The sequence below is a fragment of the Devosia sp. SL43 genome (genome assembly GCF_021729885.1).
GTDB lineage: Bacteria > Pseudomonadota > Alphaproteobacteria > Rhizobiales > Devosiaceae > Devosia.
Map to the genome: position 1 here is coordinate 628,011 of NZ_CP063401.1, position 57,671 is coordinate 685,681.

48 protein-coding genes (2 of these 48 cut by a window edge) are annotated in these 57,671 nt (G+C 62.2%); 20 read left to right on the top strand and 28 right to left on the bottom strand.

Annotation, left to right across the window (positions count from 1 at the left end):
- Positions 1–1,130 carry the 3' portion of a tyrosine--tRNA ligase gene (tyrS, locus tag IM737_RS03095; protein WP_236898243.1) on the top strand. It extends 121 nt beyond the left edge of the window, so only the last 1,130 of its 1,251 coding nucleotides appear in the window; its start codon lies beyond the left edge, outside the window; it ends in the stop codon at positions 1,128–1,130.
- Between the two features lie 62 nt (positions 1,131–1,192).
- Here the strand turns inward: tyrS and IM737_RS03100 are convergent, their stop codons facing one another.
- Complete coding sequence (locus IM737_RS03100) at positions 1,193–4,615, bottom strand: AsmA-like C-terminal domain-containing protein (protein WP_236898245.1); 3,423 nt, start codon at positions 4,613–4,615, stop codon at positions 1,193–1,195.
- Positions 4,616–4,824: 209 nt separating this feature from the next.
- Here IM737_RS03100 and IM737_RS03105 point away from each other — a divergent pair, with 209 nt between their 5' ends.
- On the top strand, positions 4,825–5,313 hold the full coding sequence (locus tag IM737_RS03105) for a peroxiredoxin (RefSeq protein WP_236898247.1): 489 nt from the start codon (positions 4,825–4,827) through the stop codon (positions 5,311–5,313).
- Between the two features lie 66 nt (positions 5,314–5,379).
- Positions 5,380–6,534: a M23 family metallopeptidase gene (locus IM737_RS03110; RefSeq protein ID WP_236898249.1), complete on the top strand. Its 1,155-nt coding sequence runs from the start codon at positions 5,380–5,382 to the stop codon at positions 6,532–6,534.
- Between the two features lie 3 nt (positions 6,535–6,537).
- Here IM737_RS03110 and prfB read toward each other — a convergent pair.
- The 5 genes from prfB to IM737_RS03135 all read right to left on the bottom strand — a co-directional run bounded on the left by prfB (position 6,538) and on the right by IM737_RS03135 (position 12,577).
- A protein-coding gene (gene prfB, locus IM737_RS03115; RefSeq protein WP_236898251.1) for a peptide chain release factor 2 occupies positions 6,538–7,663 on the bottom strand; the annotation gives its coding sequence in 2 pieces (ribosomal slippage) (positions 6,538–7,593 and positions 7,595–7,663; 1,125 coding nt in all).
- Positions 7,664–7,738: 75 nt separating this feature from the next.
- Entirely contained in the window at positions 7,739–8,044 is a 306-nt protein-coding gene (locus tag IM737_RS03120; RefSeq protein ID WP_236898253.1) for a hypothetical protein, read from the bottom strand.
- A 77-nt stretch (positions 8,045–8,121) separates the two neighbouring features.
- Positions 8,122–8,619: a peptide deformylase gene (locus IM737_RS03125; protein ID WP_336886230.1), complete on the bottom strand. Its 498-nt coding sequence runs from the start codon at positions 8,617–8,619 to the stop codon at positions 8,122–8,124.
- The gene (locus IM737_RS03130) at positions 8,620–11,133 is read right to left on the bottom strand and encodes a penicillin-binding protein 1A (protein WP_236898257.1); all 2,514 of its coding nucleotides are present in this window, start codon (positions 11,131–11,133) and stop codon (positions 8,620–8,622) included.
- A 175-nt stretch (positions 11,134–11,308) separates the two neighbouring features.
- On the bottom strand, positions 11,309–12,577 hold the full coding sequence (locus IM737_RS03135; RefSeq protein WP_236898258.1) for an N-acetylmuramoyl-L-alanine amidase: 1,269 nt from the start codon (positions 12,575–12,577) through the stop codon (positions 11,309–11,311).
- A 608-nt stretch (positions 12,578–13,185) separates the two neighbouring features.
- Between IM737_RS03135 and IM737_RS03140 the strand changes: the two genes are divergently transcribed.
- A complete protein-coding gene (locus tag IM737_RS03140) occupies positions 13,186–15,852 on the top strand; it encodes an Rne/Rng family ribonuclease (protein ID WP_236898259.1) in 2,667 nt (888 codons plus the stop codon).
- 57 nt (positions 15,853–15,909) lie between these two features.
- Here the strand turns inward: IM737_RS03140 and IM737_RS03145 are convergent, their stop codons facing one another.
- The gene (locus tag IM737_RS03145; protein WP_236898260.1) at positions 15,910–17,055 is read right to left on the bottom strand and encodes a pyridoxal phosphate-dependent aminotransferase; all 1,146 of its coding nucleotides are present in this window, start codon (positions 17,053–17,055) and stop codon (positions 15,910–15,912) included.
- 172 nt (positions 17,056–17,227) lie between these two features.
- Between IM737_RS03145 and IM737_RS03150 the strand changes: the two genes are divergently transcribed.
- The 5 genes from IM737_RS03150 (at position 17,228) to aat (ending at position 21,210) form a co-directional block, all read left to right on the top strand.
- A complete protein-coding gene (locus tag IM737_RS03150) occupies positions 17,228–18,100 on the top strand; it encodes a DsbA family protein (protein ID WP_236898261.1) in 873 nt (290 codons plus the stop codon).
- A gap of 99 nt (positions 18,101–18,199) precedes the next feature.
- On the top strand, positions 18,200–18,637 hold the full coding sequence (gene aroQ, locus IM737_RS03155; protein ID WP_236898262.1) for a type II 3-dehydroquinate dehydratase: 438 nt from the start codon (positions 18,200–18,202) through the stop codon (positions 18,635–18,637).
- Between the two features lie 34 nt (positions 18,638–18,671).
- On the top strand, positions 18,672–19,166 hold the full coding sequence (gene accB / locus IM737_RS03160) for an acetyl-CoA carboxylase biotin carboxyl carrier protein (protein ID WP_236898264.1): 495 nt from the start codon (positions 18,672–18,674) through the stop codon (positions 19,164–19,166).
- 10 nt (positions 19,167–19,176) lie between these two features.
- The gene (gene accC, locus IM737_RS03165) at positions 19,177–20,523 is read left to right on the top strand and encodes an acetyl-CoA carboxylase biotin carboxylase subunit (protein WP_236898265.1); all 1,347 of its coding nucleotides are present in this window, start codon (positions 19,177–19,179) and stop codon (positions 20,521–20,523) included.
- A 48-nt stretch (positions 20,524–20,571) separates the two neighbouring features.
- Positions 20,572–21,210 (top strand): leucyl/phenylalanyl-tRNA--protein transferase, encoded by a 639-nt coding sequence (gene aat, locus IM737_RS03170; protein WP_236898266.1) that lies wholly within the window; start codon positions 20,572–20,574, stop codon positions 21,208–21,210.
- Here the strand turns inward: aat and IM737_RS03175 are convergent.
- The 3 genes from IM737_RS03175 to IM737_RS03185 all read right to left on the bottom strand — a co-directional run bounded on the left by IM737_RS03175 (position 21,203) and on the right by IM737_RS03185 (position 24,468).
- Positions 21,203–21,694, bottom strand: a complete 492-nt coding sequence (locus IM737_RS03175; RefSeq protein ID WP_236898267.1) for a GyrI-like domain-containing protein — start codon at positions 21,692–21,694, stop codon at positions 21,203–21,205. The two genes, aat and IM737_RS03175, sit on opposite strands and share 8 nt — an antisense overlap.
- Positions 21,695–21,758: 64 nt before the next feature.
- Positions 21,759–22,544: an SDR family NAD(P)-dependent oxidoreductase gene (locus IM737_RS03180; RefSeq protein WP_236898269.1), complete on the bottom strand. Its 786-nt coding sequence runs from the start codon at positions 22,542–22,544 to the stop codon at positions 21,759–21,761.
- A gap of 115 nt (positions 22,545–22,659) precedes the next feature.
- Positions 22,660–24,468, bottom strand: a complete 1,809-nt coding sequence (locus IM737_RS03185) for an IlvD/Edd family dehydratase (protein WP_236898271.1) — start codon at positions 24,466–24,468, stop codon at positions 22,660–22,662.
- Between the two features lie 294 nt (positions 24,469–24,762).
- Between IM737_RS03185 and IM737_RS03190 the strand changes: the two genes are divergently transcribed.
- The 4 genes from IM737_RS03190 to IM737_RS03205 are packed head-to-tail and all read left to right on the top strand — an operon-like array spanning position 24,763 to position 29,139.
- Entirely contained in the window at positions 24,763–25,683 is a 921-nt protein-coding gene (locus IM737_RS03190) for a 2-dehydro-3-deoxygalactonokinase (protein ID WP_236898273.1), read from the top strand.
- An 8-nt stretch (positions 25,684–25,691) separates the two neighbouring features.
- Entirely contained in the window at positions 25,692–26,303 is a 612-nt protein-coding gene (locus IM737_RS03195) for a 2-dehydro-3-deoxy-6-phosphogalactonate aldolase (RefSeq protein ID WP_236898274.1), read from the top strand.
- Positions 26,300–27,175, top strand: coding sequence for an SMP-30/gluconolactonase/LRE family protein (locus tag IM737_RS03200; RefSeq protein WP_236898275.1), 876 nt, complete (start codon positions 26,300–26,302; stop codon positions 27,173–27,175). The genes IM737_RS03195 and IM737_RS03200 overlap by 4 nt, the downstream gene beginning before the upstream one ends.
- A gap of 8 nt (positions 27,176–27,183) precedes the next feature.
- On the top strand, positions 27,184–29,139 hold the full coding sequence (locus tag IM737_RS03205; RefSeq protein ID WP_236898276.1) for a beta-galactosidase: 1,956 nt from the start codon (positions 27,184–27,186) through the stop codon (positions 29,137–29,139).
- Here IM737_RS03205 and IM737_RS03210 read toward each other — a convergent pair.
- Positions 29,111–31,261 (bottom strand): ComEC/Rec2 family competence protein, encoded by a 2,151-nt coding sequence (locus tag IM737_RS03210; protein ID WP_236898277.1) that lies wholly within the window; start codon positions 31,259–31,261, stop codon positions 29,111–29,113. The genes IM737_RS03205 and IM737_RS03210 overlap by 29 nt on opposite strands.
- A 77-nt stretch (positions 31,262–31,338) precedes the next feature.
- On the opposite strand from IM737_RS03210, the gene gltX reads away from it, so the two are divergent.
- Together gltX and gltA are read left to right on the top strand one after the other, a co-directional pair.
- Positions 31,339–32,757, top strand: a complete 1,419-nt coding sequence (gltX, locus tag IM737_RS03215; RefSeq protein WP_442874166.1) for a glutamate--tRNA ligase — start codon at positions 31,339–31,341, stop codon at positions 32,755–32,757.
- A 153-nt stretch (positions 32,758–32,910) separates the two neighbouring features.
- Positions 32,911–34,200: a citrate synthase gene (gltA, locus tag IM737_RS03220; RefSeq protein ID WP_236898280.1), complete on the top strand. Its 1,290-nt coding sequence runs from the start codon at positions 32,911–32,913 to the stop codon at positions 34,198–34,200.
- On the opposite strand, the gene IM737_RS03225 is transcribed toward gltA, so the two are convergent.
- From IM737_RS03225 to rpsB, 12 genes are all read right to left on the bottom strand, one after another.
- Positions 34,176–35,327, bottom strand: a complete 1,152-nt coding sequence (locus IM737_RS03225) for a lipid-A-disaccharide synthase (RefSeq protein ID WP_236898282.1) — start codon at positions 35,325–35,327, stop codon at positions 34,176–34,178. The two genes, gltA and IM737_RS03225, sit on opposite strands and share 25 nt — an antisense overlap.
- A 60-nt stretch (positions 35,328–35,387) precedes the next feature.
- Complete coding sequence (gene lpxA, locus IM737_RS03230; RefSeq protein WP_236898283.1) at positions 35,388–36,197, bottom strand: acyl-ACP--UDP-N-acetylglucosamine O-acyltransferase; 810 nt, start codon at positions 36,195–36,197, stop codon at positions 35,388–35,390.
- On the bottom strand, positions 36,194–36,670 hold the full coding sequence (gene fabZ, locus IM737_RS03235) for a 3-hydroxyacyl-ACP dehydratase FabZ (protein ID WP_236898285.1): 477 nt from the start codon (positions 36,668–36,670) through the stop codon (positions 36,194–36,196). Before fabZ ends, lpxA begins: the two co-directional genes overlap by 4 nt.
- Positions 36,667–37,695 carry a UDP-3-O-(3-hydroxymyristoyl)glucosamine N-acyltransferase gene (gene lpxD / locus IM737_RS03240; protein WP_236898287.1) on the bottom strand — a complete coding sequence of 343 codons (1,029 nt, stop codon included), beginning with the start codon at positions 37,693–37,695 and terminating at the stop codon, positions 36,667–36,669. Before lpxD ends, fabZ begins: the two co-directional genes overlap by 4 nt.
- Before the next feature lie 72 nt (positions 37,696–37,767).
- Complete coding sequence (bamA, locus tag IM737_RS03245) at positions 37,768–39,888, bottom strand: outer membrane protein assembly factor BamA (RefSeq protein ID WP_236898289.1); 2,121 nt, start codon at positions 39,886–39,888, stop codon at positions 37,768–37,770.
- Positions 39,889–40,072: 184 nt separating this feature from the next.
- The gene (gene rseP, locus IM737_RS03250) at positions 40,073–41,488 is read right to left on the bottom strand and encodes an RIP metalloprotease RseP (RefSeq protein ID WP_236898291.1); all 1,416 of its coding nucleotides are present in this window, start codon (positions 41,486–41,488) and stop codon (positions 40,073–40,075) included.
- Between the two features lie 29 nt (positions 41,489–41,517).
- Complete coding sequence (locus tag IM737_RS03255) at positions 41,518–42,378, bottom strand: phosphatidate cytidylyltransferase (RefSeq protein WP_236898293.1); 861 nt, start codon at positions 42,376–42,378, stop codon at positions 41,518–41,520.
- Positions 42,375–43,136: an isoprenyl transferase gene (locus IM737_RS03260; protein ID WP_236898295.1), complete on the bottom strand. Its 762-nt coding sequence runs from the start codon at positions 43,134–43,136 to the stop codon at positions 42,375–42,377. Before IM737_RS03260 ends, IM737_RS03255 begins: the two co-directional genes overlap by 4 nt.
- A 29-nt stretch (positions 43,137–43,165) precedes the next feature.
- Positions 43,166–43,720, bottom strand: coding sequence for a ribosome recycling factor (frr, locus tag IM737_RS03265; protein WP_236898297.1), 555 nt, complete (start codon positions 43,718–43,720; stop codon positions 43,166–43,168).
- 18 nt (positions 43,721–43,738) lie between these two features.
- Positions 43,739–44,458 carry a UMP kinase gene (pyrH, locus tag IM737_RS03270; protein WP_442874167.1) on the bottom strand — a complete coding sequence of 240 codons (720 nt, stop codon included), beginning with the start codon at positions 44,456–44,458 and terminating at the stop codon, positions 43,739–43,741.
- A 203-nt stretch (positions 44,459–44,661) separates the two neighbouring features.
- On the bottom strand, positions 44,662–45,594 hold the full coding sequence (gene tsf / locus IM737_RS03275) for a translation elongation factor Ts (protein ID WP_236898301.1): 933 nt from the start codon (positions 45,592–45,594) through the stop codon (positions 44,662–44,664).
- A 71-nt stretch (positions 45,595–45,665) separates the two neighbouring features.
- On the bottom strand, positions 45,666–46,439 hold the full coding sequence (rpsB, locus tag IM737_RS03280) for a 30S ribosomal protein S2 (RefSeq protein WP_236898303.1): 774 nt from the start codon (positions 46,437–46,439) through the stop codon (positions 45,666–45,668).
- A 943-nt stretch (positions 46,440–47,382) separates the two neighbouring features.
- On the opposite strand from rpsB, the gene IM737_RS03285 reads away from it, so the two are divergent.
- A complete protein-coding gene (locus IM737_RS03285) occupies positions 47,383–47,640 on the top strand; it encodes a hypothetical protein (RefSeq protein WP_236898305.1) in 258 nt (85 codons plus the stop codon).
- Positions 47,641–47,703: 63 nt separating this feature from the next.
- Entirely contained in the window at positions 47,704–48,162 is a 459-nt protein-coding gene (locus IM737_RS03290; protein WP_236898307.1) for a hypothetical protein, read from the top strand.
- On the opposite strand, the gene IM737_RS03295 is transcribed toward IM737_RS03290, so the two are convergent.
- The 4 genes from IM737_RS03295 to IM737_RS03310 form a co-directional block, all read right to left on the bottom strand.
- Positions 48,159–48,800, bottom strand: a complete 642-nt coding sequence (locus IM737_RS03295; protein WP_236898308.1) for a response regulator — start codon at positions 48,798–48,800, stop codon at positions 48,159–48,161. The genes IM737_RS03290 and IM737_RS03295 overlap by 4 nt on opposite strands.
- Positions 48,797–50,254 (bottom strand): sensor histidine kinase, encoded by a 1,458-nt coding sequence (locus IM737_RS03300; protein ID WP_236898310.1) that lies wholly within the window; start codon positions 50,252–50,254, stop codon positions 48,797–48,799. The genes IM737_RS03295 and IM737_RS03300 overlap by 4 nt, the downstream gene beginning before the upstream one ends.
- A 221-nt stretch (positions 50,255–50,475) precedes the next feature.
- The gene (gene dnaE / locus IM737_RS03305) at positions 50,476–53,934 is read right to left on the bottom strand and encodes a DNA polymerase III subunit alpha (protein ID WP_236898312.1); all 3,459 of its coding nucleotides are present in this window, start codon (positions 53,932–53,934) and stop codon (positions 50,476–50,478) included.
- 311 nt (positions 53,935–54,245) lie between these two features.
- A complete protein-coding gene (locus IM737_RS03310) occupies positions 54,246–55,256 on the bottom strand; it encodes a zinc-dependent alcohol dehydrogenase family protein (protein WP_236898314.1) in 1,011 nt (336 codons plus the stop codon).
- 134 nt (positions 55,257–55,390) lie between these two features.
- On the opposite strand from IM737_RS03310, the gene IM737_RS03315 reads away from it, so the two are divergent.
- From IM737_RS03315 to IM737_RS03325, 3 genes are read left to right on the top strand one after another with little or no spacing between them, the layout of a single operon-like run.
- Positions 55,391–56,044 (top strand): YoaK family protein, encoded by a 654-nt coding sequence (locus IM737_RS03315; RefSeq protein WP_236898316.1) that lies wholly within the window; start codon positions 55,391–55,393, stop codon positions 56,042–56,044.
- Between the two features lie 57 nt (positions 56,045–56,101).
- Positions 56,102–56,455: an ArsR/SmtB family transcription factor gene (locus IM737_RS03320; RefSeq protein ID WP_236898318.1), complete on the top strand. Its 354-nt coding sequence runs from the start codon at positions 56,102–56,104 to the stop codon at positions 56,453–56,455.
- On the top strand, positions 56,445–56,963 hold the full coding sequence (locus IM737_RS03325) for an SRPBCC domain-containing protein (protein ID WP_236898320.1): 519 nt from the start codon (positions 56,445–56,447) through the stop codon (positions 56,961–56,963). Before IM737_RS03320 ends, IM737_RS03325 begins: the two co-directional genes overlap by 11 nt.
- Positions 56,964–57,127: 164 nt before the next feature.
- Here the strand turns inward: IM737_RS03325 and IM737_RS03330 are convergent, their stop codons facing one another.
- A protein-coding gene (locus IM737_RS03330) for a DMT family transporter (RefSeq protein ID WP_236898322.1) crosses the window boundary here: on the bottom strand, positions 57,128–57,671 show its 3' portion. The gene runs 521 nt beyond the window's last position; only the last 544 of its 1,065 coding nucleotides appear in the window; the start codon falls outside the window, past its right edge; the stop codon is at positions 57,128–57,130.

Sequence of the window (57,671 nt, forward strand, 5' to 3'; positions counted from 1 at the left end):
GCTACGACGCCACGGCTACGTCGATCCATATCGGCAATCTGATCACTGTCACCATGCTCTACTGGCTGCAGGAAACCGGCCACAAGGCGATCAGCCTGATGGGCGGGGGCACCTCGATGGTGGGCGATCCTTCGTTTCGCGACGATCAGCGCAAGCTGCTGACCGTTGAGCAGATCCAGACCAACATCGACTCGATCCAGCGCGTCTATGGCAATATCCTCAACTATGGCGGCTCCAACCCCGCCATCATGGTCAATAATGCCGATTGGCTGCTCAAGCTCAACTATGTCGAGTTCCTGCGCGATGTCGGCCGCCACTTCTCGGTCAACCGCATGCTCAGCTTCGACTCGGTCAAGCTGCGGCTCGACCGCGAGCAGTCGCTGAGCTTTCTCGAATTCAACTACATGATCATGCAGGGCTACGACTTTACCGAGCTCAACCGGCGCTATGGCACCGTGTTGCAGATGGGCGGGTCGGACCAGTGGGGCAACATCATCAACGGTGTCGACCTCAACCACCGCATGGGCGGCGAGCAGCTCTACGCGCTGACCACGCCGCTGTTGACCAAGTCATCCGGCGAGAAGATGGGCAAGTCGGCATCTGGCGCCGTCTGGCTCAATGGCGACCTCTTCAGCCCCTATGACTTCTGGCAGTACTTCCGGAACACGGAAGACGCCGACGTGGTGAAGTTCCTCAAGATCTTCACCCGCCTCCCGATCTCGGAGATCGAAAAGCTGGGCGCCCTCGGCGGCAATGAGATCAACGAAGCCAAGAAGGTTCTGGCAACGGAGGTTACGGCTATCGTCCATGGCCGCGATGCCGCCATTCAGGCAGCAGCGACTGCCGCCAATACCTTTGAAGCCGGTGGCATCGATCTGTCGCTACCCACGGCAACCGTGACCCATGCCGAGCTGACCAATGGTATTGGCATTCTGGCAGCGCTGGTGACGGCGGGGCTGGCAGGTTCCAACGGCGAGGCCCGCCGGCATATCCAGTCCGGCGCCGTACGGGTCAACGACGCAGTGATCGAGGATGACAAGCTCAGCATCGGCGACAATGCCTTGCTGAGCGAGGGCGTCATCAAGCTCTCAGTCGGCAAGAAGCGCCACGCGCTGATCAAGCCGGTCTAATTCCGGCTCTACAAACTTATAGCCCTGCCTTAGAGATCATCCGAGGCAGGGCTATTTGAACGCTACTGCGCCGGGGCCGGTTGTTCCTTGGCCCGGAACTCGAACAGTTCGCGGAATGCGCCCGGCACCAGCATCGACAGAGGGTTGATGCGGAATTGCGGGTTATCCAGCGGACCCTGCACCGCAAAGGTGACGCCGACCAGACCCTCGCCATCACGCCCGCCCAGCAGCGGGCCGAGCAGCGGAATTTTCTGGAAGGCGCTGTTGAGGCCGAACAGCGGCACATAGGTGCCGGTCAGGTCATACTGCTTCTGGCCAGTGTAGATGTACCCGCGCATCGTGCCACCCACAGTGTCCCCGGTGAGCATGGCATTGGTCACTTCCACCCTGTCGGAGCGCCGCAGGAAGTCGACCTGAGCGACATCGAAGTCGAGCCGGTTCTGCTGGGCGATGGCCGAGCGAGAATCGGAGTGATTACCCAGCACCTGGGCGACATTGGCCTCATCGACGATGGAGAAGCCGCGCATCACCAGTTGGCCAGCCTCGACATCCTGCGTGCTGTCGGTCGTCAGCACGAGATTGCCCGATCCACCGGCAAGCTGCGAGTAGACGCCAAGCAACCGCAGGATCGTCCCGGCATCGTTGAACGCCACCGACAGCGTCCGGCCATTGGGTGCGGGATTGGTCGTGACGGACAGGCCGTTGCCATCGCTGAACTGTGCCGTGAGGTTGGCACGGCGCATGGTGCTGCCGCGCAGCAGCAGGTCCAGATCGAGATTGAAGGCGGTGGTCGCGTAATAGCCCAAGGCGCGATTGAGCTTGGCCTTGAGCGCAATGGTCTGGGTGAACTGGGTGGACTGCACGCCACCGGCACCATCACCCAGGCTGAAGAACTGCCTGAGCATTGGTTTGAGGTCGAGCTGCTGGCCGGTGATATCGACCGAATATCCCCCGTCGATCGGAGCCAGCCGCAATTGCGCGCTATCGCCTTCGCTAAGGCCGAACTGGCTGAACTCGGCGGAAACGAGACCGTTCGTCGCGTGATACTCGATGCCACCCAGCGCTCTAACAGTACCAAAAGACAAGTCGATATCGGTGAGCTCTGTTAGTTCGCCATCCTGCCGGATTGTCGCGCTGACTGTTCCACTGTTACCGGCTGGTTTGCTGATGCCAATGTCCTTGATATCTAGCGCAGCATCCTTGAGGTCCACCGCCATCTGCAGCGACCCATCCGGCATCGGCTGAGCCACGAAGCGCACAGTGCCGGAGAGGAAATCGGAGGCATCGAACCCCATCTTGGCCAGGTCGGCCACATCAATGGTCGATGACAGGCGGAATGTCGGATCGGTCGTCGGGGTGCCCGAGATGTTGACCTCGGCCTCCATGCCATCGAGGGCGGCGGTACCGCCGAGCTGGTAGCTGTCCTGCGAGGCGCTGAACATCAGCTGGCCATCGTTGATCGTGCGGCCCTGGATCGGCACAGAGCTGGCAAAATCGGCGACGGTCCCGTTGAGCACGTAGTCCAGGTCCATCGGCTTACCGCTCGCCTCGTCAGCCAGATGGATCGTCGCGACCAGTCCCAGATCGATCACACCTGTCAGCGCCCCGATATCGATCGGCAGGTCTGCACTGGCCAGCGCATCCGGTTGCAGGTCCTTGGTGATAGCCAACAGAGCCGGTATGGACCCGGTGATGTCGCCGGATATTTCGGCGATACTGTCGCCGGGCGTCGAATTGTCCATGATCAGCGCTGGGTTGGAGACGGTGATGTCACCAGCCGCTGTGCTCAATGTCCCACCGGTGGCGGAAATGGTCACATCGGAATCGTTGACCTGGAGACGGGTCTCGCCCTCGACGGCGATAGGCGCCATTTCGGCGGTTGGCTTGATGGCCACGCCGACGCCAACCATGTCAATCTGCATGGCGCCATCGGGGATAGGCTTACTTTCCCCGTCAAGGGCCATTGAACCAACGGGAAACTTGAACGCCATCCGCGAGCGCGCCACTGTCCCTTCTGTGACATTGGCAACGAACCAGTCCCGGCTCTCGCCGCCCATGATGTACGGCCATAGGCGCTTCAGATCATCGGCGGTGACGCCGTTGCCTGCCACGGTCATATCGATGCCAAGACCCGCACGAAGCATGTCGACCCGACCGGTGGTTTCCACCCTGGAATCCCCCTTGCGGGCGATGAACCTGTCGATGCCCAGGGCACCGTAGAGCGGAGCAGACCAGCCGGAAAACTCCATCGTCTCGAAGGGCTGCTCCGGTGCCGCCATATCGTTGGGATGCAGCACGACGTCTTGCGCCTTGAGCGAAATGCCGATCGTCGGGCCATAAACCGGATCAAGCCCCATGGCGAAGATGCCTGAGATGCGAGCTGAGCTCTGCCCGATCTGCAGCGCAGCATCTTCAAGTACGAACTGCCCGTTGGCCGGATCCCAGACGATGTCCATGATGGAACTGGCGATGGGGAAATAGGCATCGGCAACACGCAGGTCGAGCCCGGTGAGGTCGACCTTGAAGCGCCCATCGATCAGCTTGCCGCCGGCGGGCGAAAAGTTGACATCGATCGACAAAGCCCCTGCCCCCCGCATCGCCGCGACGCTGGTGGCGTCATCGATGAAGGGCAAAAAGGCAGCGAAGTCGATGTTGGTGACATCGGCCTCAAGCCGCGAATTGCCAGCATCGTCGACGGTACGAGACAGGCTACCCGTCATGGTGCGTCCGCCCAGCGTCGCCGAAAACGTACCATTGGTGGCGCGACGGTCCGGCGTGGGACCGATTTCGAGGTCTATGCGCTCGAAGCGGCGAAACAACCCATAGACGGAGTCATTCATGTCGATAGTGCCGTCACGAATGCGAAGCCGGGAGAACCTGCCTTGCGCGGCTTGCTCGACGATGTCGGCAATGCCCTGTTCGCTGGCTTCGAGATTGTAGATCAGCCAGTCATTGTCCGAGCGCATGGCAATCGGCTCGGGCATGTCACCCAGATCAATGCCCTCCGAACCGATGTCGATGGTCGGAAACGCATCCTCACCCTCCTGCACGCGCACCGTCGGCGGCCCACCGGCGGGGTCTTCCACCAGCTCGAAACTGGTCACGCGGGGCCCGAACAGATCCTGCACGATCTGGATATGCGGTCTGACGATAGTGACCGTGGCGCCGGGCTGGCCGAACAGCGCCCGAGCTGGCGAAAACCCAACCTCCAGCGCGTCCATGGCGACCCTGGCACCGGTTTTGCCATCGGTAAGAACCACTGGCGAAAACTGGATAACCGGCCAAACGCCATTCTCCAGCGCCAGCGCCATCTGGCCGAGTTGCAGGCGGCTGGTGGGCGGCAACGCCGCGCGCGCCACAGCCTGGGCTGCTTCGGCACCAAACGGCAGCCGCACTGGCGTGATCAGTAGGACGATATAAAGCAGAAGCGACAGAACGGCGGGAACGCCAAAAACCCACACAGCCAGCTTGGCCGCGCGTCGCATCCGGGTCCGCTTGCGGGGCGCAGACGCCAAAACTGGAATGTCTGCGGGTAAGGTTGACGCGCTCACTTGCTTCCAGGACGGGGCTTGGCAGTAATCTGCTGTCACCACTGAGAATCAACCGCAGAATGCGGTCTATTGCCCAATGATACCGGCTGGAATATGGCACCGACACCCACATTATTGTGGGCTAAACTGTGGACAGGTGTGCAATGACCGACCTGCGCGAAGGCGACCCCGCCCCCGACTTCACCCTGCCACTCGATGACGGGACCAGCTTCCATCTGGCGGCGCAGCGTGGTCAGCCGGTGGTGCTGTATTTCTATCCCGAGGACGATTCGGGCGGCTGCACCGACGAGAACAAGGAATTCTCCGACCGCATGTCGGCCTTTCAGGTGCTCGGTGCGCGATTGGTCGGCATTTCCCCAGACAGCATCGCGAGCCATCAGAAGTTCCGCAAAAAATACGGACTTGCTTCCCCACTTGCGGCCGATCCGGACCATCTGGCTATCGAGGCCTACGGTCTGTGGAAGCTCAAGAAGCTCTATGGCCGCGAGTTCATGGGATTGATCCGTACCTCGTTCATCATTGGTGCAGATGGCAAGGTTGCCCGCATTGTCCGGGCGACGCGAATACTTGGACACGCCCAGAAGATGCTGGAAGCTCTTGAGGCGCATGTAAGTGGAAAGACGACCAAATAGCCCTTTGTTAACCATGCATCGCCATACTCTGCTCACCATGTTGAGTGGCGTTGTGGGGAATGTTGCGTGCGTAACCAGGCCAGTTTTGGGCGAACCGACAAGGGCCTGACCCAGGCCGGAAAACCACTGCGGCAAGGGATCCACCCCGCGCTATTCTACGGCATGTTTGCCCTGCTGCTCGGCGGCAACGGCCTGCTCGGTACGGCGTTCCTGCTGTCCCCCGACATTGCCAGGCTGCTCAACGGGCAGACGGAGCAGGTTGTGGAAGCCTATGAAGATCGAATCGCCCAGCTCCGGGTCGAAGTGGACCGCTTGCATTCGCGCAGCTACGCCCAGGCCGGCGACATCAACCTGCAACTGCAGGAGCTGGCGCAGCAGCAGGAAGTGCTGCTTGAGCAGCATCAACTGGTCAAGGTTCTGGTCGACAAGGCCGGCGAGCTCGGAATCGAATCGGCCGCCCTGCCCGCTGCCACCGTGGACAATCTCGCAGATGCTGGCCCAATCATGGTCAGCGGCAACCCCGACATTGACGCCACGGCAGCCGCCGTATCGCAGATGATGGGCGAGACCCAGTTCGCGATGACCTCGATTGCCGAAACCGCCGTGGCACGCACCGATACTATCGTCGCCGAACTGTCCGACCTTGGCATCAGCGTCGACCTGCCGCCGGTCGAGGACGGCATGGGCGGGCCTCTGCTGGCTGCCGTAGCCGGTGCCGATGCTTCGCCCATGATCGACGACGCCAACGCCGTCATGGCAGCGCTCATCCGCTACAAGGCGGCACGATCAAGCATTGATGGCGCCCCCATCCATATGCCGATCACAGGCAATTTCCGCCAAAGCTCAGGCTTCGGCAACCGAACCGACCCGTTCTCGGGTGGTCGCGCCTTTCACTCGGGACTCGACTTTGCTGCCCCCAAGGGCACGACGGTGTTCAGCGCCGGCCAGGGCGTAGTCAGCTTCGTCGGCACCAAGTCGGGCTATGGCAATGTGGTCGAGGTCACCCATGCCAACGGCCTCGTGACCCGCTATGCCCACCTCTCCGGCTTCCTCAGCGAAGAGGGCCAGTCGGTCAACACCGGCACACCCATCGCCAAGGTTGGCTCAACCGGCCGTTCTACCGGTCCGCACCTGCATTTCGAAGTCCGCAAGGGCGACACTGCCATCAATCCCAAGGCCTTCCTTGATGCTGGCAAACGCCTGCTGGCCATGCTGGGCTAACGGTCAGTCCTCTGCCGAAACGTCCGTCGCTACGCCCACACGCTGGGCTAGTGCGGCCTCCATGAACTCATCAAGATCGCCATCGAGCACCACGGATGGCTGCCCGCTTTCGACACCGGTCCGCAAGTCCTTGACCATCTGGTAGGGCTGCAGCACGTAGCTTCGGATCTGATGCCCCCAGCCGATATCGGTCTTGCTGGCAGCTTGCGCGTTGGCGGCTTCTTCACGCTTCTGCAGTTCGGCCTCGTAGAGACGCGACTTGAGCATCGCCATCGCCGTCGCACGGTTCTTGTGCTGGCTGCGCTCCTGCTGGCAGGCCACGATAATCCCTGAGGGAACGTGGGTAATACGGATAGCCGAGTCGGTGGTGTTCACGTGCTGCCCACCGGCACCGGAGGCGCGGTAGGTATCGACCTTGAGGTCGGCTTCGCGAATCTCGATGTCGATGGAATCATCGACGACCGGATAGACCCAGCAGCTCGAAAAGCTCGTATGTCGACGCGCGGCGGAGTCATACGGGCTAATGCGCACCAGGCGATGCACGCCACTCTCGGTCTTGAGCCAGCCATAGGCATTGTGGCCCGAGACCTGGATGGTGGCCGACTTGATGCCGGCTTCTTCGCCGTCATGCATTTCGAGCACCTGAACCTTCATCTTCCGCCGCTCGGCCCAGCGCGTATACATACGCAACAGCATATTGGCCCAATCCTGGCTCTCGGTGCCGCCGGCGCCGGAGTGGATTTCGACGTAGCAGTCGTTGGCGTCGACTTCGCCGGACAGTAGGGTTTCGATCTGCCGGCGGCGGGCCCCCTGCTTCAGCTCGACCAGCGCCTTTTCGGCGTCCTTGACGATTTCGGCGTCGCCTTCGAGCTCGCCCAGCTCGATCAGTTCGACATTGTCGCGAATGCCGGCTTCGAGTTCACGCACCGCCTTGACGGCAACGTCCAACTCATCACGCTCGCGCATCTTCTCGCGAGCTTGCTCGGGATTGTTCCAGAAATCAGGAGATTCGGTTTCGGCGGTCAGCGCGTCGCGGCGCAGCTCTGCAGTATCCCAGTCAAAGATGCCTCCTCAGCAGGGTCAAAACCTGCTCGATTTCGGCGACGGTCTTTTCGATTTCCGTACGCATGGTCAGTTCCTTCAATAGCGCGACCCGTGTAGCCGACGAGCCGATCGTGATCAACCGGCTCATCCGCAGCGGATGCTACTGGAGGCGACGCAGCGAAGCCGGATCGTAGATTTCCATGGATTTGCTTCCGTCTGGCTGCTCGACGAAAGCACGCAAGCACCCGTTCCAGCGCTCGACCGTGACTGCCGGCACGCCGGCGGCGCGGAGGCGTTGCCGGTCCATGGACTTCTGAAGTTCCACATCGGTCATCAGCTTGCCTTCATTGTCGAAGGTCTGGGGCGCCATCGGCCCTTCATTGGTGCAGAAAGCGGCCCAAGCCGGCATTGGCGCCACCACCATTGCCGCCACAAGACCCATCGTCGCCAACCTAACCAGTTTCATGCTTTGCTCTCCATTGTCTGACCGCCAAAGGCACTTCAAAAGTGGCAAAACTCGTACATTGGCAACAGTTTGACCGCCTACCGCCGCAGGCTTTTCTCGAACTTGCGGATCGCCGTGTCTCGCTTGATGCGCGAGAGGCGGGAAAGGAAGAATACGCCATTCATCTGATCGATCTCGTGCAGGGCCACCCGCGCCACGAAATCCTCAAATCGCGCCGTCTCTTGAGTGCCGTCGGGCGTGTCATAAGCAATCTCGGCCCAAATCGGCCGGTCTATCGGCACTTCTATGCCGGGCAGCGACACCGAGCCTTCGGCACCAATAACGCTTTCAGGTCCGACAAGAACAACTTCAGGATTGAAGAGGATTCTATAGTCGCGTTTAGCCGTCTGACCGGCGACGCTGACCACCACCAGCGGCTCGCTCAAACCGAGATGCGCTGCGGCAAGTCCATGAGCCTGCACCTCTTGTGCCGCCGACCGCAAGGTCTCTCCAGCCGTCAGCATTAGTGCATCAACGGGGCGTGTCGGAGCTGGCACACTCAGACGGGCATCAGGATAGATGACAAATTCGACCACCTAAAACAGGCCGCCCCGCCCGGCATTGGGATCATAGGTACCGTTGATCCGTGCGGTGGGGTCAACATAGCCGCCGTTATCCGGCTGAGCGGCCGGCTGCGTCGCGAAGCCAGTACCATACTGCTGCTGCATCTGCTGCTCGCGCTGGATAGCGTCGAAGGCGGCGACGTTAAGGCCGATCACCGAGCTGGCCAGATTGGGGCCTGTCCCCGGTTTGAATGACTCTTCGATGGCCGGCCCACCCTCATAGGCCGCCACACCCGAATTAGGGTCGATCCAGTCGGTCGTCATGCCTGGCGGCACGGTAAATTGCGTCGCCGGCTTGCCGGCCAGTGCCTTGGCCATGAACTCGGTGAAGATCGGCACGGCGAAAGTGCCGCCGGTAACGGAGCTACCCATAGAGCGCGGCTGATCGTAGCCAACATAGACACCCACGGCCAGTTCGGGTGTAAATCCAACGAACCAGGCGTCCTTGTAGTCATTGGTGGTGCCGGTCTTGCCGGCGACAGGACGGTTGAGCACCCGCGCAGCGGTGCCAGTGCCGCGCTCCACCACACCCTCCATCATCGACGTGATCTGGTAGGCGGTCATCGGATCGAGCACTTGCTCTCTGTTATCGATGATCAGGGGTTCGCCCTGCCCCTCCCACGCCGTCGCCTCGCAGGCCTGGCACAGCCGCTGGTCGTGCCGGTACACCGTGACGCCATACCTGTCCTGCACGCGGTCGATCAGCGTCGGCACAATCTTGCGACCGCCATTGGCGATCGTGGCATAGGCCGCTGTCATGCGCATATCGGTGGTTTCGCCGGCTCCCAGCGCCATGGCGAGGACCGGCTGCATCGAGTCATAGACCCCGAACAGCCGCGCATACTCGGCTACCAGCGGCATACCGATATCCTTGGCCAGACGCACCGTCATGACGTTTCGGCTGCGCTCGATGCCGCGCCGCAGAGTCTGCGGGCCGTAGAATTCCTGCGCATAGTTTTCCGGACGCCAGATCGAGCCGTCGCCGTTGCGGATTTCCACGGGCGCATCCAGCACCACCGAGGCCGGCGTGTAGCCATTGTCCAGCGCTGCCGCGTAGACGATGGGCTTGAACGACGAGCCTGGTTGCCTCAGCGCCTGCGTGGCGCGGTTGAACTCGCTGAGCGAATACGAAAAGCCGCCGACCATGGCGAGAACGCGCCCGGTACGGGGGTCCATGGCAACAAGCGCGCCTTCGATTTCAGGCACCTGCTCGAGAGTATAGGTACCGGTCTTGCCTGAGACCGGCGAGACGTAAACCACATCCCCCACTTTAAGGATGTCCTGCAAGGGCTTGGAAACCCACTTGATCTCCGGCCCGGATAAAGTGCCTTCGACACGATCGTCGGCCACACCGCCATCGGCGATACTGTCCGGGCGGAGCCCGATCCTGGCTTCGTTCGACCCCATTTCGAGCACAACGGCGAGTTGCCATTCCGGCACGTCGCTCAGCGGGATGACCTTGGAGACGTCGACCCCCCAGTCCTCGCCGAGTTCGATCGTCGCAACCGGCGTCCGAAAGCCCTTGGAATGATCATAGGCGATTAGCCCATCCATCAGCGCGCGCCGGGCAAATTCCTGCAGCTTGGGCTCGAGCGTCGTGCGCACTGAAAGCCCACCGCCGTAAAGCTGGTCTTCGCCATAGAGCTTGGCGAGCTCGCGGCGCACTTCCTCAGTGAAATACTCGGCAGAGTAAAGCTGGCTGCCGCCAGCTCGCGGAATGACGTTGAGCGGCTCTTCCTTGGCCAACTCGCCTTCTTCGAGCGTCGCATAGCCATTCTCCACCATGCGATCGATCACCCAGTTGCGGCGCTCGATGGCAGCCTGCGGGCGGCGAAACGGATGGTAATTGTTCGGCCCCTTGGGCAGCGCCGCGATATAGGCCGCCTCGCTCAGATTGAGCTGATAAAGCGCCTTGTCGAAGTAGTTCAGCGCAGCAGCCGCAACGCCGTAGGAGTTGAGGCCCAGGAAAATCTCGTTGAGGTAGAGTTCGAGGATCCGATCCTTGGAAAATGTCGACTCGATCCGCACGGCCAGCAGCGCTTCCTGGATCTTGCGATCCCAGGTCTGTTCTGAGCTAAGCAGGAAATTCTTGGCCACCTGCTGCGTGATCGAGGAGCCGCCGCCCTGGATCGACGAATTGCCGTCCATGCGGGCAAGAAGGTTGTCGCGCAGGGCACGGAATACACCGTCAATGGCGATGCCACCGTGGCTGTAAAAGTCCTTGTCCTCTGCAGAGAGAAAGGCATGCAATACCAGCGGCGGCACCGTCTCAATCGGCTGAAACAGCCGGCGCTCGCGGGCAAATTCGGCTAGCAGCGTACCGTCGGCCGCATGGACGCGCGTCGTCACGGGTGGCTGATAGTCCTTGAGCACGGTATAATCTGGGAGCTGGGCCGAGACGGTCGTGAGATAAATGGCGCCTACGCCCACGGCCGCCAGGGCCATGAACATACCAAAGCCAAACAACCAGCCCAACAAGCGCAACATTAAGTCAGTCTCTCCGCGGCGCCCGCAGGCGCCAGCATATCGATTCGGCCGCGCTTGCGCGACGCAAGTCGATGTTGGCCAGAATCATAGCAGAGAGCGGGCGCAAAGTGGATCACAAGCCCGCAAGCCTGCCCTTCTGCGACAGCTTTGCAATGGAGGTGGCCGATCTGCCACATCACTCCGCAGGCGCCAATCCGTCGAAGTACGCCGAGATGCCACGCGCCAGGGCATCAGCCGTTCGATCCTGCCACTCACCCCGCAACAGATTGGCCATGTCGTCAGCATTGGAGAGGAACCCCAGTTCCAACAAGACCGACGGAACATCGGGCGCCTGGAGCACGAAAAAGTCGGCCTGCCGCACCGGGAAGCGACGTAGTTCGACGCTTGGTTCAAGCTGATGGACGATGGCCTGCGCCAGCGTGAATGACTGATGCCGCATCTCTCGCCGCATCAGGTCCAGCAGAATGTCGACCACCTCGGGCGCCATCTGCGGCATGGCGAAGCCGGCGATGACGTCGGTCTTGTTCTCGCTGTCGGCCAGCACCTTGTCGAGCACGTCGGTGGCATTCTCGTCGCGCGTGTAAACGCTGGCGCCCCTGATATCGGGCTGCTGGAAGCTGTCGGCATGAATCGAGATGAAGATGTCGGCCTTGTTGCTGCGCGCGAGCTGCACGCGCTCCTCCAGCCTCAGGAACGTATCATCCTCACGAGTCAGGGCGACGTCGAACCGCCCCGAGGCGACCAACAATTCCTGCAGCTTGAGGGCAAAGGCCAGGACGATATCCTTTTCCTTGATGCCGCCGGCCGTCTCGGCGCCACTGTCGATACCGCCATGCCCGGGATCGATGACTACCAAAGGACGGGTAGCGATTGGAATTTCCGAACCGCCCGCCGGGGTGGACGTGTCGGCCACCACAGGCGTTGCCGTGCCGGACCCAGCCATATCCCTGGCAACATTGGCCGCAAATTCCTCGGCCGTAGCAGGGATGATATCGACGACAAGCCGGGCCGGCTGGTCCTCGAACGGATCGAGCATGTAGGCCTGCTGCACCTGTGCAGGCGCTGAAAGGGTCAGGGTCGTGCGGACACGATCGGGTCCGGCCTGCTCCACAAGATAGTCGGAGACAACACCGGGCTCTTCGCCAGAGGGCTTGCCCGCGGGCTCAGGGACGGAAAAGGTCGCGGCGCGCACGTCGATCGCCAGACGGTCAGGCCCAGCCAGCGACACCAGCGCGAATTCCGTCTTGGCTGCGAGGTCTATGACCAGGCGTGCACGCTCAGGCGTGACGGTCACCCGAACATCCATGACATTGGGCAGCGCGACGAGCGCGGCCGCCGCGGCAGCAGGTGACGGCGCGTCCTGCGCCCTCACGCCAGCAGGCACCGATGAAAACGCAAGGGCGGCCAGAACTATCGGCAGCAAAATCGTACGGATGGATTTCAACAAGCGCAGACCGGCCCCCGACTCTTACGTCGCATGTGTCACCAGGATTGGGCGATTCTGCGGCGCGTGGGCTCTTATGCAGCGATTTGCAGGAACGGCCAATAAAGCACCGCTAAATTGGTACAGCCCCTCACTTTCGGACTTTCCTGTTGCCATTCGGTCGCAACATCCCTACACGCTAGTAGTGAAGTGCAAGCTTTCCCATGACCAGCATGCGTTGCCCCTGGGGCTGACGACGGCGGTCTGGAAAGTGGCCGGGCGAAGGGGACGAAGAGACCCTCGGATCCCGGATCAGATGCGGCAAATCCTGCGCTTCAGTACGAATTTCGGTCCCATTGGACCGGACGGTTGCCCGCCATCCTCGGACGCTGGCAACCCAATAGGAAGAGGTCAGATGGCCCGCAGGCGGACAGAACGCGACGCGATCGAACAAGACGATTGCCGCTTTGCCACGCTGCATCTTCCGGCCCTGACCACCCATATCGGCGCGCTCAAGGCAGAGCTTATGCGCGCACCCACCTCACAACCATTCGCCTCGCACAGCGCCACCAGAAGGATGCCGGTTTTCCGGCGGCCTCTTGTCGGCGCGCGAGCGCGCGGAGTTTACTATGGCTACCAAGAGAATGCTGGTGGATGCCATCCACCCGGAAGAAACACGGATTGTCGTCACAGCGGGTAACAGGATCGAGGAGTTCGACTTCGAGTCGGCCCAGCGCCAGCAGTTGCGAGGCAATATCTACCTCGCCAAGGTGACGCGCGTAGAACCGTCCCTGCAGGCCGCCTTCGTCGAATATGGCGGCAACCGCCACGGCTTCCTCGCCTTCAGCGAAATCCACCCCGACTACTATCAGATTCCGGTTGCCGACCGCGAAGCCCTGCTGCGCGATGAAGAGGCCGAAGACGAGCACCACGACGAGGCGGCTGAGGAGAACATCTCGCTGCCCGAAGGCGTGACCGAGCCCGACGCCGAAGCCGATCCGCAGGAAACCGAAGACGCCAGCCATATCGAGCAGGCGCCGGCCAATTCCGAACCGGTCGAATCGATCGGTGGCGCCGATGCCCTCGAGGAAGTCCCCGAGCGTCGCCGCCAGAGCCAGAACCGCCGCCACTACAAGATTCAGGAAGTGATCAAGCGCCGGCAGGTTATGCTGGTGCAGGTTGTCAAGGAAGAGCGCGGCAACAAGGGCGCAGCTCTCACGACTTACCTGTCGCTGGCCGGTCGCTATTCGGTGCTCATGCCCAACACCGCCCGCGGCGGCGGCATCTCCCGCAAGATCACCAATGCCGCCGACCGCAAGCGCCTCAAGGAGATCACCTCGGATCTCGAGGTGCCACAGGGCATGGGCGTCATCCTGCGCACGGCCGGTGCCTCGCGCACCAAGGCCGAGGTCAAGCGCGACTTCGAATATCTGATGCGCCTGTGGGAGAGCGTGCGTTCGCTTACCCTCAAGAGCCAGGCGCCATGCCTGGTCTATGAGGAAGGTTCGCTGATCAAGCGCACCATTCGCGATCTCTACAACAAGGAGATCGACGAGGTCTTCGTGGCCGGTGAAGAAGCCTACCGCGAAGCCAAGGACTTCATGCGGATGATCATGCCGAGCCACGCCAAGAACGTGCAGCTCTATACCGAAGATCAGCCGCTCTTCTCCAAATACGGCATCGAAGCCCAGCTCGATTCCATGTTCTCGCCGACGGTTACTCTGCCCTCGGGCGGCTATATCGTCATCAACCCGACCGAAGCGCTGGTCTCGATCGACGTGAACTCGGGCCGCTCCACCAAGGAGCACAATATCGAGGACACAGCGCTCCAGACCAACCTGGAAGCAGCTGAAGAAGTCAGCCGCCAGCTGCGCCTGCGCGACTTGGCCGGCCTCATCGTCATCGACTTCATCGACATGATGGAGAACCGCTCCAACCGGGCCGTCGAGCGCAAGCTCAAGGATTGCCTCAAGGACGATCGCGCCCGCATCCAGGTTGGCCGGATCAGCCATTTCGGCCTGATGGAAATGAGCCGCCAGCGCATTCGCTTTGGCGTCGTCGAAAGCTCGACCCACAAGTGCCCGATCTGCGACGGCACGGGCCTCGTGCGTTCGGTCGAGTCGCTGGCGCTGATGATCATGCGTCACATCGAAGACCACGTGCTGCGCCGCCAGGGCCAGTCGGTCAATGTGCGCGTGCCCGTTGAAGTCGCGCTCTATATCCTGAACTTCAAGCGCGAGACCCTGATCTCGCTCGAGATCCGCAACCAGCTGTCGATCACCATCACAGCTGACGGCAAGATGACCGGGCACCAGTTCGCCATCGAGAAGGGCGAAGCCCGGGTCATGGCCTACACCGACACCCGGGTCACCGAGCATGTGCGCGTCGATAGCGCCATCATCGAGGACAGCGCCGACGACGAGATCGTCGATGAGGTCGAGGACGAAGAAGTCGAAGAGACCAGCGAGCGCCCCTCTCCTGCTGCAGCCGAAGGTGGTGAAACAGACGGCCGCAGCCGTCGCCGCCGTCGCCGCCGTCGTGGCGGGGCCGATCGCGGCGAAGAGAACGGCCAGCGTCCACAGCAGCAGCGCGCCGCACAGCCCCCGCGCGTCGAGTCCGAGGCAGGCGCCGAAACCGATGAGGATGGCGAAGGCGACGAGGGTGATGAGAATGCCGCCCGTCCAAACGGCGAGAGCCAGGCAGACGGCGACACCCGCAAGCGTCGTCGTCGGGGCCGTCGCGGCGGCCGCCGCAATCGCCGGGATGGCGAAGAGGGTGCAGAACGCGCACCGTCACCCGCTGGCGACGAAGGCCTAACGCCTGCTGCTGTCAACGAAGTCGCCGAGACTCTGCTCGCGCAGGACGAAGTCGCTGCAGCTTCCGACACCGTGGCCGACGCCCCGACTGAGAAGCCCAGGCGTTCGCGCCGCAAAAAGGTCGTCGAGACCGAGGAATCGGCACCTGCCGAAGCCGCACCGGTCGAAGCGGCGCCTGTCGAGGAAGCGGCTGTCGCCGACGAGAAGCCAAAGCGCAAGCCGCGGGCTCGCAAGCCCAAGGCCGAGGCGACCGAAGCCGTTGCTGCCGAAGCTGCGCCTGCCGCAAGCGTCGCAGAAGCGGCTCCGGCGCCGATTGCCGAAGAGCCTGCGCCGAAGTCACGCCGCGTGAAGAAAGAACTCCCCGCCGAAGGCGTCGTGGTTTCGTCGAGCGCACCGAAGACGGAGACCGAAACGACCGACGAGGCCGAGCCGCCAAAGAAGAAGGCCGGCTGGTGGCAACGCCGCCTGGGTCTAGGCTAGATACAAAGAGGGCGGCCTTCGGGCCGCCCTTTCCATTAGCCCGAATAGATTCCGCTCCTACTGCAAGAACCGTCCCATCCGTTCCAGAGCCTGCTCAATGCTTTCGCGTTTGCCGGCATAGGACAGCCGGACGAATCCCTGACCATTCACACGGTCGAAGTCGACGCCCGGGGTGACGGCGACGCCAGCCTCCTCCAGCAACCTGCCGCAGAAGGCAAGCGAGTCGTTGGAGAACCTAGAGATACCGGCATAGGCGTAGAAGGCTCCATCGGACGGACTGCCGATGTCGAAGCCCAAATCGTGCAAACCCTGGTTGAGCAACAGGCGGTTGGCGGCATAACTGGCCTTTTGCTCTTCGGAATAGTCGCGCTCGCCCAGGGCAACGGTCGCCGCGACCTGGCTTAGGGTGGGCGCCGAGATGAACAGGTTCTGCTGCAGAATTTCGGCACGGCGCTCAAAGTGCTCGGGCAGCACCATCCAGCCGATGCGCCAGCCGGTCATGCAGTAGTATTTCGAGAAGCTGTTGATGACGATCGCCTGGTCGGTCATCTCCAGCGCGCTGATGGACGGCCCGCGGTAGTCGAGGCCATGATAGATTTCGTCGGAGATGAAGGTAACGCCCAGCCGCTCGCAGGTGGCAATGATATCGGCGAGCCCTGCCCGATCGACCGCCGCGCCGGTGGGATTGGCCGGACTGGCGAACAGCAGGCCCTCGAACGGCTCGCGGGCGTGCGCCGCTGAAATATCGGCGCCGGTCAGATGCCAGCCGCTGGCCGACGTCACGGGGATCTCGGCGACACCGAAACCCAAACCCAGCAGCGTATTGACATAGGCTGGGTAACCCGGGCGGGTGATGGCAATGCGTGCACCGGGTCGAAACGCAGCGTGGAAGGCGATGATGAAGCCGGCCGACGAGCCCATCGTGCACAGGATCGAATCAACGTCAACGCTGACCCCATGTTGGGTCTGGTAGTAAGCAGACAGCCCTTCACGCAGGCTCAGCAGGCCCTTGGCATTGGTGTAGCCCTGCGCCTCCGGCAGGGCGCGCGCGACGACTTCGAGCACACGCGGCGCCGGCGGCGCACCCGGCTCGCCGAGTTCGAGATGGCATATCGACCGCCCTGCCGCCTCCAGCACTCGGGAGCGCTTGAGGATTTCCATGGCCTGGAACGGCATCAGGCCATCGGTGGAGATATCGGTCATGGCGTTTCCTGCGTAACCGCCTTGAAGGCGAAGAGCTGTTATCCGCCTAACCCGATCCGCACCCGCCCTCAACAACAATTGATGCCGTGGCCAAGCTGCCATTCACTCCTGGCTGCCAATCTGTGATTGCGCCTGCTATGAGCAGGTAACTTGCCGTCGGAGCCACCAGTCCATGTCGCGCGTCACCCTCGCTCTCGTCGCCCTTGTGGGCATACTTGCCGGCGCCCTCGGCTATTCGACTTTGAACAAGCCGGCGCCGCGCACCGACGAGGTCGCCGTGCAGGCGCTGATCAACGAGGCGATATCAACCTATGACGCCAAGCGCCTGGCCGAACAGGCCGCGGCGCCAGTGGAAGAAGTCGCTGCCGTCACCCAGGATATGATCAACCCGATGATAGAATCATTCCTGATGGCCGACCCCAAGATTTTGCAGCGCATGTCAGTTGCACTCGACACGACGATACGCGCCGAAGAGCAAGCTGCAGCAACCACGGCCATTGCCTCTATGCAGGATGCCATCTTCAACGACCCCAAGCAGGTCGTGGTTGGCAATCCGGACGGTGACGTAACGCTGGTGGAATTCTTCGACTACAACTGCGGCTATTGCCGTTCCGCGCTGCCCGACCTGGCGACACTGTTGGCCGAAGACCCCAACTTGCGGGTGGTCCTCAAGGAATTCCCTATCCTGTCCAACGAATCCATCGACGCAGCCCGCATTGCCGTACTCGTGGGCGATGCCGACGTCGACTACTGGGCCTTTCACGAGGCTCTCTTCACCAGCCGCAGCCAGGTGGACAAGCAGGTAGCGCTCGATGCCGCCGCAGAGTTGGGGCTATCTCCGGTCACACTGGAACTCGATATGGGCACTGAGGCGGTGTCCGAGACCATTCAGACCTCATACGAGATTGCCAAGGCTCTCAACATCACCGGCACGCCCACCTACATCATCGGCAACGAGATCATCCCCGGCGCGATCGGACTGGACGAGCTGCGTGCCCGCATCGCCAATATGCGGGCCTGCGGCAAAACGGAATGCGAGAGTTAGGCGGAAAGGCCCAACTTCCGCCGCGTTCTTTGCCTTTTCAGTGCAATTCGTGTAACCGCGCTTGCGCCGGTACGAAGAGCCGGGCACAAGGCAAAAATCATGGCAAAGCGCGTTCTCGTCCTCAACGGCCCGAACCTCAATATGCTCGGCACCCGCGAGCCGGAAATCTATGGCGCGCAGACCCTCACCGATGTCGAGGAGACCTGCAAGCAGGCTGGCGGGGAGCTGGGCCTCAACGTCGATTTTCGCCAATCGAACCACGAGGGCGAACTGGTGACCTGGATCCAGGACGCCCGGAAAACCGCCGATGCCATCCTCATCAACCCGGCCGCCTATTCGCACACATCCGTAGCCATCCACGATGCGCTCAAAGCTGTTGGACTGCCAGTCGCCGAGGTCCACCTCAGCAATATCCACCAGCGCGAAGCCTTCCGGCATCATTCCTACGTATCCGCAGTGGCATTCGGTGTCATTTGCGGCTTTGGGGTGACCGGGTATAGACTGGCGCTTATAGCGCTCGCCGAAAAACTCAAATAACGATCAACGCGTAACGCGCGGGAGACCGACAAGAATGACCAAGTCATCGCAAGTGGATCAGGATCTGATCCGGGCCATTGCCGAGCTGCTCAACAAGGAAAATCTCGCCGAGATCGAGATCGAGCAGGAGGACTTTCGGGTCCGCGTCACCCGCTCCTACGCCAATGAGGGCGTGACCTACGCCGCGCCGCCGCCGCAATATTACGCGCCGCAGGCCGCCGCTCCGACGTCCATTGCTCCTGCTGGCTCTGTGCCCGCCGCCGTCCCGGCCGCTGCCGAGGACCTGGCATCGAACCCAGGCACGCTGACCTCCCCCATGGTCGGCACAGCCTATCGCTCGCCGGAACCGGGCAAGCCGACCTTTGCCGAAGTCGGCACCAAGGTGACCGAGGGTCAGACCCTCCTCATCATCGAAGCCATGAAGACCATGAATCAGATCCCGGCACATCGCTCGGGCACCGTCACGCGCATCCTCGTCCAGGATGCCCAGCCGGTGGAATACGGCGAGCCACTCGTCGTCATCGAGTAAGGGGGACTTCATGTTTCAGAAGGTCCTCATCGCCAACCGTGGCGAAATCGCCCTGCGCATCCTGCGCGCCTGCAAGGAACTGGGCATCCAGACCGTTGCGGTGCATTCCACCGCCGACGCCAACGCCATGCATGTGCGCCTCGCCGACGAGAGCGTCTGCATCGGCCCGCCCGCGGCCAAGGACAGCTATCTCAATATTCCGTCGATCATGGCCGCCTGCGAGATCACCGGCGCTGATGCGGTCCATCCGGGCTACGGCTTCCTCTCGGAAAACGCCCGTTTTGCCAAGATTTTGACCGAGCACAAGGTGACCTTCATCGGTCCCTCCTCGCATCATATCGAGATCATGGGCGACAAGATCACGGCCAAGAAGACTGCTGTTGAGCTTGGAATTCCCGTGGTGCCCGGCTCGGCCGGCGCTGTCGAATCCGACGAAGAAGCGCTCAAGACCGCCAAGGAAATCGGCTATCCGGTCCTGATCAAGGCGACCGCCGGTGGCGGTGGCCGCGGCATGAAAGTGGCGCTCAACGAATCCGAAGTGCTTGTCGCCTGGTCGACGGCCCGCTCGGAGGCTAAGGCCGCCTTCGGCAACGACTCCGTCTACATGGAAAAGTATCTCGGCAAGCCGCGCCACATCGAAGTCCAGGTCATGGGCGATGGCCAAGGCAATGCCGTGCATTTGGGCGTGCGCGACTGCTCGCTGCAGCGTCGTCACCAGAAGGTTTGGGAAGAGGCCGGTGGCCCCACCATCAAGCCTGACGAGCGCGACAAGATCGGCGAGATCTGCGCCGCCGCCATGCGCAAGCTCAAATACTCCGGCGCCGGCACCGTCGAATTCCTCTACGAGGACGGCAATTTCTACTTCATCGAGATGAACACCCGCCTGCAGGTGGAGCATCCGGTCACCGAGCGCATCACCGGCATCGACATCGTCTATGAGCAGATCCGCGTTGCATCGGGCGAAAAGCTCTCGATGACGCAGGACAAGGTGCAGTTCTTCGGTCACGCCATCGAAGTGCGCATCAATGCCGAGGATCCGCAGACCTTCGCGCCCTCGCCGGGCACCATCACCTTCTACCACCCCGCTGGTGGCGTCGGTATCCGCGTCGATTCGGCGGTGTACCAGGGCTACAAGATCCCGCCCTACTACGACTCCCTGATCGGCAAGCTCATCGTCTACGGCCGCAACCGCGACGAATGCCTGCAGCGCCTGCGCCGTGCCGTGGACGAGTTCGTGATCGATGGCGTCAAGACCACGCTGCCGCTGTTCCAGCGCCTGATCAAAGAGCCGGATATTCTCAGCGGCAATTACGACATCCACTGGCTGGAGAAGTATCTGGCTGAGAACAAGGTCTGAGACATCGAGGGGCGCTTTTGCGCCCCTTTCCTTTCAGCCGGAATTGCCATGGCCCGCCGCCAAGATCCCTTCGACATCGAGATCACGCCCGAACTGATTATCCGCGCCTATCGTGCCGGCATCTTTCCGATGTCGGAGGATGCCGAGGATGAGGACCTGTTCTGGGTCAGTCCGGAAATGCGTGGCATCATTCCGCTCGATGGCTTTCGTCTGTCCACCAGCCTGCGCAAGGCAATCCGCAAGTCGGGGTTTACGGTCAAGGTCGATACAGATTTCGAGGCCATCATCGACGGTTGCGCGCAACCAGACCAGGGCCGCGAGACCACCTGGATCAATCGCACCATCCGCAACGTCTATGGCGAGCTGTTCCAGCGTGGAGTGGCGCATACGGTGGAAGTATGGGACGGCGCGGAGCTGGTCGGCGGGCTCTATGGGCTTGCCATCGGCGGCGCGTTTTTTGGCGAGTCGATGTTTCACCGCCGCACCAATGCCAGCAAGATGGCCATGGCCCATCTGGTGGAGCGGCTCAACGCGGGTGGGTTCGTTCTGTTGGATACGCAGTTCGTCACCGACCATCTAGCGTCGCTCGGCGGCGTCGAAATCCCGCGCAGCGACTACGAGGAGCGCCTTGCCGCAGCGCTCCTCGTGAATGGCGACTGGAACGCCTGGGACCAAGCCGCTACTTAACGCGGAAGGCGATTTCCGTTACCGGATGACCCGAAGGGTCCTCGCCAGGATCCTTGTGGTAGATTTCGAGGCGGGTGGCTCCGACAAAGTTGTCGCCTTCGACCTTGCCGGCGAACTCATAGCCTTGGGCCCTCGCCCATTCGTCGAGCTTCATGTTCGCATCGTGCAGCTCGTGATAGGGCACAGTCGCGGTGATCGAAGCGTATTTTCCGCCAGGAATGGCGCCAGTGGTGAAGCGCCCGTCAGCCGGCAAAACGGTAGTCGTCGGCATGCCGGCCTGCATTTCCATCCTGCCACCGGGGAAGAAGCTCACATAGTTGAAGTATGGTGGGCCAGCGAGTTCGCCGCCCTTGCTCTTTACCCACGCGATGACATCATCGATCAGCGGCGGAGCCTGTTCCGATATCTCCGGCTGAGTGAGCGTCAGCAGGATGGCAGCGTAAGGTTGGTCGGCTCGTTCGACAATCTTGGGTTCAGTTAGCATGTTTTGTACTCCTCAGATGGCTCCACCCTGCCCCAAATCAGAGCGTTGGACTTGATCGCGCTTGCTAGTCGATCAACGCCCCACCTGTGGCATTGGCAAAAGTGGCCGTCATGCCGGCAGCCAGGTCACTTGACAGCAGTGTCACCGCATCGGCCACCTGTGCCAAGGCTGTGACCCGGCCCAGTGGAACACCGCTCCCCCACTCCTCGGACAATTCCTTGAATGTCTTACCCACGGCCTCAGCATGCTGCATCCAGGCATCGCGCACGCCAGGCGCATCAGGCGATCCCGGTGACCGAACCCAGCAAACGCGGACGCCCTTGTGGCCTACTTCTTGTCCGAGCTGACGCAGGAAGTTCTCGACGGCCGCGCAAGCGATACCAAAACCGCCGACATTGGCCATGGTAACCCGCCCGACATTGGCGGTGATGCCCACGATCACGCCGCCCGCGTGCTGGGCCATGTGGTCAGCCACGATAGTCCCGGTATGAAACCAGGTCCGCATCCCGCCGAGGATCGGCGCCATGACGGCGTCATAGCCCATCTCGGACATGTGGCTGCCCTGCACATCGTCCCAGTAGATGCCGTTGAACATGATCTGGACCGGCCCCAGTCGACCGGTCACCTCGTCGAGGTGCGCTGCGATCGAGGCGGGGTCGCGGGCATCGACCAGGGTGACATCGACCTTACCGCCGACGGCCCGAATCTCCTCGGCGACCGCATCGAGCGGTGCTCGGTTGCGCGCCGCCAGCACCACATGCGCGCCCTCGCGTGCATAGGCTCTGGCCACCGCTCCACCAACCGCACCGCTGCCACCATAGATGAGCGCGGTCTTGTTCTTGAGCAACATCAACATCCTCCAAGCTGTTTCGCCGCCAAGGACGCGGCGTGGCCCCTGGCACCGACATTGGCGCAAAAGAAAAGGCCCGCCAATGGCGGGCCTTCCTGATTTTTGACCGATAAGATCAGTGGTTGTCGCGCGGCACGCCATTGGTCTGGGCGATGCGCTGGTACTTCTCGGCCGGCTTGAGAATGGCGCCATCGCCGAGCTGGCCGACGATGCCGCGCTGGATTTCCTGCCACGGGGTCTGGTGCTTGGGGAACTTGTAGCCGCCCATCGATTCCAGATCAGCGCGACGGGTCGCGATTTCCTCATCCGAGATCAGGATATTGGCCTGGCCCTTGTTGAGATCGATCCGCACCATGTCACCCGTGCGCAGGATGGCAAGGTTGCCACCGGCAGCCGCTTCCGGAGACGCATTGAGAATCGAAGGCGAACCCGACGTGCCCGATTGGCGACCATCGCCGATACAGGCCAGGGCATGAATGCCCTTCTTGATGAGGTAGGCCGGCGGCCGCATGTTGACCACCTCAGCCGCGCCCGGATAGCCGATGGGGCCGGCACCGCGCATGAACAGCAGCGTGTTTTCGTCGATTTCCAGGGACGGGTCGTCGATGCGATGGTGATAATCCTCCGGACCGTCGAACACCACTGCCTTGCCCTCGAACATGCCCGGATGCTCGGGATTGTTGAGGTAGCGATCGCGGAACTCGGTCGAGATCACTGATGTCTTCATGATGGCGTTGTCGAACAGGTTGCCGCGCAGCACGAGGAACCCGGCCTCGGTCTTGAGCGGGTTATCGAAGTGGCGGATGACCTTGTCGTCCTGAATCGTCGTGTTCCGGCAATTCTCGCCAATGGTCTTGCCGTTGACGGTGGGCGCGTTCTCGCGGATCAGGCCCTGCGTCATCAGCTCGTTGACGACAGCCGGCACACCGCCGGCATGGTAATAGTCCTCGCCCAGATACTCACCGGCCGGCTGCAGGTTCACCAGCAGCGGCACCTTGTGGCCATAGGTCTGGAAATCCTGCAGTTCCAGCTCGACGCCAATATGCTTGGCGATGGCCTGGATATGGATCGGCGCATTGGTCGAACCACCGATCGCCGAATTGACGACGATGGTATTGATGAAGTTGTCCTTGGTCAGGATGTCGGACGGCTTGAGATCTTCGTGGACCATATCGACGATGCGCTTGCCCGTGCGATAGGCCATTTCCTGGCGGTCGCGATAGGGTGCAGGAATCGCGGCCGAACCGGGCAACTGCATGCCCAGCGACTCGGCCAGCGAGTTCATGGTCGAGGCCGTGCCCATGGTATTGCAGTAGCCGGTAGAGGGCGCCGACGAGGCCACCAATTCGATGAACTGGGCATAGTCGATTTCGCCGGCCGCCATCATCTGGCGGGCCTTCCACACGATGGTGCCCGAGCCCGTACGCTCGCCCTTATGCCAGCCATTGAGCATCGGTCCTACCGACAGTGCGATGGCAGGAATATTGACCGTCGCGGCGCCCATCAGCATGGCCGGGGTCGTCTTGTCGCAGCCGATTGTCAGCACCACGCCGTCGAGCGGATAGCCATAGAGCACTTCGACGAGGCCGAGATAGGCCAGGTTCCGGTCGAGGCCGGCCGTTGGGCGCTTGCCGGTTTCCTGAATGGGATGGACCGGGAATTCGATGGCGATGCCGCCTGCTTCGCGGATGCCTTCTCGCACGCGTTCGGCCAGCACGATGTGGTGGCGGTTACAGGGGCTCAGATCCGAGCCGGTCTGGGCAATGCCGATAATCGGCTTGTCCGACTGCAGCTCTTCGCGCGACACGCCGAAGTTCATGTAGCGCTCGAGATATAGCGCGGTCATGTCCGGATTGTCCGGGTTGTCGAACCAGGCGCGAGAACGCAACTTCTTGGGCGCGGAACCGCCGTTACCTGCCGTCATTTTCATCTTTCCTTGCTGCTACCGGCGCGCGCGAGCAGCGTCGGGTTTGACAGGTTCTAACATGGCGAGCGGTCTTGTGAATGCGATTCCGCATAAAAAATCATACTTATGGCTGGCGAGCTGGAATTCCTTGGTCTATGTGGCGGTTCGCGGAACCAGCCTTACCCTGAGAGGGGACGTGTTAGCGTCTGACGGCTTTGGTTTCAGCGGCGCAACACCAGCCAGAATCGGTCTGGCTGAAACAGCGTTCAGCGATTAGGGTCGCGCCCGAAGCGGGGCGGCGGAGAGGAATTCGTGACCGACATCGTAGACTGGATCGCCGTCGATTGGGGCACCTCCAACCTGCGGGCCTGGGGCCTTGCGCCCGATGGCACTGTCGCGCTGGAGCGCAGCTCGGCCAAGGGCATGGGCAAGCTGACGCGTGAGGAATTTCCCGGCGCTTTGACGGAACTGCTCGATGGCGTTGCGTCATCCCGCGGCGGTCCGCTCGATGTGCTGATCTGCGGCATGGCCGGAGCCCGCCAGGGCTGGCTCGAGGCACCCTATCTCGAAGCCCCCACCGATCTGCGCGGCCTGCTCGATGGCGCGGTGCATCCCCAGATGCCCGATAGGCATATCGCGCCTGCCATCCTGCCCGGCGTGTGCCAAAAAGCAGGCGCCGACAACGTCATGCGCGGCGAAGAAACCCAGCTGCTGGGCTATGCCGCACTCAATCCAGGCTATACCGGCGTGGTCTGCATGCCGGGCACCCATTCTAAATGGGCCCAGCTCTCAGGCACCCGCATCGAGCACTTCTCCACCGCCATGACGGGAGAAATGTTCGAGATACTGCGCACCCATTCGGTCCTGCGCCATTCGCTGACCGGCGATCTCGATGGTCCCGGCCGGGCCGAAGGTTTTGCCGCTGGCGCCGTTGCGGGACTCGAGCATCCGGAACAGTTGCTCGGTACGCTGTTCCAGGTGCGCGCCGGATCGTTGCTGTCAGGTCGTCAACCGGACTGGTGCGCGGGCTATCTTTCGGGCCTGCTGATCGGGACGGAAATCGGCAGCAATCGTCATCTCATCGGCGACCAAGCCGTGCCATTGATCGGCTCGCCCGCACTGTGCGCGCTCTATGCACAGGTACTGGGCATGATCGGCGCCGCCGGCGCGCCGCAGGACGCCACCCAGATCGTTCTCGCCGGCCTCAAGGCCGCGCGGAGCTTCGCCGCATAGGAGTATTTATGGACCACCGCCATCTCATCGCTATCCTGCGCGGCATCACGCCCGGCGAGACCATTGCCGTCTGCGAGGCGCTGATAGAAGCCGGCATCACCATGATCGAGGTGCCGCTCAACTCGCCCGATGCGCTGACCAGCATCGCCATGGCGTCCAATTCGCTGGGTGACAAAGCCGCAATCGGCGCCGGTACCGTGCTGACCAAGAAGAACGTCTGGGCCGTATCGGATGCCGGCGGCACATTCATCGTCTCGCCGGACACCAACAAGCAGGTGATCGAGGAGACGGTGCGGCTGCAGATGCTGTCCTATCCTGGCGTGTTCACCCCCACCGACGCCTTCCGCGCCATCAAGGCAGGCGCCACGGGGCTGAAGTTCTTCCCCGCAGAAGTGCTTGGCCCCAAGGGCATCAAGGCGATGAAGGCCGTGCTGCCGCCGGACATGCCGGTCTATGCCGTGGGCGGCGCCAATCCCGACAATTTCGGCGAGTATTTCGCCGCGGGCTGCACCGGTTTCGGCCTTGGAACCTACATCTACAAGCCCGGTATGGACGCCGCGCAGGTCGCAGAGCGCGGCGCTGCCGCCGTCGCCGCCTATGACGCAGGGAAAGCGGTATGACTCAGACCGCTAAGCTTCTGCTTGATTGCCAGTGCCAGCTGGGCGAAGGCCCGATCTGGCACCCCGGGCGCCAGCAGCTGTTCTTTTTCGACATCAACGAGCAGACCCTGTTCGCGGTGACCGCGGCCGGCGAGATCGCCGATAGCTGGCTGTTCAATGAGACGATCGCCGCCGCAGCTGTAGTCGACAACCACACGCTGGTGCTGGCGACCGACACCGGCCTCAAGGAATTCGATCTGGCGACCGGCGGCATGAACCGGATCAACGAGATCGAGGCCGACCAGCCCGAGACGCGGACCAACGACAGCCGCGTGCATCCATCCGGCGCGTTCTGGATCGGCACGATGACGCGGGCCGAGGACAATCCCGGTGGCGCTGTCTACCACTACCGGTCGGGTGCACTGACGACGCTCAAGACCGGCGTCAAGATACCCAACGCCACGTGCTTCTCGCCCGATGGCCGGACCGCCTATTGGACCGATACGCCCACCAAGAAGATCATGAAGATCGCCACCGACCCGACCACCGGCCTGCCAATCGGGGAATGGTCGCTGTTTGCCGACGTGGAAGGTCATCGCGGCTGGCCCGATGGCGCCGTGGTCGACAGCGAGGGCTATCTGTGGAACGCCCGCTGGGGCGGCTCCTGCGTGGTGCGCCACGCCCCTGACGGTTCGATCGACCGCATCGTCGAGGTGCCGGTGAGCCAGGTCACCTGCCCGGCTTTCGGCGGCCCCGACCTCAAGACCATGTTCATCACCACGGCAGCCAAGAATATGAGCGCCGAACAGCTGGCGGCCGAAAAGCATGCTGGCAGCCTGTTTGCCATAGACCTCGACGTTGCCGGTCAGCCTGAACCATCCATCACCCTCTGAGATCCGTCATGTCCACCCCTGCCCTCGGCGTCTGCTATTATCCCGAACACTGGCCCGAGGACTGGTGGGAACGCGATGCCCAGCGCATGGCCGAAGTCGGCATCAGCTATGTGCGCATCGGTGAATTTGCTTGGTCGAAGCTGGAGCCCACCCCGGGCAACCTGACCTTCGACTGGCTGATCCGCTCGATGGACGTACTGGGCCGCAATGGGCTCAAGGTCATCTTCGGCACGCCGACGGCAACGCCGCCGCGTTGGATGGTCGACAAGCATCCCGACATGCTGGCCGTCGACAAGAATGGCAATCGTAGGGGTTTCGGCTCACGCCGGCATTACGATTTCAGCCATCTCGGCTATCGCGAGGAATCCGCGCGCATCACGAGGCTGCTGGCCGAGGCCATTGGTAACCACCCTGCCCTTGGCGGTTGGCAGACCGACAACGAGTACGGCTGCCACGGCACGACCTATTCTTACTCGCCAGCAGCCAAGGAAGGCTTCCAGCGCTGGCTGGCCGACAAATACGGCACTGTCGACGCGCTGAACGGGGCCTGGGGCAACGTATTCTGGTCGATGGAATACAACCGTTTCGACCAGATCGAGCTGCCCAACTTGCTGGTTACAGAGGCCACGCCAGCCCATGACCTCGATTTCCGCCGCTATTCGTCGGACATGGTCGCGGCCTTCAACAAAGTGCAGTACGACATCCTCAAGGCCAAGCGGCCGGACCTGCCGGTCATCCATAATTTCATGAGCCGCTATACCGAGTTCGACCACTATGACGTGGCCGAGACGCTCGATATCGCCAGTTGGGACAGCTATCCGCTGGGGCATCTGGCAGTCAGCGACGAGTCAGCCGAGCTTAAGCGCCAATACATGCGCCAGGGCGATCCTGATAATGCAGCCTTCCACCACGACCTTTATCGCGCCGTCGGTCATGGCCGCTGGTGGGTGATGGAACAGCAGCCAGGCCCGGTGAACTGGGCACAGTTCAATCCCGACCCGCTGCCTGGCATGGCCCGTCTCTGGGCGTGGGAAGCCTTCTCACACGGCGCCGAAGTCGTGACCTACTTCCGCTGGCGTCAGGCGCCATTCGCACAGGAACAGATGCATGCGGGCCTGTTGCGGCCCGACAGCGAGCCGGCGCCGGCCTATCATGAGGCGACGCAAGTTGCACAGGAACTCAAGGCAGTCGGCATTGAGGGCAATGCCACCAAGGGCCGCGTCGCCGTGGTATTCGACTACCAAAGCGAATGGGCATGGGAAATCCAGCCGCAGGCCAAGGGCTTTTCGCATGGCGCGCATGTGAGGGCGCTTTACTCCGCCTTCCGCAAGCACGGTATCGACATCGACGTGCTGCCGCCCAGCACCAAGAGCTTTGCCGGTTATGATATCGTCGCCATCCCGGCGCTGTTCGCCTGGAATGACGACCTGCGCACGGCGATTGCCGAGTTCGAAGGCCATCTGCTGATCGGCCCGCGCTCCGGCTCCAAGACGCAGGACTTCGCCATCCCGGCCAAGCTGGCGCCCGATCTGCCGAGCAACCTGCTCGATCTCAAGGTGACGCGCATCGACAGCATCGATCCGTCGCTCGAAATCGAGGTCAAGGGCAGCGGCGGCGTGCATCTCTGGCGCGAGCGCATCGAAACCAAGGCCAATGTGGTGATCGAAGATGTTGAAGGCTGGCCGGTGCTGGTCAACCAGGGCAAGGTCTACTATCTGGGCGCGACCGGGACGAAGGCACTGGTGCAGCGCGTTGTCGACTACTTGATCGAAGAGGTCGACCTGCCGGTCCTCAACCTGCCCGCTGGCGTTCGCTGCCGCACCCGCGATGGTTTCCGCATCTACGTGAACTACGGCACGGGCGCCGCCACTCTGAACCAGGCCAGCGACGAAACGGGTTATGTGTTGGGCACGGCAGAGCTGGCAGCAGCCGGTGTCACGGTGGCACGACTCGCCAGGGCCTAGTCAGGTTCGGGATGGCGGTGCGGATATCGAACCGCGCCGCCGCCGCGTTCCATCGCAACCAGTGCACACCGCCGGCCGCCAGATCGTCGACGTCGATGATCTGGCCGCCATGACAGGTCGTCGGCGCCCGGATACGAGCGATCAGCAGGTCGTGCAGGCCGCAATCCTCGGCAAAGGCAGCGGCATTCTTGACTGCAGCGATGGAAAATTGCGGCGTCTTTGCGATGCAGCCCAGACCGTCGCAATGCAGGCTAGACACCGTACTGGCGATAACCTCCTGATAATGCTCGCTCCAGGCGTCGACGGCGAAACTACCGGTTTGGCCGGTTACCAGCCCCACGCCATCGGCCGAGCGCAGCGCGACCGCCTGCGTCGTATCGGCGATGAGTAGGTCCGGACGCTGGTCGAAGCCGAACAGCAGGAGCAACGGCAGCGCCATCCCGGGTCCAAGAAGCCGCCACCAGTTGTTGATAAAGGCGAACCAGGCCAGTGCAACCAGGCCAATGATCAGAGCCACACCGGTCAGCAACGGGTTACCGGTCAAGCCAGCGCTCCAGCCCGCTACGAGCTCAGCGCCATCGACCATCCGGTCGATCCCCCACCCCATGATTGAGACGAATGGCGCCTCAATGCCGAATGGCATCGCCAGCACTGACAGCACTGCGAATGGCATGATGATCAGGCTGACGACCGGCAGCACCAGGACATTGCCGACAACGCCCAGCGGCGCCGTCTGCTGGAAATGATAGGCGGAGAATAGAAGCGTGGCGCCGCCCGCGATGAAGCTGGTGACCGCCGTCGCCCAGATCGTCGCCCATAGACGCTGACCCCAGTTGCGCTGCTCTGTCGGCGCCCCACGGGGCATCTCGTAGATCCCGATCAGCGCCACCACCGCGGCAAATGAAAGCTGGAAGCTGGCGCGGAACACGCTGGCCGGATCGATGACGATAATTGCCAGGGCGGCGATAGCGACGTTGCGCATGGTGAGTGCCCGTCGTCCGGCCAGGACCGCGCCAAAGATCAAACCGAGCATGATGGCAGACCGTAAAGCCGGCACGTTGGCGATGCCACCGGCCAACATCATGTAGCCCGCGGCCGCCAACAGCCCTGTAACCGCGGCGATCTTCTTGACGGGCCAGCGCGTCGCCGCAGCGGGGATAGCCGCCAGGGCCCAACGCATCAGCCAGAACATGCCGCCCGCCACGATCGAAAGATGCAGGCCCGAGATCGAGTAGATATGCGCCAGCCCCGAAGCCGCCATAACCTCGCGCGTCTCATCGGTGATGGCGCTCTGGTCGCCCATCACCATGGCCCGGCCAATGGCCGCGGCATCGTCGTCTAGCACCGCATCGATCCGGGCTCCGATGGCCATGCGGGTGGTCTCGATGCCGCGCGTGATATCCAGGTTGGAGCCGGCCGAGACCAGTTCGAAATTGCCGCCCGTGACAGTGCCATAGGCGCCCACGCCAGCGAAATAGGAGTGAAACTGCCCGTCATAGGCACCGGGCAGGATCGGGCCGGGCACGGGCGCCAGCCGCAGCGTCGCACGGATGATGTCACCCGGAGCCAGGGGCGGCTCAGGCGGAACGACCAGCCGGGCCCTCGCGATGGTCACCGGTCGATCGCCAGCAGTGGGCGTCAACCCGGAAACCACGATGCGCCGCGCCTCCGCCGTTGCCGACACGATTTCTTCGACCCGTGCTTCGAAGGCGCCATAGGCCGGCCGCGCCAGCATGCTCGTACCGAACCAATGGCCGTGGATCGGCAGCAGGCAGACACCGATCCAGAAGGCGGCAGCCAGCGTCGCCAAAGGCAATGCGGCGGAGTTGCGTACCAATATCAGCAGCACAATGATCGCTACAGCACCACCCGCCAGCGCCCATGCATGTGGCTCGACCGGCAATTGTGCGTAGACGATGAGCCCGGCAATCATGGCGAAAGGCAGCAGCACAAACAACCGGCGGCCCGCTATCGCATTGTCCACCGCCGCCATTATGGTAGCGGCAACGTTACGCTTTTCCGGTATCCGCTGCCCTGGGCGAAGCCGCGCCGGCAGCGGCGGCGGCCGTTCAGGCGCTGCCGCGGCATCCGCCGCCCGATCGAGAATTTCCGCCCCCTGCACCGGCCTTGCCCCTGCCCTTGCGCTCGTGCCGCGCTATGCTACACACGGCCCACAAACTCTCCAAGCATTCCGGTCTCATGTCCCAGGTCGTTACCCGTTTCGCCCCCTCGCCAACTGGCTATCTCCACATCGGTGGTGCCCGCACAGCCCTGTTCAGTTGGGCGTATGCCAAGAACCAGGGCGGCAAGATGTTGCTGCGCATCGAGGATACCGATCGCGAACGCTCGACCGAGGCGGCCGTCGTGGCGCTGATCGATGGCCTCAAGTGGCTGGGCCTCGACTGGGACGGGGAGCCGATCAGCCAGTTCGGCCGCGCTGCCCGCCATGCCGAGGTCGCTCATGAACTGGTGAAGATGGGTCACGCCTATTACTGCTACTGCTCGCCGGCCGAGCTGGACCAAATGCGCGAAGAGGCCCGCGCCGCCGGCAAACCGCCGCGCTACAACGGCTACTGGCGCGACCGCGATCAGAGCGAAGCTCCGGCTGGTGTTTCGCCGGTGGTGCGTATCAAGGCGCCGCTGTCAGGCGATATCGTCGTGGACGATCACGTTCAGGGCAAGGTCGTATTCAAGACCGAGAACCTGGACGATTTTATCATCCTCCGCTCGGACGGCACTCCAACCTATATGCATGCCGTTGTGGTCGACGACCATGACATGGGCGTAACCCACATCATCCGTGGCGACGACCACCTGACCAATGCCGCCCGCCAGATCGTCATCTACAATGCCATGGGCTGGACCGTGCCCGAGATGGCGCATATCCCGCTGATCCATGGCGCCGACGGCGCCAAGATGAGTAAGCGCCACGGCGCGGTTGGCGTAGAGGCCTATCGCCAGATGGGCTACCTGCCCGAAGCCATGCGCAACTACCTGTCGCGCCTGGGCTGGAGTCACGGCGATGACGAAATCTTCTCCACCCAGCAGATGATCGAGTGGTTCAGCCTCGATGGTCTCAACAAGGGCGCGGCGCGCTTCGATTTCGTCAAGCTTGAGAACATCAACGGTCACTATATCCGCGAGGCCAAGCCGGACTACCTCTACGACGTCATGCTGGCCACCGCAGAGGAGCTGGGCCGGCTGACCGATGTCGATGGCCTCGTCGCCAACAAAGACACAGTACTCGCCGCACTGCCCGAGGTTCAACCCCGCGCCAAGACGGTGCTCGAACTGATCGACCTGTCGCAGTTCATCTACGCGTCACGTCCGCTTGGTATCGACGCGGCAGCAACCGCGCTGCTGACGGACGAAAGTCGATCGGTGCTGGGCGACATGGCGGAGGTGCTGCGCGGGCTAAACGACTGGTCTGTGCCAGCGATCGACGCCGCTATGCGCGGGCTTGCTGAAGCTAAGGGCCTCAAGCTCGGCAAACTGGCGCAGCCACTGCGCGCCGCCTTGACCGGACGCACCGTGTCGCCAGGCATTTTCGAGGTTATGGTGCTCATCGGGCGGGACGAAAGTATGGCTCGCCTTGAGGATCAAATTCGGGCTGTCTAGTGCTAATAGGAGGGTAAGCCTTGCTTACCCATTGGTTGCCTCGGATGGGGAAAAGCTGATACTTCTCTGAGGAAATGTGACTACCGAAATATACGGCCCCGCCCCGCCGAAACTTCCTTCCAAACGGGGTTCGGAGCCTTCGAGGAGAGCTCAATGACCGACAAAGTCGCCAAACTCGTCATCGGGGACCAGACCCACGAATTCCCGGTTCTGTCCGGCTCGGTTGGACCTGACGTCATCGACATAAGGTCGCTCTATGCCAAGACCGGCATGTTCACCTACGATCCCGGTTTCACCTCGACGGCGGCTTGCGACAGCGCCATCACCTATATCGACGGCGACAAGGGTGAACTGCTGTATCGCGGCTACCCCATCGACCAGCTTTCCGAAAAGAGCAGCTATATCGAAGTCTGCTACCTGCTCCTTTACGGCGAACTGCCAAGCAAGGCGCAACTGGCCGAATTCAGCGAACTGGTAACGCGCCACACCATGGTGCATGAACAGATGCACTATTTCTACCGCGGCTTCCGTCGCGATGCGCATCCGATGGCCATCATGACTGGCGTGGTCGGCGCCATGGCCGCCTTTTATCATGACTCGACCGACATCACCGATCCGCAGCAGCGCGAGATCGCCTCGATCCGCATGATCGCCAAGATGCCGACAATCGCGGCCATGGCCTACAAATACTCGGTCGGCCAGCCCTTCGTTTACCCGCGCAACGACCTCGATTACGCGTCGAACTTCCTGCACATGTGCTTCTCGGTTCCGGCCGAAAACTACAAGGTGAACCCAACCATCGCCAAGGCGATGGACCTGATCTTCACCCTGCATGCCGATCACGAACAGAACGCCTCGACCTCGACCGTGCGCCTCGCCGGTTCGTCCGATGCCAACCCGTTCGCCTGTATCGCGGCAGGCGTGGCCTGCCTCTGGGGCCCGGCCCATGGCGGCGCCAATGAGGCGGCGCTCAACATGCTGAAGGAAATCGGCACTGTCGACCGCATTCCCGAGTTCATCGCCCGCGCCAAGGACAAGTCCGACAGCTTCAAGCTGATGGGCTTCGGTCACCGCGTCTACAAGAACTTCGACCCCCGCGCGACGGTGATGCAGAAGACCGCCAAGGAAGTGCTCGACCTGCTCGGCGTGCACAACAACCCGACGCTGCAGGTGGCGCAGGAGCTGGAAAAGATTGCGCTCGAGGACCCCTACTTCATCGATCGCAAGCTCTATCCCAACGTCGATTTCTACTCAGGCATCATCCTGGAGGCGATCGGCTTCCCGACCTCGATGTTCACCGTGCTGTTCTCGGTGGCCCGTACCGTTGGCTGGATCAGCCAGTGGAAGGAAATGATCGCCGATCCGCAGAAGAAGATCGGTCGCCCGCGCCAGCTCTATGACGGAGCGCCGCTGCGCGACTATGTCGGGCTGACCAGCCGCTGATAACCCTGCCAATGGCTGAGGACCCGGTCCGCCGGGTCCCGCCGCGGAAACTCGGGCTCGCCGGTTTCCATCAGATGCGCAAGCTCGCCAAAGGCCTCGATCTGGTTCTGGCGGGCTTTTTTGTCGTCAAGCAGCGCGCGCAGCGTATCGGACAGCGCGACGGGATCTGCCGGCGCCTGTACCAGTTCCGGCACGACCGGACGGCCGAGGATGATGTTGGGCAGCGATACCGCTGGTCGGCCATAGCGCTGGTAGGCCGACGCCTGGTGGTTGTCCATCACGTAGCTCACAACCATCGGCAGCTGCGCCAGCGCCAGCTCCAGCGTCGCGGTGCCGGAAACGGCTAGCGCCGCAACTGCGCGACTGTAGAGATCGGCCCGCTGGCCACGATCGGCGATGACTGTCACCGGAACAGCCCAGTTGCCGACCTCTGCGCGGATGCGCGTCAGGAGAGATGGCAGAGTGGGGATGACAATCTCTTCGACCGCTGGATGGCCCGCCAGACTCTCCACCACCTCACGGAATGCTGGAAGATGCCGCCTGAGTTCGCCCTCGCGGCTTCCCGGCAGCAGGATCAACGGCCCGTGGTCGCGCGCCGCTCTGCCCTGCAAGGCCTCCGCCAGTGCTGGGTGACCAACATAGCTGGTGGGTGGCCCACCAAGGCGCTGCATCGCGGCCGGTTCGAACGGCAGAACGGCCAGGACTTCGTCGAACAGCGGCTTGAGTTTGGCCGCCCGCTCAGGATGGCGTGCCCAGACCGAGGGTGACACATAGAGGATGCGTCGGCCGGCATAACCCAGGGAGCGCATCCGTTGAGCCAGCAGCTTGGAAAAGTCCTGCGCGTCGATGAGGACGACAATGTCCGGTCGCAACTTGCAGATGGCGCGCGCCGTTTGCTCGATTCGCCACAACAGCAGTGGTAGGCGACGCAGCACGTCGCTTATGCCCATGACCGCAAGATCGCTCATCGGGTAGAGCGATTTGAGACCATCCGCAGTCAGTTCGTCACCGCCCACACCATGGACGTCGAGCGGCACGCGGGACCGCAGTCGCGCCAAGAGGTCGGCACCAATGCGGTCGCCGGAGGCTTCACCGGCCAGAATGAACAGCTTGAGCGGATCAGCCATGATCGAGGCTGATGGCGCCAGCGCCGGCAAATAGCGATAGACGCCCGGCAGCCTTGGCCATTATTCGGCGGTCTGGCCGTTGCGCGGCATCAGGATTGGCCGGTCCGAGGCGGCGGCAATAAAGGCCACCACGTCCTGCACCAGGGCATCGCCTTTGAACAGCGCGCCAGCATCCTCGACGCGCTCGCGCAACGTACCTTCGCTGGCAAAGATAAGCCGATAGGCGGCGCGCAGCCGATGGATGGCTTCCCGATCAAACTTGCGACGCTTCAGCCCGACCAGATTGAGCCCGGTTAGCGAAGCCCGGTTGCCCACGGCCATGCCATAGGGAATGACGTCGCCATCAACCATCGACTGGGCGCCGATAAAGGCATGCGCGCCGATGCGGGTGAACTGATGGATCACGCAGGTACCACCGAAGATGACATTGTCCCCGATCTGGCAGTGACCGGCGATGCCAACATAGTTTGCCATGATGACATTATTGCCCAGAATAGCATCGTGGGCCACGTGCGCGCTGGCCATGATCAGGCAGTCATTGCCGATCTTGGTCAGCATGCCACCGTTCTCAGTGCCGGGATTGATCGTCACCGACTCGCGGATGACGCAGCGCTTGCCGATCACCAGGCGGGAAGCCTCGCCGTGATACTTGAGATCCTGTGGCTGATGGCCGATCGAGGCGAAGGGGAAGATACGCGTCCCTGCGCCAATTTCAGTATGACCATCGATCGACACATGCGAGACGAGTTCGACATCGTCATGCAGCACCACACTATCGCCGACAATGCAGTAGGGTCCGATCTTGACGCCCTTACCAAGCCGAGCCAGCGAGCCGACTATGGCCGTCGGGTGAACGGTGGCGTTGCTCACAGAGGCGCCTCGACGATCATCGCCGTGATTTCGGCCTCCGCAATTACCGTGCCATCGACAATGGCCTCGGCTTTGTAGCGGCCGACATTGCGCCGTCGCTGAATCTTGGCGATGTGGAACTCAATCGTGTCGCCTGGCCCGGCCGGCTTGCGGAACTTGGCCTTGTCGACGCCCAGCATCAGCACGATGTTCTTCCGGCCGCTGGTGGAGTCATGCTTGATGACGATGGCGCCGGCAGTCTGTGCCATGCCTTCGATGATCAGCACGCCCGGAAAGATCGGGTTCTCGGGGAAGTGGCCCTGGAAGATCGGTTCGTTGAACGTGACGTTCTTGATACCGACCGCGGTCTCGTCGCCGTCGATCTTGATGATCTTGTCGATCATCAGGAACGGATAGCGATGTGGCAGGCTCTTGAGGATTTCGGCAATGCTCATCGCGGTGAGCGTAGTGCTCTCGTTGGCGTTGTCGTTCATCCTCTTTTGCCCCCTTTGGAAAGTTTACGCATGGTGGCGATCTCTCGCCAGAAATCTCGAATATCCTGAGCCGGCGCACCGGCCAATTTGCTGCCGGGCGGCCAATCTTTAGTGACAGCGGCCCGACCATGCACCACCGAGCCGGCGCCGATGGTCATATGCCCCGACGTGCCGACGCCGCCGCCCATCAGCACGCCGTCTCCAACAATGGTAGAGCCCGAGAGCCCGCTCATCGCCGCAATGAGACAATTGCGCCCAATACGGCAGTTGTGTCCGATCTGGACCAGATTGTCGATCTTGGTGCCCTCGCCGATCATGGTATCGCCGAGCGCACCACGGTCGACCGTAGAATTAGCGCCGATCTCGACCCTATCCTGGATCAGCACCCGGCCCAGTTGCGGCACCTTGCGATTGGACACGCCGAAGTCGAGCCAGCCGAAGCCCTCCGTGCCGATCCGCACGCCCGAATGGATGACCACGTCATTGCCGATATGGGCACAATCAATGGTGCAGTTGGCGGCGATAGTCACGTTGCGGCCTAGAGTGACGCCTGCCCCAATCACGGTATTGGCTCCGATGATCGTGCCGCGCCCGATCTCGACGCCCGGTCCGATCACGACGTTGGAGCCGACTGAAACATCACGCTCGAAGATCGGTGCGCCAAGGTCATCGCGCCCCTGGGCGATAACGCCACGGGTACTCGCCGGATAAAGCTGATCGAGCAGTTCCGCGAACAAATGATGCGGTTTGTCGCTGACAAGCGCCATGGTGCCGCTGGGGACCACGTCGCGCAGTGAGGCCATAACGATGACCAGACCGGCCGACGTGCCGCGCAGCTCCTCAATGTAGTCAGTATGGGCGGCGAGAGCCACATCGCCCGGCCCAGCCAGCTCCAACTCGGTCACCCCCGTAATGGTGAAGCCCGGATTGGCAACGGCCGACAGCTGCTCCTGGCGCCCGAGCGCAGTCAGCAGAGAGCCGATTGTTGCAGGGCCGGCAAAACGGTGAAAACGGGTGTCGACCATGGTGTCACTTAAAAGCATTGAGCCGCGGCGCTACCGCCCCGCGGCTCAATGAACTGTTTCACGCCAATCCTGCTAGAGCAAGGTCTGGATTGTCAGCTGGAACAACTGCGTACGATCATCAGTAGACTTGTTCAGGACGTGAGCGAAGTCGCCACGCAGCGGGCCAAACGGCGAGTCCCAGATGAGCGACGCACCGATCGAGGTCCGCAGCGGCACATCCGTGCTTCCGCCATCGACCGGCACAGCACCGATATTGGGCAGGCCATCGACCCAGGCCGCGTCGGCCCAGATGGCGCCGCTCAGGCCATAGCTTTCCGGAATACCGGGGATCGGGAAGGCGATTTCAGCCGAGAGACCAGCATACATGGTGGCACCGAGGTATTCGCCGCTCGTCAGGCGCGGGCCGTAGCCGCGACCTTCGAAGCCACGGATAAGCGTGCCGCCAGGATTGAAGGCTTCCACAGCATGCACACCACCACCCAGCGAATTGATCACGCCAGCCTGGCCCTTGACGCTCGCCACGATCCCACTGTCTTCGACCAGCGGCATGAAGTAGCGAGCACGCGCTTCGGTACGGATCAGATTGTGATCCCAGCCGATATATTGCTGCGTGAAGGTCGCATAGAGGCCCTCTGTCGGCTTCTTGACGTCATCAACACCGTTCCAAGTCAGCGTATAGCCAACAAAAGCCTTGTTGAACTCGTCACCATCGTTGACCAGCGACGACTCCGCTGCAGGATTGCCTTCGACGTCCACAATAGTTTTGCGCTCGTAGCCGGCGAAGATAGTGGCCGACAGGTCGGAGGTCAGAGGGATACCGGCACGGAGCTGACCACCCGTCGACTGCGAACCGTAGAAGCTCGTCGACGTTTCGTCGCTGATGCGGTGATAGGCATCGAGACCGGCCGACACCTTGAGACCCATGAAGCGAGGCTCGGTGAAGGAGAAGTCGAAGGTACGGCCCGACTGCGAAGCGCCGATGGCGGCACGCAGATACTGGCCACGACCAAGGAAGTTGCGCTCGGTCAGCGAGACTTCACCCAGTACGCCATCCACGGTCGAGTAACCGGCGGTCGCGCCATACTCACCCGTAGAGGTTTCGGTCACGGCGATGTTGATGATCACCTTGTCCGGCGCCGAACCAGGCGCCGTCGTCACTTCAACGGCCGAGAAGAAACCCAGCGCATCAATGTTCTGACGGCCACGCACCACAAGCGAACGGTTGAAGGGGTCGCCTTCAGCGAACTCCAGTTCACGACGGATCACGAAGTCACGGGTCTTGGTGTTACCGGTGATATTGACGCGCTCAACATAGATGCGCGGGCCCTCATCAACCAGATAGGTGACCTTGAACGTACCGTTGGCAACGTCACGATCGAGGCGAGCACGGACATCGGCGAAGGAATAGCCCTGCGCAGTTGCCTCATAGGCCATATCCTCGATCGTACCCTGGAGGTCGGAGGCCGAGTAATTGCTACCATCGTCGGTCTGCACAGCACCCTTGAGGGCGTTGGTGTTAAGGCCGGCAATGCTGGTCTCGATGCCAACGCCGGCAAACTTGTACTTCTGACCTTCATTGATGGTGAAGTTGATGAAGTACGCGTTCTGCGATGCGTCGTACTCGCCGACCGAGGTTACCTGTGCATCCGGAAAGCCACGGTTAGCGTAGTAAAGACGGATACGCTCGCGATCGACGGCAATCTTCTGCTCGTCGTAGCCGTCATCCTTGAACAGCCAGCTGAGAATGCCGGTTTCCTTGGTCAACAGGGCACCCTTGAGGTTGCCGCCGTTGATGGAGTTGTTACCGGTGAAATTGATTGCCTTGATCCCGGCGCGGTTGCCTTCGTTGACCACAAAGGTAACGCGAACGCGGCCATCGGCCGTCGCTTCGGTACGCGCAGTCACGGAGACTGCGAGGAAACCGTCACGGTCATAGGCCTGGCGGATGCTCTCGATATCGGAAGCGAGCCGGTTCTGCGTGAAAATGCCAGAGGCGGAGATATCAACCATAGCCAGGAGCTGAGAATCCGAGAAGCGCCGGTTGCCCTCGAACAGGACGGAGCCAACCAGCTGCTCCTGAGCCTGAGCCGTCACAACGCCAAGAAGCGGAATGCTGGGGCCGGCGAGCGGTGCTGCGCCCAGTATCGCAAGCGCCAGGAAGGCGCCGCGCATCAGCTTGGTTGGGTGGATCATATTATTATTGCCTTCTGCGACCAGGCCCAAAGAATCGCCATGCATAGCGCTCCCCCAGGCTAACTCCATTGCACCGTTTTACCGCACTTTTAACCAAGGACAAGGCGTAAGCCTCGACGCAGTTAGCAAATGCTTGGTGCTCTTGTATTCCTGCAACACCTTACGAACCAAGGTTAACAGCACGTTAACTCAGGGTTCGCAGATAGGCGAACAGCGTGTCGTTGAAGAGCGTGAACACCATGAGTGCCAGGACAAGGGCAAATCCGAAGCGGAAGCCGATTTCCTGAACTCTCATGCTGAGCGGACGCCCTCGCACGGCCTCAACCAAATAGTACATGAGGTGACCGCCGTCGAGCATAGGAACCGGTAAAAGATTGAAAATACCGATATTTAGCGAGAGCAAAGCGGTGAGATTTATGAGTGCGACAATGCCGAGTGTCGCCACCTCCCCCGATACCTTGGCAACCTTGATCGGCCCACCCAGCTGCTCAACGTCGCCGCGACCCACGAAGAAGTCGCCAAGGAACGCAGCCGTTCGCTGCACCAGGAAGCGTATCTCCTCAAATGTCATGCCTACGGCCTCGATCGGGCCAGGACGATACAGCGTCACCGCCACAGCCTCGGGCTCTCCGGGGCTGATCCCGATTCTCCCGATGGTCCGAACGCTACCCACCCGATCCTCGACCTCGACGGCCTCCGGCTCAAGCGTAACGGTCTGACGTTGCCCTGCGCGCTCCAGTGCAATGGTGATGGGCTGCCCCGGCTTGGCGACAACCAGCTTCTGGAAATCCGAGAAGTTACTCACCGTCACGCCGTCGACAGAGATGAACCGGTCGCCTGCCTGCAGTCCGGCTTTCTCGGCCACGGTGTCCTTGAGCACTTCGCCGACGGTCGCCGGCAGAACGAACGGATAGACTCCAGCATTGCCGATGCGCTGCGTATTGCCGAACCGATCCTTGTACTCAACGGCGTCGGGCACCAACACGACAGTCTGGCTCTCGCTGCCGCGATCAAGCTGGATGGTCACGGCCCGCTCGGGGCTGGTGGCGATCAGGCGGTCGAAATCCTCAAAGCCGCGGACAGCGAAGCCATCCACCGACACGAAGATATCGCCGGGCTCAATGCCCGCCTCCTCCGCTACCGAACCAGCGATGACCTCGCCGACCGCCGGAGGCGTGACATAGCGGCCATAGCCGAGCAGCAGGGCGTAGAGAATGACGAAGGTGAGGATAACGTTGGCGAGAGGACCGGCGACCACCACGGCAATGCGGCGCCAGACGTTCTTGTTGGCAAACAGCTGCGGCGCCAGGTCCGGGCTGGCATTGGCAATGACCTCTTCATCCGGTGTGCTGGCCGCGTTCATGTCGCCAACGAAGCGGACATAGCCGCCCAGCGGGATCGCCGAAATGCGCCAGCGTGTGCCGTGCTTGTCGTCCCAGCCGACCAGTTCCTTGCCGAAGCCGATCGAGAAGGTCTGGATGGCGACGCCATTCCAGCGGGCCACCAGATAGTGTCCCATCTCGTGCACGAAGACGATGACGGTCAGCACAGCCAGGAACGGCAAGACATAGGACAAGAGCCAATAGATGAATTCGAACATGGTCTTCCTTGCTCAGCCCGCGGGCCGGCTTACCAGTAGAGCAGCCCCTCGGCGACCGAGCCGAATCCGAGATGCAGTGACCCGACGAGCAGCACCAGCAACACGCCGAATGTGAGGCTGTCGAGCCGATCCATCAGGCCGCCATGGCCGGGAATGATGTCGCCGCTATCTTTGATGCGGAAATGCCGCTTGATGGCGCTTTCGCTCAGATCGCCGAGCTGACCCAGCACACTGATCGACGCGGACAAGACAAGTCCGATCCACCACGGGGAATCGGTGGCGATAACCCAGAATAGGAGCCCTGCCCCGGTCCCCAGCGCCAGTCCGCCCAAGGCGCCCGACCAGGTCTTGGACGGCGAAATCTGCGGCGCGAGTTTCTCGCCCCCGATTTGACGCCCGGTGAAGAATGCCGCGGAGTCGGTCATCCAGACGACAATACCGAGATAGACGCCGGCCCAGACACCGGCAATCGTGTCGCCACGCATCGCCAAGGCGGCAATGATGATCGCGCCGTAGATCACCAAACCGAGTACGCGCCACCACATGCCCTCGCCACGGGCTCCAATCGCAATGGTGCAAGCCACGGCTATCAGCGCGATGGTGCAAAGCGGACCGAAGAACGGAAATACCAGTCCAGACAGAGCCACGAGGCCAATCAGTACCATGCCGGTGCTGGTCAGCGGCGCGCGGGACACCATGCTTTCCCACTCACGATAGGCACCAGCAAAGACCGCGCCGACCACGGCCGCAAACACATAGCCGCCGACGTAGAGCGCCGTCGCCGTCAGCGCGATAAGCACCGTGGCCGAAATCAGACGCGGGCCAAGATCTGACCAGAGGCGCCGGCGGCTGGTTGCAGGTTCAGACGCGGGATCGCCCGGTGTGCTCAAGGTTGCGCCGCCCCGATGCCGCCAAAGCGCCTGTCGCGCAGGGCAAACGTCTCGAGCACCCGCACGAAGCTGGCCTCGTCGAAATCGGGCCAATTCTCATCGACGAAGACGAATTCCGAATAGGCGGCCTGCCACAGCAGGAAATTGGAAATCCGCTGTTCGCCACTGGTGCGGATAATGAGATCGGGATCAGGCAGGCCGGCGGTGTAGAGCGCCGCCTCAATGGTGGCCTCTGTAATCTGCTCTGGCGCCAGCCGGCCGGCGGCAACTTCGCGGGCAATCCGCCGCGTTGCCTCGGCGATTTCTGCCTTGCCGCCATAGTTGAAGGCGACCACCAGCACGAGGCCGGTATTGGACAGGGTCTTGGCTTCGACGTCGTCGATCAACCGGATCAGCGAGGGCTCCAGACCCTCCCGCGTACCGATGATTCGAACCCGCACATTATTCCGGATCAGCCGCTGCAAGTCCGACGCAACAAACCGTCGCAGCAGATTGAAAATGAACGCGACTTCTTCGCGCGGACGCGTCCAGTTCTCTGACGAGAAGCTGAACACAGTCAGGTGCCCGACGCCGTAGGTGATGCAGAGTTCGACGAGGTTGCGGAGCGCCTTGACGCCCTCGATATGCCCCTCGGTGCGCCGCTTGCCGCGAGCCTTGGCCCAGCGACCGTTGCCGTCCATGATCACGCCAAGGTGTGCCGGAATGCGCAGCCGCGGACGCTGCGCAGGTTCGACTGATATGGCGGGATCAACAGACATCTACGCGCTCCTGGCGCAGTTTGCGGGTCTCAGACCTGCATGATTTCCGCTTCTTTGGCAGCAACGACCTGATCGATCTCGGCCACCGCAGCGTCGGTCGCCTTCTGCACCAGATCGGTTTGCGCGCGCGCATCATCCTGCGCGACATCGCCATCCTTCTCGGCCTTCTTGAGCGCATCCATACCGTCACGCCGGATGTGGCGCACAGCCACGCGGGCCGCCTCGGCATAGTTGTGGGCGACCTTGGCCAGTTCCTTGCGACGCTGCTCGTTGAGCTCGGGCAGCGGCACGCGGATCACCTGGCCCTCCCCCATCGGGTTGAGACCAAGACCGCTGTCGCGAATGGCCTTCTCGACAGCCATGGCCAGCGAGCGATCCCACACCTGCACGCTCAGCATGCGCGGCTCCGGCACGGTCACGGTGGCCAACTGGCTCAGCGGCGTACGCGAACCGTAGGCCTCCACAGTCACCGGCTCCAACAGGCTCGCGCTGGCACGGCCCGTGCGCAGGCCAGCGAGTTCTTCGCGGAGCGAAGTGATCGACTTCTGCATGCGGGTTTTGAGATCAGGGAGGTTGTAGGCCATGGTGTCAGTCCTTCTAGGCTAGAGCGGCTTGCCGACGCGCGTGCTGCGGACGCGCCCGGCCAGAACGCCGGACAGACCTTCCTTGTCGTCCAGCGAATACACGATTATCGGCAGGTTATTGTCACGGGCAAGGGCGAAAGCCGCCGTATCCATGACGCGCAGGTTCTGCTTGATGACATCGTCGTGGCTGATCTGCTCGTAACGCGTCGCACTGGGATCCTTCTTGGGATCTGCTGAGTAAACGCCGTCGACATTGGTACCCTTGAGCACCACATCGCATTGCAGCTCGATGCCACGCAAGGCGGCAGCAGTGTCGGTGGTGAAGAATGGATTGCCGATGCCGCCGCCCAGCACGACCACGTAGCCGTCTTCGAGCGCCGCCTTGGCAGCGCGAGCGGTATAGGTGTCGGCGACCGATGGCATGGTGGTGGCGCTGAAGACCTTGGCCTTGACGCCGGCATTGGTGAGGGCGCCGGCCAAGGCCAGGGCGTTGATGACGGTGCCTAGCGTGCCCATCATGTCGGCGGTGACGCGATCGCCGCCATTGGCGGCCACGGCCATGCCGCGGAAGATGTTGCCACCACCGGTGACGACCGCAATCTGGATGCCGGTCTTGGCCACGCCGGCAATCTGTTGGGCGACGCCATCGAGGAATTCGGGCTGGATGCCGAACTGCTGGTCGCCCGACAGCGCTTCGCCCGAAACCTTGAGCAGAATGCGTTTGTAGGCAGGCGCCATCGGCAAACCCCTTTTCTGAACAAATAGACGGGGCACCGAATCCGGCGACACCCGACAGACATTAAGGCAAAAGCAGCTGCCGCCGCCAGTCGAATTCAAGCTTTGGCGGGGTCTTTGCGCTCGATCCCCGGCCAAATCAAGGCCATCGGGGAGAGCAGCGAGCGGACCCGTGGGTCCACCCGCAGAATTGGCAGGCGAGAGACTTACGCCTTGACGCCGGCAGTGGCCGCGACTTCGGCAGCGAAGTCGGTCTCGACCTTCTCAATGCCCTCGCCCAGTGCATAGCGCACGAACTTGGTCAGCTTGATCGGGGCGCCAACGGTCGCCTCGGCATTCTTGATCGCGACGCCGACCTTGGTCTCGCCATCGATCACGAAGGTCTGGGCCAGGAGCGTCACTTCTTCGAAGTATTTGCGCATGCGGCCATCGACCATCTTCTCGGCGATCTCGGCCGACTTGCCCGATTCCTTGACCTGCTCGAGGATGATGGCGCGCTCGCGGGCCACAACGGCAGGATCGAGGTCAGCCGGATCGATCGACAGCGGATTGGTCGCTGCGATGTGCATGGCCAGCTGCTTGCCGAGTGCCGACAGGGCAGCCTTGTCGCCGGTCGATTCGAGAGCCACCAGAATGCCGATCTTGCCCAGGCCAGCCTTGACGGCATTGTGGACATAGCTTTCGACAACGCCGTCGCTGACCGAAAGGGTCTGCGTGCGGCGCAGGTTCATGTTCTCGCCGATCTTGGAAATGGCTTCGGTCAGTTCGGCCGAAACCGAATGGCCCGAACCGGGGAACGGCATTTCGCCAAGCTTGACGACATCGCCGTCCGCATCGAGCGAGAGCTTGGCAATCGAGCCGACAATGTTCTGGAACTGCTCGTTGCGGGCAACGAAGTCAGTTTCAGAGTTCACTTCGACGACCGAAGCCTTGGTGCCCGAGGTGGCAACGCCGACGAGGCCTTCAGCGGCAACGCGGTCGGCCTTCTTGGCGGCCTTGGCGAGGCCACGGGTGCGCAGCCAGTCGACTGCTGCTTCCATGTCGCCATTGGTTTCGGCCAGGGCCTTCTTGCAATCCATCATGCCGACGCCGGTGGAGTCGCGCAGCTGCTTGACGAGGCCTGCAGTAATTTCAACCATGATAACACCTTTCGGCGGCCCCTCGATTGGGGCCGCATGGTTCAGATCAAGACGAAGTCCGAATAGCGGACTTAGTTGACGGTTGTTGCTTCTTCAGCCGGAAGGTCTTCGGCCGGAGCGCGCTCGGACGCACCGAGGTCAGCGCCGTGACCCGAAGCCGAACGGCCGATGCCGTCGATCGCAGCACGCGAAACCAGCGACACGTAGAGTTCCAGAGCGCGCGACGCGTCGTCATTGCCGGGGATGGCATAGTCGACGGTGTCGGGATCGGAATTCGTGTCGACGATGGCGATGACCGGGATACCCAGACGACGGGCTTCCTTGATCGCGTTGGCTTCCTTGTTGGTGTCGATGACGAACAGCAGGGACGGCAGGTTGCCCATGTCCTTGATACCGCCCAGGTCACGCTCAAGGCGTTCCTGCTCGCGGCTCATCATCAGGCGTTCCTTCTTGGTGCGCAGAGCCAGCTGGTCTTCGCCCATCGATTCGAGTTCGCGCAGGCGCGAGATCGAGTTCGAGATGGTCTGCCAGTTGGTCAGCGTGCCGCCGAGCCAGCGGGAGTTCACGAAATACTGGGCCGACTGCTTGGCAGCATCGGCAACCAGCGGTGCGGCCTGGCGCTTGGTGCCGACGAACAGCACGCGGCCGCCGTCAGCGACGGTGTCGCTGATCAGCTGCAGGGCGCGGCTCAGGGCCGGCACGGTCTGGCTCAGGTCGAGAATGTGGATGTCGTTGCGAACGCCGAAAATGTAGCGCTCCATCTTGGGGTTCCAGCGGTGCTTCTGGTGACCAAAGTGGACGCCTGCTTCAAGCAGTTGACGCATAGAAAAATCGGGCAGTGCCATGGTGGCTGCTCCTGTTTACCGGTTGATGCCGCCACGAAGCCTTGCGACGGTCTCCCGCCACCGGATGGATTCTCGGTCGCCCGAAAAGCCTGCTTCGTGTGTGAAATCGCGCTGACGCGCAGTCAAACGCAGGGGCGATATAGGGGAAGCGGGGCTAAAGAGCAAGAGGCGCACCGCTCACGCGCTTGTCAGGCAACGCCACGACTGCCGGTGCATTGTTCAATCATGGACCCGCGCCTGGACGCGGGGACAAGGGTGAAAGCCCCGATCAGGGAGAGGATAGGCTCCGGCTCGCCTCTCCCGCCCATTTCCCTCCATCTCCCATCGCTAGACGCATGCCAGGGCGCCGCCTGCAACGCGGTTGTCGACTGTTTGTGCCTGCCAGGGTGGCAGGAAGCGGACCCCGAGACGGCTTTCGCCTCTGAGTTTAGTTTTTAGTGAGACGGAAGCCGTCTCGGGGTGCCGGTTTTTGGAACGTTTCCGGCGGCGGGAGGTCATAGCCTCTCACGGCCGAAACGCGAACCTGTGGGAGAAGGCAAAATCCCCACCCGGCTCACCCCACCACTGTTCGCCTGCAGGCCGCCGTGTGGGGTGATAGGGGGAGTGTACGGGAGGATTTGGGGTCGGGGATAAGATGGATAGGCTTATGTCAGGGACAGAATGGCCACAACGGGGTGGATTGCGGACATTCTGCTCCCGGGAAATGCAGCTGGAAAAGCAGACGTGATTCCGGTTTGCGAACTTGGCCAGTAGCGGACTGACCGCTTTCGAATCGACGTCGAGGGAGCGACCTTCCTGTCGGGAGGTCGCATATTCGCCATAGGACCAACGGCCTAGGTGGGATGCTCAATGGTCCGGGGACGATACCGGCTCCGCTTCGGTTCAGTCAGGGTCGTGTGGTCGGTTGCAGAGGCAATCGGCCAACTCGAAATGGAGCTCAATCATGAAGATCACACTCTCCCTGCTGACCGTGCTTGCACTAACCGCCGTGAGCCTGCCTGCTTCAGCCAACACTGGCACATTTAGCGCAGCAGCGACCGTTACGCAGTCCACTACGAAGACCGGCGCAGTGATGGTCTTAGCCCGTCATGGCGCTGATGATCCCGCCACACACGACCAATTCGACGACAAGGGCGGCAACCGCCCCAACAAGGGTGGCAAGGGCCGCGGCGGCCGCGACGATGGTCCGAACCACACCTGATACCAGCTTGGGAGGCGGAGCATTCACGCCTCCCCTTTCCTCCACACCTACAGGTCGGGCAGAATGCTGCTTGGTCTGGTAGTATCGGGTCCAATGAACGTCATTTCTATCCTCTGCAAATCCGGGTTCACCGCCGCACGCTTGCTGGCGATTGCCATCGGCATGACATCGGTCTGCGTCATCTTTGGGCTGCCTAGCCTCAACGCCACGGAGGTGATGGCCAAGGATGGCGAAGACGATGGTGGTTCGCACGATAGCGACGACGACCATGGAGGGGATGACCAAGGTGCCGACGACAACAGCGGCTCTGGAGGCAATGATGACCCTGCTGACCCATCGGGGTCAGGGTCGGGATCGGCTTGTGAGGATGCTTCGGTCAGTCTCGACCTGCAATATGCCGACGGGTTCCACGAACATGTTTCGGATTGCACATACACCCTGACCGACCAACTGGGTCGAGTGGTGGTCACGCGCTCAGCCACGCACCGGGATATGGAGCGTCTTCAGAAGCTCACGCCTTAGGTTCGCGGCGCCGCGTCGCGCAGCAACAACGCGGCCTCCGTGCGATTGCGGACCTTGAGCTTGTTGAGGATGCTGGTCATGTGGTGCTTGACCGTCTTCTCCTGGATGTCCAGGTCGATCGCGACATGCTTGTTGCTCATGCCCTTGGCAACGAGCCGCAAGATTTCATCTTCCCTGATCGTAAGAGCCGACAGCAGGTCGCCAGGTCCGCTCACTTCCGGACGCTCACGCAATTCCACCCACAATCGCGCTGCCAGGGATGGCGACACGTAGCTTTCCCCTGCCATTATGCCCCTCAGAATTTCTGCCAGCTCGACAGAGCCCACCCCCTTGAGCACATAGCCGTGGGCGCCAGCCTTGAGCGCGGCCATGATATCGTCGCCCGACTCCGACACCGTCAGCATGACCACCTTGAGATCCGGCGCATGAGCACAGATCTTCTGTGCTGCGACAATGCCGCTGCCCGGCATAGAAATGTCGACCAACGCCATGTCCGGACGGTGGTCCTGCACAAGGCGAATTGCATCCGCGGCGCTGCCGCCTTGGCCAACGATTTCAAAATCGCCCGCCTCCTCGAGGCTGCGCAGCACACCCTCACGGAAAAGCGGATGATCATCGACTAGGATTATTCGTATCATGACATTCTCAGAATGGTGCTGCGTGACTTCGGCAAGGTGCAGACAGTGGATGTGCCGAGGGGCGACGATGAGATGTCCATTCGCCCGCCGAGGCTCGCGATGCGTTCCCGCATGCCCTCCAGGCCCAGTCCGGTACGTGGCTCGCTAGTATCGAATCCGGGACCGCGGTCGCGGACGGTCACAACGAGCGATCCGGGGCCATCCTCGACTTCAACCCGTAGTCCCACACCATTTGCGTGGCGACTGGCGTTGCTTAGGCTTTCTTGAACGAACCTGTAGATGCAGATGTTGGAAACGCGATCAAGCTGGGTAGCGAGACTAGGAACCAGCAGTTCAACCGTGTTGCCCGTTCGCTCTTCATGCGTCGCCACCACAGAGCGCAACAGGTCCGGCAAGGCCAGCGTCTCGACCTCCGGCAACACGAGCCCCCTGGAAATACTACGAATTTCCGCCATTGCATCGCCAAGAAAGCCCCGAACCTGGTCCAGTTCCTCGACCCCACCGCCGGTCGTTGTCGCTCGGCCAAGCCGCATCTGCGCCAGTGCCAGCAGTTGTGCCGGACCATCATGGAGATCCGCCCCAACCCTGCGCATGAACTGCTCGTTCAGCGCCAGTGATCGGTCGGTGGCGGCTTGCAGGGAACCTCGCAGCAACTGGTTCTGCACAAGCAGATCTGACAATTCGCCGACACGATCCTCCAGTGTTCTGCGCTGCCGGTCGATCAGTTTGCTGCCGCGCCGTACGATTAGATACAGCGCAGCTAGCATGGACGATGTCGTGAGCGAGACGATGGCCCAACTTTGCAACCGTGCCGCAGCCAGTCCTGCCGCGAGGCCGTCGGCATTCTCGTAGAATTCCGCCACCGCAATAATCTCGCCCGACCAGGCTTGTCGCACCGGGCTGTAGATCTCCAGCAAGGGGGATTCGTGGCCGCGCTCCGGCGCATTTTCAGCGTCCGCGAGCTGATCGAACTCGGCGGTCACCGCGCCAGCGAACGCTTCGCGCAAGTGATCGCCTATGGGAAATCTCTGCCCGATCTGGGCGGGATCGCTGGAGTAGGCAACGGAGCCGTCAGGCAGCCAAATCTTGAACACCACCAGCCGTTCGCCCAAGGTGCCCTGACCGAGCACTTCGTCTAGCGCTCGATCCGCCCCTTCGCTCAACGTTCCGTTCTCCGTGAAGTTGTCGAACAGCGGCGACACCACGCTGTCGACATAAAGTGCGGTCGCCGCAGCACTATTGGCGATAACGCCCTGCTCGATCTGCCCAGTGACCCAGATGCCGATCGCCAACATGCCGCCAAGCAGCACTAGTGCGCCGACCGCCAGGAATTGCGCGGCTAAGTCGAAGCGATGCCAAATGGCCTTCGTCCATACCAAGAGGTGCCAGGCCGCAGGATAAAGGGCCTGCGGCCGTTCGTCGCTCCTGCTGTCAATGGTCCGGCGATCGGTCATAGTGCTCACCTTTACGGGAGCTTACCGGCTCGCATAACTTGCGCAAAGGGTCCTAGGACTTATGGCGGTGCTGAAGCTGCCAAGCACTCAAGATGCGAACGCTAGACGCCAACTTGAGAGGCACTGAGCCGCCTCCAGCACCTACGGTTGATGGCAGCTTTCGGGAGGTCGCACTCAGGGCGTGAATGACCGCAGTGGGGTCGGAAGCGGCCAAGCGCCCCTCAGTTCAGCCTCACATCCGTAACCCCATCCAGCGCCTTGATCCCGCCGGCCACCTCCGCCGTCAGTCGATACGCCCCCGGTAGCTCGATCTCGTATTCCCGCGCGCCGCCATCGCGGATGACGACGAAGTTCACCTTGCCCTCGCCGCCCCGCTTGAGCTGGGCGTTGATGGAACCCAGCGCCTTGGCGTCGGCTGCAAAGACCGTGAGGCGGCGTTCGATGGTGTCTTCGATGCCTTCGATGGCCTGGGCGGAGAGCAGGCGCAGGCTGACGCCTTCGGCGCGTTCGTCGGCGCCGACCTGCAGGATCACCGATTTGCCGGGCTGCAGCTTGGCGCCGAATTCGTTGATCTGCTCGGAAAAGGCGATGACTTCGAAGCTGCCGGACTGGTCGGACAGCGTCAGGATCATCATCGGCGTGCCCTTGCGGGTGCGGCGATCCTGCCGCCCGCTGATGGTGCCGGCAAGGCGCCCGGCCGAGGCGCCGTCCTTGACGGCGCGCTCGAAATCGCTCCAGCGCTGCACGCGCAGCTTTTCGAACAGGTCCGAATAGGCATCGAGCGGATGGGCCGAGAGGTGGAAGCCGATGGCTGACAGTTCGCGGTCTGCGCGCTCGGTGGTGCTCCAGGCGGGCACGCCGGCCGGCAGGCGGACCGGTTCGGGCTCACCGAAATCGAACATATTGCCCTGCCCCACGCTACGCTCGTCGGTGAGCGAATGGGCCATGCCGACGACGGCGTCGATGGCGGCAAAGGCCACTTCGCGGCGCGACACGATAGCGTCGAAGGCGCCGGCATTGACCAGCGTTTCGAGCGTGCGCTTGGAGAGAATGCGCGGATCGACCCGGCGGGCGAAATCGCCGAGATCCTTGAACGGCGTATTGCCACGCGCCTCGACGATATGCTCGGCCACCTGCCGGCCGACGCCCTTGACGGCGCAGAGGCCGTAGAGAATGCGCTTGTCCTTGACCGAGAACACCACCTGGGAGGTGTTCACGCAGGGCGCGACCAGCTCGATCTTGTGGCGCTTGGCCTCGCTGCGGAATTCGGCCAGCTTATCGGTATTGCCCATGTCGAGCGTCATCGACGCAGCCAGGAATTCGTGCGGGTAATGCGCCTTTAGATAGGCCGTCTGGTAGCTGACCAGCGCATAGGTCGCGGCGTGGCTCTTGTTGAAGCCGTAATTGGCGAACTTGGCCAGCAGATCGAAGATCGTGTCGGCCTGACCCTGCTTGAGGCCATGCTTGATGGCGCCCTCGCGGAAGCGCTCGCGCTGCGCATCCATCTCCACCTTGATCTTCTTGCCCATGGCGCGGCGCAGCATGTCGGCTTCGCCGAGCGAATAGCCCGACAGGAGCTGGGCGATCTGCATCACCTGCTCCTGATAGACGATGATGCCATAGGTTTCGTCGAGCACGACGCTGAGGTCCTGGTGGGGATATTCCACCTCCTCGCGGCCATGCTTGCGGTCGTTGAACAGCGGAATATTGTCCATCGGACCGGGCCGATAGAGGGCCACCAGCGCGATGATGTCCTCGAAACGGTCCGGCTTCATGTCGACCAGCGCGCGGCGCATGCCGGCGCCTTCCACCTGGAACACGCCGAACGTGTCGCCCTTGGAATAGAGATCGTAGGTCGGCCGGTCGTCGATCGGGATATCCTCGATGCGGAAGCTGCCGCCATCGAGATTGACCATGTTGACGGCATATTCGACCGTGGTCAGCGTCTTGAGGCCAAGGAAGTCGAACTTGACCAGGCCCGCCGCCTCGCTCCACTTCATGTTGTACTGGCAGACCGGCATATCCGAGCGCGGATCGCGATAGAGCGGCGCCAGATCCTGCAGCGGACGGTCGCCGATGATGATGCCGGCGGCATGGGTCGAGGCGTGGCGGAACAGGCCTTCGAGATTGCGCGCGATGGCGACGAGATCGGCCACCGTCTCGTCATCGTCGGCCATCTGCTTGAATTGCGGCACCTCGTTCATGGTGCGCTCGATCGAATAGGGATCGGCCGGATTGGCCGGCACCAGCTTGCACAGCCGATCGACCTGGCCATACGGCATCTGCAGCACGCGGCCGACGTCGCGCAGCACGGCGCGGGCCTGCAGCGTTCCGAAGGTGATGATCTGCGCCACCTGGTCGGTGCCGTATTTCTGCTGCACGTAGCGGATCACCTCTTCGCGGCGATCCTGACAGAAGTCGATATCGAAATCCGGCATCGACACGCGTTCCGGATTGAGGAAGCGCTCGAACAGCAGGTTGTAGGCCAGCGGATCGAGATCGGTGATGGTGGTCGTATAGGCGACGAGCGAGCCGGCGCCCGAGCCACGGCCGGGACCGACCGGAATGCCCTGCGACTTCGACCAGCGGATAAAGTCAGCCACAATAAGGAAATAACCGGGGAACTTCATCGACTGGATGATGCCGAGCTCGAATTCCAGCCGGTCCCAATAATCCTGCTCGGTCTTGCCAGGCGCTGTGCCCACGGTTTCGAGCCGCTTGCGCAGGCCATCCTCGGCCATGGCGCGCAGGGCGTCGGCCTCGGCCTGCAGCGCATCGGCCTCGCTGAGATCGGGCGCGGCGGCAAATTTGGGCAGGATCGGGCTGCGCGTCTTGGGCCGGTAGGCAATGCGCTGGGCGATCTCGATGGTGGAATCGAGCGCTTCGGGAATGTCGGAGAACAGGTCCGTCATTTCGGCGCGGGTCTTGAAATAATACTGGTCGTTGAGCTTGCGCCGCTCGGTCTGGGCCAGCACGGTGCCGCCGGCAATGGCCAAGAGCGCATCATGCGCCTCGAATTCCTTGGCCGATTTGAAGAACGGCTCGTTGGTGGCGACCAGCGGAATGCCCTTGCGATAGGCATAGTCGATCAGCCGCGGCTCGACATTGGCCTCCTGGATGCGCCCATGGCGCTGGAGTTCGATATAGAAGCGGTCGCCGAAGATTTCGGCCAGGCGGTCGAGGCGGCGGATCGCATTGGCATCCTGACCCTGGGCGAAGGTCATATCGATGGCGCCTTCCGGGCCGCCGCTGAGACAGATGATGCCCTCGAGGCTGTCGCGATCGAGCCAGTCGAGCTTGGCTCGTGCCGTGCCGCTGCCATCGCCCTGGAGGTAGGACTTGGACACCAGCCGCGACAGGTTGCCGAAGCCGATTTCGCTCTGCGCCAGCAGCACGACGCTGGATTTGCCGGACCAGGCCACATGCCCGCGCTCGCTGACCCGCTCCTCGGCGGCGGCGAAATCCACCGCCAACTCGACGCCGACCAGTGGCTGGATGCCCTTCTTGCTGGCCTTCTCGGAGAATTCCAGCGCCCCGAACAGATTGCCGGTATCGGCAATGCCGAGCGCCGGCTGATCGTCGGCGGCGGCGAGCTTGAGAATGGTCTCAAGCTGCAGCGCCCCCTCAAGCAGGGAATAGGCCGAATGGACGTGAAGATGGATAAAGCCGGGACCGTTCATGCGCTAGCCTTATCACCTGCCACCGAGTCCGCCCAAACCGGCTCCCCCGCAATCCACAGGTCACACGAGCCTGGTCAGCACATCCATCCAGGTGAGCGACCCGATGGTGAAGGCGCCGAGCGTGACGAATGCGGCGAAGTCCTTGATGAAAGTGAGCATCTGCATCTCCGTGTTGCTATAATGTTCTTGTAAGTTCTTTGTTTGTTCTTGTCGAGGAACAAGATCGGGAACAGCGGGGATTGGCCTGGACTGGTTAGCGAAGTGTTAGGAAGTGTTCACGGAGCGTTAGCATCGACAGCGCCAAACCGGGCTCAGGGTGTCACGATCACCTTGATTTCGCCAGGCTGCGGCGGCGCGCCGACAATCGCCGCGACGGCGTCGAGGCCGACCTGGTGCGTCACCAGCCGATCGAGTTCCAGCACGCCGCTCGCCACCATAGCCGCTGCACGCGCATGGGTATGCGGATTGAGATAGGCGGCCTCCAGCCGGATCTCGTTGACCAGCAGGTCGAACGGGCGGACGGGCACCGCGACGCCATCAGGCGTCACGCCGAACAGCACCAGCGTCCCGCCCTTGCGCAGCATCTTGAGCCCCTGTTGCAACGTCTCGGGCACGCCGGCGCATTCGAGCACCACGTCCACGCCCTGCCCGCTCATTCGGCGCACGCTGGCAACGACATCGCCGGAGGCAGGATCCACCGTCGCCGTGGCGCCCAGCTCCATCGCCAGCGCCCGCCGCGCTTCCTGTCTGGTGACGAGAAACACCTCCCCTGCACCTGCCACCCGCGCCAGTTGCACCATGAGCAGCCCGATCACCCCGCCACCAAGAATGGCCACACTGCCGCCCGGCACGATCCGGGCGACATCCAGCGCATGCAGGCAACAGGCCAGTGGCTCGCTGAAGGCGCCATGGACGGGGTCGAGCCCCGGCGGCAACAGGTGCGCCTGCAAGGCCGGAACAGCGACGAACTCGGCAAAGCCACCATCCCGGAACACGCCGATCGCCAGGAGGTTGTCGCAAAGATTGGGCCGCCCCTCATGACAGGCCCGGCAGGCATTGCAGGCGATGTTGGGGTCCACCGTGACCAGTTCGCCCCCATCGAACCCCGTGACCGATGCGCCCACAGCCTCGACCACACCGCAGAATTCATGCCCCAGCGTCACGGGCCGCCCGGTAGGGTACTCACCCCTGAACATATGCCGGTCGGACCCGCAAATGCCGGCGGCAAGCACGCGCACCAGGATTTCGCCTGCACCAGCGGTCGGCCTTGGGATCTCCCGCATCGCCAACGCCCCCAGCGCCTCGAGCCGCACAGCACGCATGTTCTCTCCCCGGGCCGGTTCCCGCCTCGTTGCCAATCGGCCATCGAACTGTACGACTTGCATCCGGGCGCACAAGCATCCTTGCATCCATACCCTACCCTTGTCAGTGTCCTGTTCGTCTCCCGGAGATCGCCTTGACCCCAACGCCTCAACTCAGCCTTGGCCTGTTGCTCACTGCGGCCGCCGGATTCGTCGACGTGGTGGGGTTCATCGAGCTGGGCGGGCATTTCACCTCGTTCATGAGCGGCAACATCACCCAACTGGGCGATGCGCTGGCGCTGGGTGCCTGGCCGGTGGCGCTGATCACCGCGTCACTGGTGGCGCTGTTCCTGCTGGGGAGCCTTGCCGGCTCCCTGCTGGCTTTGCTGGCAGGCCCGCGCTGGGGCTCGTCCGCGGTGACGGGCTTCGTCGTGGCCACGTTCGTCGTGACGCTGGGCCTGGCCTTTGCGGGATTTCAGCCCAACCAGTTCATGCTGGCTCTGGCAGCAGGCGCCGGCGCCCAGAACGCCATCCTGCCCTCGACCGGCTCGGTGCGCCTGGGCACGACCTTCGTCACCGGCACCTTGTTCGCAGTCGGACAGGACCTCGCCCGCGCCCTTTACCGCCTCGCCCCACCCTGGCGCTGGGCCCAGCACATGCTGGTCTGGATATCGCTGCTGCTGGGCGGGTTGCTGGGGGGATTGGGTTACAGGGTCCTGGGGATCAATGCACTGCTGGTGCCAGCCGTGCTCTATATCGGCTTCCTCGTCGCGTTCCTGCTGCGCCGCCCCAGTAGCGTAGTGACCTGACCGAACCAGCCGCAAAGCCAGCTTGCATATCACCAAGCCTTCGCTATACTGAACTACATGGTTCAGTATAAACAAACCCACTTTGACACCTCGTTTGCTGCGCTTTCCGATGCCACCAGGCGTGGTGTGCTCGAAAGGCTCGGGCGTTCCGACGCCTCGATCTCCGATCTTGCCGAGACGTTCCGCATGACCCTGACGGGCATGAAGAAACATATCAGCGTCCTCGAACAGGCAGGGCTGGTTACCTCAGAGAAGGTCGGGCGCGTGCGCACCTGCCGGCTCGGCCTCAGCCGCCTTGAGCAGGAGGCGGAGTGGATCGAGCAATACCGCCGATTATGGGATGCCCGGTTCGACCGGCTGGACAAGATTGTCGAAGACCTCAAACGCAGGGAGAACAATGATGGACAATAGGCAGGAAAATGATGTGGTCGTGAGCGATGGTCGTACCATCGTGAAGCGCACGTCCGAGCGCGAAATCACCGTGACGCGCACCTTCAATGCCCCAGCCCGGATCGTGTTCGAGGCCTGGACCAATGCCGGGCTGTTCGCGCAATGGTGGGTGCCCAAATCCTTGGGCGTCCCACTACGCTCCTGCCAGATGGATGTGCGCACCGGTGGCACCTACCGCCTGGAATTCGGCCAGGACGCCGAAAACACCTGGGCCTTCTTCGGCAAATATATCGAAGTGGTGGTGCCGGAGCGGATCGTCTGGACTAACGAAGAAGGCGAGAACGAGGCCATCTCCACGGTGACCTTCATGGAGCACGACGGCAAGACGCTGCTGACCTTCAGCGAAGTCCATCCCAGCAAGGAAGCGCTCGATGAATCGCTGGGCGGGATGGAAGGTACGCCCGAACAGTTTGCACAACTGGACGAACTGTTGATCACGCTAGGCGCCGGCGGGGGATCAGCGCGCTGATTGTGCCTGAACGGTATATCTGGCTTGTGGTGCGGCGACCGGCCAACACCGTGCCCGACGCCCTCAAAGGGGGCCGCCTCGCCCATTTTGCAACGATCGAAGGCTGACTTCGACGCAGTTTCGGACCTCTTGCGCGTGTTGTCGGCGCAAAAGCAGACCCAACGCTATCGGTGACTATGCCCGTGTCGGTGGTGCAGGTCCGGGTAATGCGGATGCCTGTGCCACATAGGTTCATGCCGGTGCCAGTGCGCGTGCGGTTCGGTGACCGATCCGTCGTGATCATGCCGATGGTGCTCGTCATGGACGTGGGCGTGGTCGTGCTCCAGAGCCTCGTGGTGATGCTCGTGATCATGTCGCTCCGCTAAATGCAACCATAGCCCAATGGCCATGAGAATACCGGCTCCGACCAACTGCCAGGTGATGGCGTCGCGAAAGATAGCGATGGCCAACACAGCGCCGATGAACGGCGCCAACGAGAAGTACGCCCCTGTTCGAGCAGTCCCCAGATGGCGCAAACCGAGCATGAACATGACAAGACTCACGCCGACGCCGAGGAAGCCGACCAGCGCGCCTGCACCAATCAGAGCAGCACCGGGTAGTGACGCCCCGAGCGACAAAGCCAGCACAAGATTGGTCGAGCCGGCGACAAACCCCTTAATCATCGCGATCTGCACCGGATCAGCGGATGACAGCTTACGCGTGAGGTTG

Excerpts from the sequence above, each read along its gene's own strand:
- IM737_RS03100 (WP_236898245.1), bottom strand. The coding sequence starts at position 4,615 with ATGCGACGCGCGGCCAAGCTGGCTGTGTGGGTTTTTGGCGTTCCCGCC.
- IM737_RS03105 (WP_236898247.1), top strand. The coding sequence starts at position 4,825 with ATGACCGACCTGCGCGAAGGCGACCCCGCCCCCGACTTCACCCTGCCA.
- IM737_RS03120 (WP_236898253.1), bottom strand. The coding sequence starts at position 8,044 with ATGAAACTGGTTAGGTTGGCGACGATGGGTCTTGTGGCGGCAATGGTG.
- IM737_RS03130 (WP_236898257.1), bottom strand. The coding sequence starts at position 11,133 with ATGTTGCGCTTGTTGGGCTGGTTGTTTGGCTTTGGTATGTTCATGGCC.
- IM737_RS03140 (WP_236898259.1), top strand. The coding sequence starts at position 13,186 with ATGGCTACCAAGAGAATGCTGGTGGATGCCATCCACCCGGAAGAAACA.
- IM737_RS03145 (WP_236898260.1), bottom strand. The coding sequence starts at position 17,055 with ATGACCGATATCTCCACCGATGGCCTGATGCCGTTCCAGGCCATGGAA.
- IM737_RS03150 (WP_236898261.1), top strand. The coding sequence starts at position 17,228 with ATGTCGCGCGTCACCCTCGCTCTCGTCGCCCTTGTGGGCATACTTGCC.
- aroQ (WP_236898262.1), top strand. The coding sequence starts at position 18,200 with ATGGCAAAGCGCGTTCTCGTCCTCAACGGCCCGAACCTCAATATGCTC.
- accB (WP_236898264.1), top strand. The coding sequence starts at position 18,672 with ATGACCAAGTCATCGCAAGTGGATCAGGATCTGATCCGGGCCATTGCC.
- accC (WP_236898265.1), top strand. The coding sequence starts at position 19,177 with ATGTTTCAGAAGGTCCTCATCGCCAACCGTGGCGAAATCGCCCTGCGC.
- aat (WP_236898266.1), top strand. The coding sequence starts at position 20,572 with ATGGCCCGCCGCCAAGATCCCTTCGACATCGAGATCACGCCCGAACTG.
- IM737_RS03175 (WP_236898267.1), bottom strand. The coding sequence starts at position 21,694 with ATGCTAACTGAACCCAAGATTGTCGAACGAGCCGACCAACCTTACGCT.
- IM737_RS03180 (WP_236898269.1), bottom strand. The coding sequence starts at position 22,544 with ATGTTGCTCAAGAACAAGACCGCGCTCATCTATGGTGGCAGCGGTGCG.
- IM737_RS03185 (WP_236898271.1), bottom strand. The coding sequence starts at position 24,468 with ATGACGGCAGGTAACGGCGGTTCCGCGCCCAAGAAGTTGCGTTCTCGC.
- IM737_RS03195 (WP_236898274.1), top strand. The coding sequence starts at position 25,692 with ATGGACCACCGCCATCTCATCGCTATCCTGCGCGGCATCACGCCCGGC.
- IM737_RS03200 (WP_236898275.1), top strand. The coding sequence starts at position 26,300 with ATGACTCAGACCGCTAAGCTTCTGCTTGATTGCCAGTGCCAGCTGGGC.
- IM737_RS03205 (WP_236898276.1), top strand. The coding sequence starts at position 27,184 with ATGTCCACCCCTGCCCTCGGCGTCTGCTATTATCCCGAACACTGGCCC.
- gltX (WP_442874166.1), top strand. The coding sequence starts at position 31,339 with ATGTCCCAGGTCGTTACCCGTTTCGCCCCCTCGCCAACTGGCTATCTC.
- gltA (WP_236898280.1), top strand. The coding sequence starts at position 32,911 with ATGACCGACAAAGTCGCCAAACTCGTCATCGGGGACCAGACCCACGAA.
- IM737_RS03225 (WP_236898282.1), bottom strand. The coding sequence starts at position 35,327 with ATGGCTGATCCGCTCAAGCTGTTCATTCTGGCCGGTGAAGCCTCCGGC.
- fabZ (WP_236898285.1), bottom strand. The coding sequence starts at position 36,670 with ATGAACGACAACGCCAACGAGAGCACTACGCTCACCGCGATGAGCATT.
- lpxD (WP_236898287.1), bottom strand. The coding sequence starts at position 37,695 with ATGGTCGACACCCGTTTTCACCGTTTTGCCGGCCCTGCAACAATCGGC.
- bamA (WP_236898289.1), bottom strand. The coding sequence starts at position 39,888 with ATGATCCACCCAACCAAGCTGATGCGCGGCGCCTTCCTGGCGCTTGCG.
- rseP (WP_236898291.1), bottom strand. The coding sequence starts at position 41,488 with ATGTTCGAATTCATCTATTGGCTCTTGTCCTATGTCTTGCCGTTCCTG.
- IM737_RS03260 (WP_236898295.1), bottom strand. The coding sequence starts at position 43,136 with ATGTCTGTTGATCCCGCCATATCAGTCGAACCTGCGCAGCGTCCGCGG.
- frr (WP_236898297.1), bottom strand. The coding sequence starts at position 43,720 with ATGGCCTACAACCTCCCTGATCTCAAAACCCGCATGCAGAAGTCGATC.
- pyrH (WP_442874167.1), bottom strand. The coding sequence starts at position 44,458 with ATGGCGCCTGCCTACAAACGCATTCTGCTCAAGGTTTCGGGCGAAGCG.
- tsf (WP_236898301.1), bottom strand. The coding sequence starts at position 45,594 with ATGGTTGAAATTACTGCAGGCCTCGTCAAGCAGCTGCGCGACTCCACC.
- rpsB (WP_236898303.1), bottom strand. The coding sequence starts at position 46,439 with ATGGCACTGCCCGATTTTTCTATGCGTCAACTGCTTGAAGCAGGCGTC.
- IM737_RS03285 (WP_236898305.1), top strand. The coding sequence starts at position 47,383 with ATGAAGATCACACTCTCCCTGCTGACCGTGCTTGCACTAACCGCCGTG.
- IM737_RS03290 (WP_236898307.1), top strand. The coding sequence starts at position 47,704 with ATGCTGCTTGGTCTGGTAGTATCGGGTCCAATGAACGTCATTTCTATC.
- IM737_RS03295 (WP_236898308.1), bottom strand. The coding sequence starts at position 48,800 with ATGATACGAATAATCCTAGTCGATGATCATCCGCTTTTCCGTGAGGGT.
- IM737_RS03300 (WP_236898310.1), bottom strand. The coding sequence starts at position 50,254 with ATGACCGATCGCCGGACCATTGACAGCAGGAGCGACGAACGGCCGCAG.
- dnaE (WP_236898312.1), bottom strand. The coding sequence starts at position 53,934 with ATGAACGGTCCCGGCTTTATCCATCTTCACGTCCATTCGGCCTATTCC.
- IM737_RS03310 (WP_236898314.1), bottom strand. The coding sequence starts at position 55,256 with ATGCGTGCTGTGCGGCTCGAGGCGCTGGGGGCGTTGGCGATGCGGGAG.
- IM737_RS03320 (WP_236898318.1), top strand. The coding sequence starts at position 56,102 with ATGGTTCAGTATAAACAAACCCACTTTGACACCTCGTTTGCTGCGCTT.
- IM737_RS03325 (WP_236898320.1), top strand. The coding sequence starts at position 56,445 with ATGGACAATAGGCAGGAAAATGATGTGGTCGTGAGCGATGGTCGTACC.